50 protein-coding genes, 33 tRNA genes and 1 pseudogene are annotated in these 56,564 nt (G+C 49.6%); 54 read left to right on the forward strand and 30 right to left on the reverse strand.

The genetic code is table 11. The features are described from left to right. Positions 1-165: 165 nt before the first annotated feature. The 5 genes from A8707_RS26960 to A8707_RS16605 form a co-directional block, all read right to left on the reverse strand. Positions 166-408 carry a transposase gene (locus A8707_RS26960; RefSeq protein WP_082906398.1) on the reverse strand — a complete coding sequence of 81 codons (243 nt, stop codon included), beginning with the start codon at positions 406-408 and terminating at the stop codon, positions 166-168. A gap of 241 nt (positions 409-649) precedes the next feature. Then, on the reverse strand, positions 650-964 hold the full coding sequence (locus tag A8707_RS26965; protein ID WP_074382518.1) for an HNH endonuclease: 315 nt from the start codon (positions 962-964) through the stop codon (positions 650-652). A gap of 102 nt (positions 965-1,066) precedes the next feature. Continuing rightward, on the reverse strand, positions 1,067-1,666 hold the full coding sequence (locus A8707_RS16600) for a hypothetical protein (protein WP_068818353.1): 600 nt from the start codon (positions 1,664-1,666) through the stop codon (positions 1,067-1,069). 141 nt (positions 1,667-1,807) lie between these two features. Next, positions 1,808-2,101, reverse strand: a complete 294-nt coding sequence (locus A8707_RS28295) for a hypothetical protein (RefSeq protein ID WP_156518654.1) — start codon at positions 2,099-2,101, stop codon at positions 1,808-1,810. Further along, positions 2,098-2,412 (reverse strand): hypothetical protein, encoded by a 315-nt coding sequence (locus tag A8707_RS16605; RefSeq protein ID WP_068818354.1) that lies wholly within the window; start codon positions 2,410-2,412, stop codon positions 2,098-2,100. The genes A8707_RS28295 and A8707_RS16605 overlap by 4 nt, the downstream gene beginning before the upstream one ends. 135 nt (positions 2,413-2,547) lie before the next feature. Between A8707_RS16605 and A8707_RS16610 the strand changes: the two genes are divergently transcribed. Continuing rightward, positions 2,548-2,733, forward strand: coding sequence for a ribbon-helix-helix domain-containing protein (locus tag A8707_RS16610; RefSeq protein ID WP_068818355.1), 186 nt, complete (start codon positions 2,548-2,550; stop codon positions 2,731-2,733). Positions 2,734-3,370: 637 nt separating this feature from the next. Beyond that, positions 3,371-5,350, forward strand: a complete 1,980-nt coding sequence (locus A8707_RS16615) for a hypothetical protein (RefSeq protein WP_068818356.1) — start codon at positions 3,371-3,373, stop codon at positions 5,348-5,350. Positions 5,351-5,363: 13 nt separating this feature from the next. On the opposite strand, the gene A8707_RS16620 is transcribed toward A8707_RS16615, so the two are convergent. Next, a complete protein-coding gene (locus A8707_RS16620; RefSeq protein WP_068818357.1) occupies positions 5,364-5,951 on the reverse strand; it encodes a hypothetical protein in 588 nt (195 codons plus the stop codon). A gap of 181 nt (positions 5,952-6,132) precedes the next feature. Between A8707_RS16620 and A8707_RS16625 the strand changes: the two genes are divergently transcribed. Genes A8707_RS16625 through A8707_RS16635 form a run of 3 tightly spaced genes read left to right on the forward strand, consistent with a single transcriptional unit; the run spans position 6,133 to position 8,776 of the window. After that, positions 6,133-6,855: a ParA family protein gene (locus A8707_RS16625; protein WP_068818358.1), complete on the forward strand. Its 723-nt coding sequence runs from the start codon at positions 6,133-6,135 to the stop codon at positions 6,853-6,855. After that, positions 6,848-7,669 (forward strand): ParB/RepB/Spo0J family partition protein, encoded by an 822-nt coding sequence (locus A8707_RS16630; protein WP_068818359.1) that lies wholly within the window; start codon positions 6,848-6,850, stop codon positions 7,667-7,669. Before A8707_RS16625 ends, A8707_RS16630 begins: the two co-directional genes overlap by 8 nt. A gap of 18 nt (positions 7,670-7,687) precedes the next feature. After that, entirely contained in the window at positions 7,688-8,776 is a 1,089-nt protein-coding gene (locus A8707_RS16635) for a PDDEXK nuclease domain-containing protein (RefSeq protein ID WP_068818360.1), read from the forward strand. Positions 8,777-8,779: 3 nt separating this feature from the next. On the opposite strand, the gene drmC is transcribed toward A8707_RS16635, so the two are convergent. The 14 genes from drmC to drmD form a co-directional block, all read right to left on the reverse strand. Continuing rightward, a complete protein-coding gene (drmC, locus tag A8707_RS16640) occupies positions 8,780-9,583 on the reverse strand; it encodes a DISARM system phospholipase D-like protein DrmC (protein ID WP_082906399.1) in 804 nt (267 codons plus the stop codon). Then, positions 9,580-11,472 (reverse strand): DUF1998 domain-containing protein, encoded by a 1,893-nt coding sequence (gene drmB / locus A8707_RS16645; RefSeq protein ID WP_068818362.1) that lies wholly within the window; start codon positions 11,470-11,472, stop codon positions 9,580-9,582. The genes drmC and drmB overlap by 4 nt, the downstream gene beginning before the upstream one ends. Continuing rightward, positions 11,469-14,864, reverse strand: coding sequence for a DISARM system helicase DrmA (gene drmA, locus A8707_RS16650; RefSeq protein ID WP_068818363.1), 3,396 nt, complete (start codon positions 14,862-14,864; stop codon positions 11,469-11,471). Before drmA ends, drmB begins: the two co-directional genes overlap by 4 nt. A 97-nt stretch (positions 14,865-14,961) precedes the next feature. Further along, a complete protein-coding gene (locus tag A8707_RS16655) occupies positions 14,962-17,610 on the reverse strand; it encodes a DEAD/DEAH box helicase (RefSeq protein ID WP_068818364.1) in 2,649 nt (882 codons plus the stop codon). Between the two features lie 96 nt (positions 17,611-17,706). Next, on the reverse strand, positions 17,707-19,428 hold the full coding sequence (locus tag A8707_RS16660) for a DUF262 domain-containing protein (RefSeq protein WP_068818365.1): 1,722 nt from the start codon (positions 19,426-19,428) through the stop codon (positions 17,707-17,709). 178 nt (positions 19,429-19,606) lie between these two features. Beyond that, positions 19,607-21,046 (reverse strand): ABC transporter ATP-binding protein/permease, encoded by a 1,440-nt coding sequence (locus tag A8707_RS16665; RefSeq protein ID WP_068818366.1) that lies wholly within the window; start codon positions 21,044-21,046, stop codon positions 19,607-19,609. A 25-nt stretch (positions 21,047-21,071) separates the two neighbouring features. Further along, a complete protein-coding gene (locus tag A8707_RS16670; protein WP_068818367.1) occupies positions 21,072-21,383 on the reverse strand; it encodes a hypothetical protein in 312 nt (103 codons plus the stop codon). Positions 21,384-21,427: 44 nt separating this feature from the next. Further along, positions 21,428-22,288 carry a hypothetical protein gene (locus A8707_RS16675; protein ID WP_068818368.1) on the reverse strand — a complete coding sequence of 287 codons (861 nt, stop codon included), beginning with the start codon at positions 22,286-22,288 and terminating at the stop codon, positions 21,428-21,430. Continuing rightward, a complete protein-coding gene (locus A8707_RS16680; protein WP_068818369.1) occupies positions 22,285-23,526 on the reverse strand; it encodes a type IIL restriction-modification enzyme MmeI in 1,242 nt (413 codons plus the stop codon). Before A8707_RS16680 ends, A8707_RS16675 begins: the two co-directional genes overlap by 4 nt. Beyond that, positions 23,523-23,915 (reverse strand): DUF5615 family PIN-like protein, encoded by a 393-nt coding sequence (locus tag A8707_RS16685; RefSeq protein ID WP_068818370.1) that lies wholly within the window; start codon positions 23,913-23,915, stop codon positions 23,523-23,525. Before A8707_RS16685 ends, A8707_RS16680 begins: the two co-directional genes overlap by 4 nt. Next, complete coding sequence (locus A8707_RS16690; RefSeq protein WP_068818371.1) at positions 23,905-24,240, reverse strand: DUF433 domain-containing protein; 336 nt, start codon at positions 24,238-24,240, stop codon at positions 23,905-23,907. The genes A8707_RS16685 and A8707_RS16690 overlap by 11 nt, the downstream gene beginning before the upstream one ends. Then, complete coding sequence (locus A8707_RS29165; RefSeq protein ID WP_068818372.1) at positions 24,237-24,446, reverse strand: hypothetical protein; 210 nt, start codon at positions 24,444-24,446, stop codon at positions 24,237-24,239. Before A8707_RS29165 ends, A8707_RS16690 begins: the two co-directional genes overlap by 4 nt. Positions 24,447-24,458: 12 nt before the next feature. Then, entirely contained in the window at positions 24,459-27,095 is a 2,637-nt protein-coding gene (locus tag A8707_RS16700; protein WP_068818373.1) for an Eco57I restriction-modification methylase domain-containing protein, read from the reverse strand. Positions 27,096-27,107: 12 nt separating this feature from the next. Then, positions 27,108-30,332: a DISARM system SNF2-like helicase DrmD gene (gene drmD, locus A8707_RS16705; protein WP_068818374.1), complete on the reverse strand. Its 3,225-nt coding sequence runs from the start codon at positions 30,330-30,332 to the stop codon at positions 27,108-27,110. Between the two features lie 129 nt (positions 30,333-30,461). Between drmD and A8707_RS16710 the strand changes: the two genes are divergently transcribed. Next, on the forward strand, positions 30,462-31,352 hold the full coding sequence (locus A8707_RS16710) for a WYL domain-containing protein (RefSeq protein WP_231948114.1): 891 nt from the start codon (positions 30,462-30,464) through the stop codon (positions 31,350-31,352). Positions 31,353-31,370: 18 nt separating this feature from the next. Here A8707_RS16710 and A8707_RS16715 read toward each other — a convergent pair whose 3' ends face one another. After that, entirely contained in the window at positions 31,371-31,697 is a 327-nt protein-coding gene (locus A8707_RS16715) for a hypothetical protein (protein ID WP_068818376.1), read from the reverse strand. Between the two features lie 311 nt (positions 31,698-32,008). Here A8707_RS16715 and A8707_RS16720 point away from each other — a divergent pair, with 311 nt between their 5' ends. The 9 genes from A8707_RS16720 to A8707_RS16760 all read left to right on the forward strand — a co-directional run bounded on the left by A8707_RS16720 (position 32,009) and on the right by A8707_RS16760 (position 39,292). After that, positions 32,009-32,284, forward strand: a complete 276-nt coding sequence (locus A8707_RS16720) for a hypothetical protein (RefSeq protein WP_068818377.1) — start codon at positions 32,009-32,011, stop codon at positions 32,282-32,284. Positions 32,285-32,461: 177 nt separating this feature from the next. Next, positions 32,462-32,782 carry a helix-turn-helix domain-containing protein gene (locus tag A8707_RS16725; protein WP_068818378.1) on the forward strand — a complete coding sequence of 107 codons (321 nt, stop codon included), beginning with the start codon at positions 32,462-32,464 and terminating at the stop codon, positions 32,780-32,782. A 12-nt stretch (positions 32,783-32,794) separates the two neighbouring features. Then, on the forward strand, positions 32,795-33,511 hold the full coding sequence (locus A8707_RS16730) for an ImmA/IrrE family metallo-endopeptidase (RefSeq protein ID WP_068818379.1): 717 nt from the start codon (positions 32,795-32,797) through the stop codon (positions 33,509-33,511). A gap of 87 nt (positions 33,512-33,598) precedes the next feature. Next, on the forward strand, positions 33,599-33,889 hold the full coding sequence (locus A8707_RS16735; RefSeq protein ID WP_068818395.1) for a DUF3892 domain-containing protein: 291 nt from the start codon (positions 33,599-33,601) through the stop codon (positions 33,887-33,889). 272 nt (positions 33,890-34,161) lie between these two features. Next, complete coding sequence (locus A8707_RS16740; protein ID WP_068818380.1) at positions 34,162-35,184, forward strand: CBASS cGAMP-activated phospholipase; 1,023 nt, start codon at positions 34,162-34,164, stop codon at positions 35,182-35,184. A 4-nt stretch (positions 35,185-35,188) separates the two neighbouring features. Continuing rightward, positions 35,189-36,163 carry a cyclic GMP-AMP synthase DncV-like nucleotidyltransferase gene (locus A8707_RS16745; RefSeq protein WP_068818381.1) on the forward strand — a complete coding sequence of 325 codons (975 nt, stop codon included), beginning with the start codon at positions 35,189-35,191 and terminating at the stop codon, positions 36,161-36,163. After that, entirely contained in the window at positions 36,160-37,932 is a 1,773-nt protein-coding gene (locus A8707_RS16750) for a ThiF family adenylyltransferase (RefSeq protein WP_068818382.1), read from the forward strand. Before A8707_RS16745 ends, A8707_RS16750 begins: the two co-directional genes overlap by 4 nt. Next, on the forward strand, positions 37,913-38,368 hold the full coding sequence (locus A8707_RS16755) for a Mov34/MPN/PAD-1 family protein (protein ID WP_068818383.1): 456 nt from the start codon (positions 37,913-37,915) through the stop codon (positions 38,366-38,368). Before A8707_RS16750 ends, A8707_RS16755 begins: the two co-directional genes overlap by 20 nt. Before the next feature lie 300 nt (positions 38,369-38,668). Beyond that, positions 38,669-39,292 (forward strand): tyrosine-type recombinase/integrase, encoded by a 624-nt coding sequence (locus A8707_RS16760; RefSeq protein ID WP_231948115.1) that lies wholly within the window; start codon positions 38,669-38,671, stop codon positions 39,290-39,292. Between the two features lie 152 nt (positions 39,293-39,444). Here A8707_RS16760 and A8707_RS16765 read toward each other — a convergent pair whose 3' ends face one another. The 3 genes from A8707_RS16765 to A8707_RS16775 all read right to left on the reverse strand — a co-directional run bounded on the left by A8707_RS16765 (position 39,445) and on the right by A8707_RS16775 (position 43,105). After that, positions 39,445-40,881: an argonaute/piwi family protein gene (locus A8707_RS16765; RefSeq protein WP_068818384.1), complete on the reverse strand. Its 1,437-nt coding sequence runs from the start codon at positions 40,879-40,881 to the stop codon at positions 39,445-39,447. A 2-nt stretch (positions 40,882-40,883) separates the two neighbouring features. Continuing rightward, positions 40,884-42,377 (reverse strand): SMEK domain-containing protein, encoded by a 1,494-nt coding sequence (locus A8707_RS16770; protein ID WP_068818385.1) that lies wholly within the window; start codon positions 42,375-42,377, stop codon positions 40,884-40,886. A gap of 347 nt (positions 42,378-42,724) precedes the next feature. Further along, positions 42,725-43,105 carry a hypothetical protein gene (locus A8707_RS16775; RefSeq protein WP_068818386.1) on the reverse strand — a complete coding sequence of 127 codons (381 nt, stop codon included), beginning with the start codon at positions 43,103-43,105 and terminating at the stop codon, positions 42,725-42,727. A 98-nt stretch (positions 43,106-43,203) separates the two neighbouring features. Here A8707_RS16775 and A8707_RS28300 point away from each other — a divergent pair, with 98 nt between their 5' ends. The 36 genes from A8707_RS28300 (at position 43,204) to A8707_RS16930 (ending at position 47,821) form a co-directional block, all read left to right on the forward strand. Continuing rightward, positions 43,204-43,422 (forward strand): hypothetical protein, encoded by a 219-nt coding sequence (locus A8707_RS28300; RefSeq protein WP_156518658.1) that lies wholly within the window; start codon positions 43,204-43,206, stop codon positions 43,420-43,422. Positions 43,423-43,496: 74 nt separating this feature from the next. Beyond that, complete coding sequence (locus A8707_RS16780) at positions 43,497-44,027, forward strand: HNH endonuclease (RefSeq protein WP_068818387.1); 531 nt, start codon at positions 43,497-43,499, stop codon at positions 44,025-44,027. Positions 44,028-44,055: 28 nt separating this feature from the next. Beyond that, complete coding sequence (locus A8707_RS16785; protein ID WP_068818388.1) at positions 44,056-44,442, forward strand: alr0857 family protein; 387 nt, start codon at positions 44,056-44,058, stop codon at positions 44,440-44,442. A 192-nt stretch (positions 44,443-44,634) separates the two neighbouring features. After that, a tRNA-OTHER gene (locus A8707_RS16790) sits at positions 44,635-44,711 on the forward strand. A gap of 6 nt (positions 44,712-44,717) precedes the next feature. Then, positions 44,718-44,794, forward strand: a tRNA-Glu gene (locus A8707_RS28305). 2 nt (positions 44,795-44,796) lie between these two features. Next, a tRNA-Arg gene (locus tag A8707_RS28310) sits at positions 44,797-44,891 on the forward strand. A 90-nt stretch (positions 44,892-44,981) separates the two neighbouring features. Further along, positions 44,982-45,057 (forward strand) — tRNA-Cys (locus tag A8707_RS16795). Positions 45,058-45,062: 5 nt separating this feature from the next. Then, a tRNA-Ile gene (locus tag A8707_RS16800) sits at positions 45,063-45,134 on the forward strand. A 5-nt stretch (positions 45,135-45,139) separates the two neighbouring features. Then, positions 45,140-45,210, forward strand: a tRNA-Trp gene (locus A8707_RS16805). 30 nt (positions 45,211-45,240) lie between these two features. Beyond that, a tRNA-Leu gene (locus A8707_RS28315) sits at positions 45,241-45,305 on the forward strand. A gap of 32 nt (positions 45,306-45,337) precedes the next feature. Next, positions 45,338-45,414, forward strand: a tRNA-Glu gene (locus tag A8707_RS16810). 33 nt (positions 45,415-45,447) lie between these two features. After that, positions 45,448-45,532: transfer RNA gene (locus A8707_RS28320), tRNA-Tyr, on the forward strand. A 91-nt stretch (positions 45,533-45,623) separates the two neighbouring features. Continuing rightward, positions 45,624-45,701 (forward strand) — tRNA-Arg (locus A8707_RS16815). A 93-nt stretch (positions 45,702-45,794) separates the two neighbouring features. After that, a tRNA-Phe gene (locus A8707_RS16820) sits at positions 45,795-45,867 on the forward strand. A 5-nt stretch (positions 45,868-45,872) separates the two neighbouring features. Then, a tRNA-Asn gene (locus tag A8707_RS16825) sits at positions 45,873-45,947 on the forward strand. A gap of 5 nt (positions 45,948-45,952) precedes the next feature. Next, positions 45,953-46,029 (forward strand) — tRNA-Gln (locus A8707_RS16830). A gap of 6 nt (positions 46,030-46,035) precedes the next feature. Then, positions 46,036-46,108 (forward strand) — tRNA-Gln (locus tag A8707_RS16835). A 52-nt stretch (positions 46,109-46,160) separates the two neighbouring features. Continuing rightward, positions 46,161-46,238: transfer RNA gene (locus A8707_RS16840), tRNA-Leu, on the forward strand. A 5-nt stretch (positions 46,239-46,243) separates the two neighbouring features. Beyond that, positions 46,244-46,320 (forward strand) — tRNA-Leu (locus A8707_RS16845). 5 nt (positions 46,321-46,325) lie between these two features. Continuing rightward, positions 46,326-46,404 (forward strand) — tRNA-Pro (locus A8707_RS16850). Positions 46,405-46,407: 3 nt separating this feature from the next. Beyond that, positions 46,408-46,481: transfer RNA gene (locus A8707_RS16855), tRNA-Leu, on the forward strand. 5 nt (positions 46,482-46,486) lie between these two features. Continuing rightward, positions 46,487-46,562: transfer RNA gene (locus tag A8707_RS16860), tRNA-Leu, on the forward strand. 1 nt (position 46,563) lies between these two features. Then, positions 46,564-46,641, forward strand: a tRNA-Ile gene (locus tag A8707_RS16865). Positions 46,642-46,646: 5 nt separating this feature from the next. Next, a tRNA-Pro gene (locus tag A8707_RS16870) sits at positions 46,647-46,721 on the forward strand. A gap of 3 nt (positions 46,722-46,724) precedes the next feature. Then, positions 46,725-46,800: transfer RNA gene (locus A8707_RS16875), tRNA-Lys, on the forward strand. 7 nt (positions 46,801-46,807) lie between these two features. Continuing rightward, positions 46,808-46,883: transfer RNA gene (locus tag A8707_RS16880), tRNA-Lys, on the forward strand. 3 nt (positions 46,884-46,886) lie between these two features. Beyond that, positions 46,887-46,960, forward strand: a tRNA-Leu gene (locus tag A8707_RS16885). 2 nt (positions 46,961-46,962) lie between these two features. Next, positions 46,963-47,033 (forward strand) — tRNA-Met (locus tag A8707_RS28325). A gap of 7 nt (positions 47,034-47,040) precedes the next feature. Then, positions 47,041-47,115 (forward strand) — tRNA-Thr (locus tag A8707_RS16890). Positions 47,116-47,200: 85 nt separating this feature from the next. Beyond that, positions 47,201-47,273: transfer RNA gene (locus A8707_RS16900), tRNA-Val, on the forward strand. Positions 47,274-47,276: 3 nt separating this feature from the next. Continuing rightward, positions 47,277-47,349, forward strand: a tRNA-Thr gene (locus tag A8707_RS16905). A gap of 6 nt (positions 47,350-47,355) precedes the next feature. Beyond that, positions 47,356-47,430 (forward strand) — tRNA-Gly (locus A8707_RS16910). Positions 47,431-47,511: 81 nt separating this feature from the next. Further along, positions 47,512-47,586, forward strand: a tRNA-Val gene (locus tag A8707_RS16915). A gap of 5 nt (positions 47,587-47,591) precedes the next feature. Then, a tRNA-Arg gene (locus tag A8707_RS16920) sits at positions 47,592-47,664 on the forward strand. A 4-nt stretch (positions 47,665-47,668) separates the two neighbouring features. Continuing rightward, positions 47,669-47,740: transfer RNA gene (locus A8707_RS16925), tRNA-Ala, on the forward strand. A 6-nt stretch (positions 47,741-47,746) separates the two neighbouring features. Beyond that, positions 47,747-47,821: transfer RNA gene (locus A8707_RS16930), tRNA-His, on the forward strand. Between the two features lie 108 nt (positions 47,822-47,929). Here the strand turns inward: A8707_RS16930 and A8707_RS16935 are convergent. From A8707_RS16935 to A8707_RS16955, 5 genes are all read right to left on the reverse strand, one after another. Then, positions 47,930-48,532, reverse strand: a complete 603-nt coding sequence (locus A8707_RS16935) for a hypothetical protein (protein ID WP_068818389.1) — start codon at positions 48,530-48,532, stop codon at positions 47,930-47,932. Between the two features lie 367 nt (positions 48,533-48,899). Beyond that, positions 48,900-49,562 carry a hypothetical protein gene (locus A8707_RS16940; RefSeq protein WP_068818390.1) on the reverse strand — a complete coding sequence of 221 codons (663 nt, stop codon included), beginning with the start codon at positions 49,560-49,562 and terminating at the stop codon, positions 48,900-48,902. After that, positions 49,559-50,158, reverse strand: coding sequence for a hypothetical protein (locus A8707_RS16945; protein ID WP_156518660.1), 600 nt, complete (start codon positions 50,156-50,158; stop codon positions 49,559-49,561). Before A8707_RS16945 ends, A8707_RS16940 begins: the two co-directional genes overlap by 4 nt. After that, positions 50,104-50,490 carry a hypothetical protein gene (locus A8707_RS16950; protein ID WP_068818392.1) on the reverse strand — a complete coding sequence of 129 codons (387 nt, stop codon included), beginning with the start codon at positions 50,488-50,490 and terminating at the stop codon, positions 50,104-50,106. Before A8707_RS16950 ends, A8707_RS16945 begins: the two co-directional genes overlap by 55 nt. After that, positions 50,487-50,828 (reverse strand): DUF5674 family protein, encoded by a 342-nt coding sequence (locus A8707_RS16955; protein WP_197484818.1) that lies wholly within the window; start codon positions 50,826-50,828, stop codon positions 50,487-50,489. The genes A8707_RS16950 and A8707_RS16955 overlap by 4 nt, the downstream gene beginning before the upstream one ends. Positions 50,829-50,992: 164 nt before the next feature. Between A8707_RS16955 and A8707_RS16960 the strand changes: the two genes are divergently transcribed. The 3 genes and pseudogenes from A8707_RS16960 to psbA all read left to right on the forward strand — a co-directional run bounded on the left by A8707_RS16960 (position 50,993) and on the right by psbA (position 54,273). After that, positions 50,993-51,994, forward strand: a complete 1,002-nt coding sequence (locus A8707_RS16960) for a tyrosine-type recombinase/integrase (protein ID WP_068818393.1) — start codon at positions 50,993-50,995, stop codon at positions 51,992-51,994. Positions 51,995-52,296: 302 nt separating this feature from the next. Next, a pseudogene (locus A8707_RS16965) lies at positions 52,297-52,878 on the forward strand (recombinase family protein). 312 nt (positions 52,879-53,190) lie between these two features. Next, entirely contained in the window at positions 53,191-54,273 is a 1,083-nt protein-coding gene (gene psbA / locus A8707_RS16970) for a photosystem II q(b) protein (RefSeq protein ID WP_068818398.1), read from the forward strand. Between the two features lie 95 nt (positions 54,274-54,368). Here the strand turns inward: psbA and A8707_RS16975 are convergent, their stop codons facing one another. Further along, positions 54,369-56,522 carry a hypothetical protein gene (locus A8707_RS16975; RefSeq protein WP_068818394.1) on the reverse strand — a complete coding sequence of 718 codons (2,154 nt, stop codon included), beginning with the start codon at positions 56,520-56,522 and terminating at the stop codon, positions 54,369-54,371. Positions 56,523-56,564: the final 42 nt, after the last annotated feature.

Consider the following 56,564-nt stretch of genomic DNA (forward strand, 5'->3'; position numbering starts at 1 on the left):
CACCCATAGTTCATCTCATGCCAAACCTATTCCCTGATATCACTTCACTACTGAACAGGTACTAAGTTTGTAATAGTTGTTTACAAACACTCTCTTAACGGCTCGTACTACATTCATTGCAGCAGCTGTCACAATATGCTGTAAGTGCGTTTTCGCCAGTCCAACCTATCGACAATGACGCACCTGGAATCCTCGTACCGCTTGAGAAATTGTTCCTTCAATGGCTGCTCGAATTGCAATCTGCTGTTTGAAGGTTTCGGTTGTTTGCCGTTCTCTTGCCCGTTGCAATGCCGCATATTCCTCTGGCAATTTTAAGCTCAACTCACGCGGTGCTCGTTTAGAGTGAGTAGACTGAGAACGAACGGGACAAGCGGAGCAGTCACGCGAACTAAAACTGACAGGGATGATAGGATTTCCATAATTATCCCGTCCATCCTTCTAGCCTTGGCTGCGGTTTCCACGAGGACATGTCGCGGACTCGCCTGCTGTACAAAGGCGGGATGCAAATAAGTCATTACATAAGGTTTTGTGGTTGACATGACTCGGCTGGAACTTCTTGTCAGGGTTGCTTAAAAGCGCCTTGCGATTCCCACAGGAAGGGTCAAGGCAAAGGGGAAGGGGGTCTAGAGTCGGGTCAGTTTGTTCCGCTTCATCCCTCCCAGACGAGCGATCGCCAATCTGCTGGAATTACCCCCGCCCGCAGTGCCCCACTGATCATGCCTCGATGGGCTGGACTCGCCCTCAGCACATGACAACGGCGGCACAATACCCGCAGATTCTCATCCCTATGACTGCCCCCTCGCGACACCTCCACAATGTGGTCGATGTGCGCCACCTCGATCGCTACCGAGTACAGCGGTTCCTCTCGACAGTAGGGACCCTGACACCGACCCCGATCGCGCACCCAAATCCGCTCTCGCGTTTCCTGCCACAGTTCCCTGGGTGGTCGTCGAAGTCGTCTCATCTCCCCTCTGTCTCCCCTTCCATGCCGTGCCGTGTCCGCGCCTGACCACACCTTGTCACACCGACCCTAACCACACCAACCCTTGCCTTGCCGTGTAAACTTCTACAGTTGCTTCACCTCAAACGTCAACACCTCAAACCGCCCATAGCCGATTGCTCGTCCATCTCCCAACCCCACCAGCTTCCCGGCATCGATCGCCACCGCCTCTAGCTCGTTGCGCGAGACGATCGTTTTGTCCCAGTGCAGCAGAAACTGACAGTTCCAGCCACTGGAGGCGGCGACGCGGTAGCGCACGTTCTTCGCGCCCTTTTTGCTCATCCCACCCGTGATGCTCATGAATACATAGACCAACTCATCTGCTTCCTCGGAATAGAACAGCGGCGTTTCGGGTAGATAGCGATCCACCAGAATTCGCCGTTCCGATAAGGTCAAGGTGGACGCGATCGCGCTGGTCAGATTGCCGCGATTGCGTTTGGTGAAGCGTCCGGCATCGCGCAAGCAGCCAAAGAGATAGCTGGGCAGCAGATAAAGCTGACGGGTCTCTGGAATGGTTAAGACACTGCGCTGCCATTCGGTGGGGTCATTCCCGGCGGTGCCGCTGCGTTCTTGGCGTTGCCCAAACTCAGGCGAGGGATGCAGGTGATTGAACAGCAGGGGACGGGTGCCCTGGATGGAGACGGTCGCTTGGAGAAGATTGCCCATAAGCGGTAGAACGCGAGAGGAGCGTGACGTGTGGTGTGTCTTCTCATTAAAAAGGCTGGCTCCTCGACCCGTCTAGCAAACCCTGTCAGGCTGACAACGGGAAAAGCTGCCTTACAGAGAGGTGCGATCGTCTGCCCTGCTTCAGGGTCTGTCTAAGCGGCACCAGCGCTGAATCACACTGGGCTGGAGACGGTCACTGTTCGACCACAGTAGATGAATCTCTGCCAATCGACGACAGAACCGTTCAGCAGGCTCACGCCGACTTTCCCCTGATGAAAACCAATGCTCGATCGTGCTGCGTGATGCTCCTGTGAGGGCGGCTAACTCACGGTAGGAGACTTCCCAAAGTTGGGTGAACACCAAGGGTGGCAAAGGAGGTGGACAATTCTCGTAGAGGCGGAACAGCTCCCACTGCCGCTGGGAGGGACGGGTCACGGGGAAGCCTCCAAGCGATCTCCTGCGGTTGGGTTAGGAGTGACTAACTCCAAGTCGTCCTCAAAGCCCCAATCGCTAGTAATCCCATCTATATAGGAGGGGCTGGAGGTGTCCAGCGCGATCGCATAGTGATAGCCAAGCGCCCTGATGCTTCCCTCACTGCCAAAAACAATGCCCACTACACGTCCATAGTCACCAGTGGGAACACAAGCCCACTTTACCGCTTGCCCTAATTGAAATTTTGGTATTGGCAGCGGCTTAGGTATTTGCTCTGAAAGAACTACAGGGGGGCTTGATAGCTGCTTCTCCATGATCTTTGCCTTGGATATAGAGAGATATTCAAAACTTTCTCAGCGAAAGCGGTGATCATAAATTAGCATAAGCTTATGACAAAAAACATAAAATACCATAAATGCTCTGATCTATCTGATCAAACACTAAACTGTATGGCAGACAAGATCGAGGAAGAAGAGTTGGTCAAGCGGATAACGGTCACCTTAGACGACGAAACGCACCACATCTTGCAAAAGTGGGCAGACGACGAAGCCAGATCTGTCCCGAATCTGCTTGCCTGGTTAGCTTTAAAGGCTGCCAAGGAGCATGACCAGGGAAAGCACAGGGATGGCAAATAAGTGAATGCTCAAAAAGGAGATGAAGCAATGAGTTCTCTTAAGTGACCACTTGAAAATTGATCAGATCTGACCTTCTACTTTGACCCCTCTTGATACTAAACACTACGGATGGAGGTTTTGAGCTTAAAATAGGGTCGTGTTTGCTATCTGTTGGGCAGTTCGCGCATACTATGTTTTGCGTTACACTACCTCATCCCGATTAAAAGGGTAAACGTTGTCTCGTAGGAGTAAAAGAAAATGCTGATTGTATCGAGGAGGTTGCCTAAAAACGTTTGAACCCCCAACTGTTAGTACCAGTCAGGGGTCGCACGAAGTATTCATATTTGAAGTCACCGATTTAGGAGCACACAGGGCGGAGAGCGAAGCCTAGGAAACTTTCTTCCGCTATGTGTTATTCGGTCTGTAGCTTGGATAACCCGACAAGGGAATCCATCTCCTACATGACGATTCTTCGCCATGCCAACAAATTCTAACATCTTGGGATCAAGTTGCAAGTCCCAGAAATAGTTTTGTATAGATTTTTTGCCTGAGCGACGACATCCTTGGTGACTTTCTGACCCGAAACACACGAAAGTATTCATCAGGAGTCTGTCATGACCAATTTAGTGGGATACGTGCCTGAGCTAGGAGGTGCGGTATGATCGCACCCGCTTACAAACCTGTTCTGCCGCAATTTGAATTTGTCCGCGAGTGGGACGATCAATTTCTTGCCTTATTTCCCCATCGGGGAGACTACCTCTGGGCAGAACATCCAGAGCCGAAGAAAAGACCAGAGTGGAAGACTGAAAGCACTCACCTGCTCACAGATCGCATGATCCAAAAAGGTGAATACTTATACGGAGTGCGGTTTGGCAGCACGACGAAGTATCTGCTCATTGACATCGATATCCGCAGTGCCTACCACCCCAACAGAGATTTACTGGCGATCGCCCGCCTTGTCGAGGCACTTGAGCCATTAGGGTTGGTTGAGTACGTTGGGGTCTCTAGCTCTGACAGCGAGGGGTTGCACCTATATTTCCCGTTTGAAGAAGTCGTCCTGTCTTGGGCAATCGCCTTAGTCGCTAAGACCTTGCTAGAGAGTAAAGGCTTCAAACTGCGAGGGGGGCAGCTCGAAATCTTTCCCAATCCGAAGGGCTATTCTGACTTACCGATCAACTACAACGGGCATCGACTACCCGCTCAACAGGGGTCGTATCTTCTAAACAAAGACTGGGCACCCGTCTTTACGTCTCAGCACGCATTCGTTCTAAACTGGCAGTTTGCGGCACGAAGAAACCAGGTGTCTGCCCGTGAAGTGGAGCGCCTTGCCAAACTCGCACAGCGCAAAAACTACGGTAAGAAAATCAAAACGCGGGGTCGAAAGTATCTCAGTGATCTCAACAATGATATTGAGCCTGGATGGACAGGTTCAGGGCAAACCCAATTCCTGCTTGGAAAAATCGCAAATCGAGAACGGGTATTTCACCATGCACTATTTGGCGGTAGTCCTCTAGAAAGTCAAGCATTGGCAGACCGAATAGTTGAAGTGGCTCAAGCTCTCCCTGGCTATGCTGAGTTTTGTGGGCATCAACACGAGATTGGCAAGAAGGCAAAAGAGTGGGCGAGGTCAGCCGAGCAACGGTATTACCCGTATGGGTCTGATCAAAACCTGCTGGAGTCCCTGGAGAAACCACTAGAAGACAGAAAGCCAACCTGGAATGAGCAGCAATCCCAGGAAGCCCGCGATCGCATTAAACACGCGGTTGGTGATCTCTTAGAAAACTGCGCATTACCTGCACAAGCCACAGCTCGACGGAGAGCGCTTAGAGATTACGGAATCGGGAATGTCACCTTGGATAAATATCGCAGCCTATGGCATCCCAAAAGCCTAGAATCCTCTCTAGAAAAGGAATACCACCCTGTTGAGGTAGATTGTGATAATTCTGAGAGCCTAGAATCCTTGCTAGATATGCAATCCCACCCCAAACCCACCAATAAGCTTTATCACATTTCTGCTTCTGCACCCCCAGTGCAGGAAGCAGAAGAGATAACAATTCCAAGTGTTGGGGGGTGCGGGGGGTTTTCCACAGGGGAGTCGGGTGAAGCGGATTCACATCTTGATTTCGCTTCAGAAGATCAACAAGCCACAGATTCTGAAGCCCCTTTGAGTGGACCTGCGTTCGTTTGGCAGATTTTGAACCAACTTGCTGTGAAAAGGCAGCAATCCAAACGAGATCGAATGATCGAATCGTCAATCCCGGATGAACATTACTTTGATAAGAAAAATGAGCAGTTTGAACTGCTTGATACGTCTCCACTGTTGATTCCACCCGCTGATGGGCATTCAAGCTCCGATGATTTACCCAATGCCTCTGTTGTCCCAGAGCGTGAATTGGATCTCAATGTGGAAAAATTCTTAACGGCATCTAATTCCGAAGTTGAAGATGTCGGAGATCTGATTGCGGGAATTCAGATTCAGGTGCAAAAACTTGCTTGGTCACCCATTCAAACTAAAGCGTGGGTTGCAGAACATTTTGGAGGTAGAAGCCGGTGGCAACTAACTGGTGACGAATTAGTTTTGTTACTGCATCAACTACAAAGTGCGGCTCGGACTTCTTTTGATGGTGAGACAAGTTAGGTTGATCTGAAAACTACAGATGCTGAAGTTCTAGCAGTACAGCCGTGTAATCTTCGTTAGTCAATTTGCTGCTGGGTTTTGCCGTAACTTCCTGAATAAATACCTTAGTCTTCCCAGATTTCCACTTTAGCCGTTTGGCATGACGGGCGATCGCCTCGATCGCTAAATTGTGCGGGATAGAGTAGCTAACCATTGCTTCTCTGAGCAAGACTGGTTCTTCTATGAAATTCGTTAGGTCTGGGCGAAGGTACCAATCTGCCTGAGTTTTGTCAAAAGCTGGGGGTGGTGCAGTGAAGTAAATTGCGTCTAGTTCGTTCTCAACTTGCAGCCAACCAATGGTTCTTGCCAGGAACAACCACTCCTCTTCATCCGCGTTGAGCGATCTAGCTTGATTTAGTTGGAGGCTACCTAAAGGGTTATATACGCCAGCTCGCCAAGCCAAAGCCTGTTTTTCAGCATTGACTCGCCAGTCTTCTTCCAGAGAGGTTTGAATTTCCGGTTGCACATCACATTGGCGCATATCAGGAGTCTGAACCTTCTGTTCTGAAGACTTCTTAAAATTGCGGCGTTTTGATTGTGTGACACCAAATCCCCTTGACATTGGTTCTTCCCCAAAGTGCCGACTGTAAGGTAATGTTACTACTTGCTAATGATGATCTATTCTTTGTTTGCCCTTTTGCCTATCATGGCATACCGATCGCAAATGATAGCTTGTGACGGTCAACCTCGACTATTATTTCTTTGTGAGAACAGAGTGAGAAACCAAGGCGCGTGATTTTTCAATGGCTCAAACTCGGATTGCTGTAGCTGCCCGGAAGGGTGGTGTGGGAAAAACATCGATCGCCTGCGGACTTAGCTCTGTGATGGCGAGTCAAGGTAAGCGAGTATTGGTAATCGATCTAGATCCGCAGTCTAATGCTGCTTATGTATTGGGCACAAATCCGACTGCACCGGGAACTGCCGACCTGCTTTCTGGAGGGTCACCAAGGGCACTGGAGGCATCACCGGATCTGTATGTGTTGCCGGGTGGACCAGACTTAGCCGGACATACGATTCAGTCTTTAGACCCGGAAGATCTGGCAGATGCAGTGACATCGATGGACTATGACGTATTGATTTTTGATTGTCCGCCAGGGGTTGAATATCTGGAGCGATTAGGATTGGTAGCAGCGGACGTTGCCCTGATTTGCACCGATGCTCATCCTTTGGCAGTGATGGGCGCTGGGCGAGTCATCAATGAACTGAAGCTACGGCAACAGAAGGGAAGGCGTGGGGCAAAGCGATGGGCGCTGGCGCTCAGTCGGATCGATCTGCGCCGCTCGATGGATCAATCCCTGGATCAACAGTTGGCGACTGCCTATCCAACCATTGATCGTTTCATTGTTCACCAGGATTCCGCAGTCTCCTGGGCGGGAGCGGAAAGGGTTCCGCTGATGAAATATGATTCAAACTGTAAGGCTGCAAAAGATTTAAAAGCGATCGCAAACTGGGTGTTCAATGGCTAGACGGCGGAATAGTGCAGATTTATTTGCGGAGGCGACTGCCACGGCGGACGCAATTCATGAACAAGACCAAGCAGCGGCTGCCAAGTCTGAGCAGGAGCGATCCCAAAAGACGAAACTGCCGCTGAGTCAGATTCGAGCGAGAGAAACCGATACCCGTCCTCTTGACCCTCAGCATGTGACGAATCTAGCCGAGTCGATCGCGGCTCTAGGGTTGATTGAACCTCTCGTTGTAGATGTGAAAGGTGTTTTGCTGGCGGGTGGGCATCGTTTAGCGGCACTTCACGCACTCCAGGAAACCAACCTAGAGATTTACGATCAGCAGTTTCCAGACGGGCAAATTCAAGTCCACATGCTGGGGTTTGACGCAGACCAGGAGCCGGAGCGCGCGCTTCAGGTTGAGCTGGCGGAGAACGAAAAGCGAGTAAACTACACCCGTGACCAGATCGCGCGACTGGCTGAACGATTGCGATCGCTCAACTATCGAGAAATTCGAGGTCGCCCTAAAGAAGGGGAAAAGGCATTAGGTCCTGCCCTAGCGGTAGCGATCGGGGTTTCGGCTCGTTATGTCCGCAAAGTGTTGAGTGAACAGAGGCAGGAAGGGCGAGATGAGAAAAATAGGAACTCAGTTCCTATTATCCAAAAGTTGAGGCTGCTGAAGAAAATTGAGGCAGCTTTGAATGAACTGAGCGAGTTGCCAGAATCAGAGCAGATTGGGCGATCAGAGAGGGCACTAATCAAGGCACTACCCGAGTTTCTAGCTAATGTGAAAGGGTCTGTCAAAGATATTGACTCTGCTGTTCATCAACAGAAGTAGGCTGGAAATAGTCAATTTATGCCAAAGCAAACTTCTCTTTTCCCAGATGACTACGACGACTTTTTCCGAAGCTTGAAGGAACGGATTCGTTCTACTCAGGTGAAGGCAGCTTTGGCTGTCAACCGGGAGTTGGTGCTGCTTTATTGGCAAATTGGGCGTGAAATTCTTCAGCGTCAGCAGAATGAAGGTTGGGGCGCAAAAGTGATTGAGCGGCTTGCCAGAGACTTGCGCCTCGAATTTCCTGAAATAACTGGATTCTCGCGTACCAACCTTCTTTATATGAGAGCTTTTGCCGAAGCTTATCCCGATGAACAATTCGTCCACCAGCTTGGTGGACAAATTCCCTGGAAGCATAACTGTGCGCTTATAGACAAGGTGAAAGACCCAGCGCAACGGATCTGGTACATTCAAAAGACGATCGAGAACAGTTGGAGTCGAAACGTTCTCATCCATCAAATTGAGGGCGATTTGTATAGCCGTCAGGGTGGTGCGTTGACGAACTTTCAAGAAACGCTTCCCGCTCCCCAATCCGATCTCGCTCAAAGTCTTCTGAAGTCAGAGTACAATCTTGAGTTTCTTGGTTTTCGGGAGAGAATCCTTGAACGCGATTTAGAACGTGCTCTGCTCGGACACATGCAAAAGTTTTTACTGGAACTAGGGGTTGGCTTTGCATTTGTCGGGAGTCAATATCGGCTTGAGGTTGAGGGAGATGAGTTTTTCGTCGATCTCCTTTTCTACCACCTCGCCCTGAGTTGTTTTGTGGCGATCGAGCTAAAGACAACTGACTTCAAGCCTGAGTATTCTGGACAAATCAACTTCTACGTCAACGTCATTGATGATAAATTACGCCGTCCCACCGATAACCCGACGATCGGAATCATTCTTTGTCGCTCCAAGAAGAAATCGATCGTTGAGTACGCGCTTCGGGGCATGAACCAGCCCATTGGGGTTTCGACCTACCGCACTACAGCGGGGCTTCCTGAAGAATTTAAAGCACAGCTTCCGTCTATTGAAGATTTGCAGCATGAGATTGCATCTGTGGTTGAGGAGTTAGACCGGGATGCAGACCCAGAACAAGCTGATGATTCGAGCTTCGACCCAAGTTAAAGCTCACAGCCCTGGTATTTTTTGAAGAATCTTCTGAGTGACTAACATCTCAAACTGAGAACGAATCGCTCTTGCGGCAACTCGATTAGAAATTAAGACCCCTGCCTCAATATTGCGTTGATGAGCTGCTTCTGTGAAATTGGCTGAGGTAATAAAGACTCGCTCGTCGTCTACTACTACGCATTTAGCGTGCAGGCAAGCATTTGTATGGGTAGACAGTTCGAGTGCCCTTGGGTCATGAAATACGTCTGGTAATCGCTGTCCTATCCAAACGTGTTTGCGGAAGTTCTCTGCAAATTGCCGCAGCAAGGTAGAAGCGGGTGTTTTATCGTTGTACTGCCGCTTGACGTTCAGAAACATGCGGACGCTGAGTTGAGGGTTGGCATTCATCCGATCGACTAGTGGGCGAAATAGCTCATGACCTTTAGCTCCCTGATCGATCGCAAAACTAGAAATAAGAACGCTGTGACGGGCGCTACTAAACAACTCCCGTGCCACCACTGCGGTATCTCTACTTTCAGTTCCAAGTGATTCGGGACCTGTCCACACTAAATCAACCTGCTCTTGTTTTTGATGAGAGATCGCCCGCTCTTGTGCCAGCAGTTTCAGCATATAAGCCATGTGCGCTGTGCTCATTCCTTGCTGGCGTAGCTTATTAAGCTCGATCGCGATGATGGCTCCAAGTTCGTCTGGAACGTAGTTGGCTAAAGAGAAGGGGTGAACCGGAAAACTGAGCCGTTCCATCTCCAGCGCGGCTGCCAAGCCACTTAAAGCAGGACGGCTCAGGCTTAGAAAAGGAGTCATCATTGCAGGGTATCTGGGAAGAATTCTGCCCCCAGTCCTGCCACTGTGTTGATCACCAATGCCCGATCGAGCATCTCATTGCGACGTTCGCAGGAGGTTTCAGCAATCAGGAGACAGCCGTGACAGGCTGCCCCATGCAACAGTCGGTCTTCTTGTTCATCATTGGGTTGATGCTGGGCGCAAACTGGGTCATTTGAGCATAAACGCCCGTACTCCAAAGCTTTGCCCAGATGATACTCAATGCGCCTTCCCACCTCAACGAGTCCGCCGAGCGTCCCTTCTGAACCAGAGGTTCCTGTGTGCAGCAAGATGCCGTAGCCAATCTTGTCGAAGGCATAAATCCGTTCACGAATGGCACTAGAAGCATAGCCACAATCGAGTGACACTGCGGTAATGAGTAGATGAGAGAGCGAGTGCAGCATGATGTAAGCTGCACCTGGAAATTGCGCTTTATCGCGGGGAATGCCTCTGGTGTCTAACCACTTGTAGAATCCCTGTTCTAATTTATCAGCACGGGCTTTTACATTCGGTTGCTTGAGCCATTGCTCGATCGCTGACTTTTTGAGACTGATGAAGACCCCTTCGCCCAGGTTCTCGATCGTTGGCACCCACTTTGGCTCAAAGTCTAAGTCTGCCCTGCGGATATTGATCGCTAAGTCATCGATCTCTCCCTCAATGTTGGGCATAGCGGCTTCAAATCGAGTAAATCCAATCAGCGCAACGACTTCGCGCAGGCGATGCACTAAAACGACGCGATCAATGGACGATCGCCACTTTGAATCGAGTGTATCGAGGCGAAGGGCATAGCCCTGGAACTCTTGATTACTAGAGGGAATCTCTTTGCCCATTTCTTCGGGACAGGTCAGTAAAGCCTCTAGTTCCACCTGCTTAATACTTTTTTCTGGAGTCGTCAGTCCACTTTTACGACGCTTAATTTCTGTCCAAACTGTATTGGCTCCAAACTCAGAGAGGTCAGCAAATTTAGGCTTCTTGAGTTCTTTTTGAATATCTGCCAGATCTTCGGCATATTGCAAATCCTCCTCATAAAAGCGATCGACTGCCTTCTTGAGTTCAGCCTCCTGATCCGGCATGGAAATGACACTGAGGATTTGGGTGAAATAGGCATTGCTGGCAGAACGCACCAGCAGACGGTTGTACTCTGGTTGATTTGTGGCAATGGGTTCGCCAGCGCTGTTGATGACGTGCCCTACACAATTTTCTTGACCGCGTGGACCGAGCCAAGGGCGATGCCCCTGACACTTTCCTAGCACTTTTGAATCTTTTAGCTTTGCTTCGGAAAGCGGTCGGCGTTTGCCACATTCACAGCGCACAAAGATTTCTTCAAAGTCACTTCCAGAACCGCCTTCATCTAGCCAAAGGGGTCTGCGGCAGATGGTCTCAAAATCGTTGTGAGCAAACGCATACCAGTTGATATCGCTCAGATGTCCATTGGTACAGGCTTGGACAAAGCGAACGGGGACTGCCTGAACTTGTTTGCCCTCAAATTTCAATCCATCTTTGACCGCACTCCAGGAAACTAACGGGCGGGTGCGGTAGACTTTTCTATTAATTTCAGATGTTCTGTCCACTTGAGCTAGAAACCACGTCGGAAAGACGAAGGCATCGATCCCAGTCATGGCGGCTTGAGGATCGTTGGACTGTTGAGGTGGGCTATAGAGTTGAATGTCTTGCCCATCTGGAAGCCCTAAGCTTTTTGAAACTTTATAGCGCAGACGATCTTCCCGAACAAACTGGCGATCGCCCTTCCAATAGGTCAGCCCAGAAATCACGACGGAGCGCGTGGGCAAATCAACCATTGAGCCAGGACCAAAGGTGGTCAGAACCTGGCTTTGGCGCAATTCGCCGCTCGGTTTGCGTTTCTTTTCACTCATTTACTTTCGTCCTCCACGCTCATGCCGTATGGATCACGTACCCACAGGTTGACGGTTGCTTCCACCTCCCGCAAACTGCGATACGCCTTAAATTTCTGTCGTTCTAAAGGTTCTTTATCAGTGTCTGGGTTTAAGGCATCGAGCAATAATGGAGGCGCTAAATCGGCTTCTTTCTGATATTGCAGTCGCTTGTCGCGATCGGCAATCTGCTTCCAAGTATCAATCAGGTCTAGCACCTGTGCCCTCACCTGTTGTCGTAGTGTACTCGTCGCTGTCGCGTCTAAGTCTGGACTGTGAGCCTCGGCTCGACTGACAATCGTTTCAACCACTCCATCGATCGCATTCTGTTGGCTACCAATATTTGAAGCTCCTAAAGCCGCAGTCATTTCTGGAATACTGAGACGAGCCAGCGCCACAACTACGCCTGCCAATCCTCGATCAAGGGCGCGGGGTGAAAATGGCGTGACGCTAGTAGCTTCCACAGCCCGATAGAAACTGTTATGCCAGCTTTGGAACCGCTCGTAGTGAGAGCGATCTCGCGGGCGATGGACATTCAGCAAGGTCACGACTAAACCCGGTTTCTTTGCCTCTCGACCGACTCGACTGGTCGCTTGGATGTATTCAGCCGCCGTTTTGGGTTGCCCTAGTACCACCATCAGTCCTAATCGCACGATATCCAGACCGACCGAAATCATATTGGTGGCAAGTGCAACATCAACACGCTCATCCTCGTGGAAGGGGAGTGCTAGGCGACGCTTCGTGTTCGCAACTTTATTCGTGCTGACCCGCGACGTGAGTTCTTCAGGTTCATCGTCAATCTTGCGGTTGAGGAAGTAGCTAACCATCTCTCCGTGTCGTAAGCGATCGCCGTATTTAGCGAGTCGAGAACTGACCTCATCTTCCACGATTCGACGGCTACCTCCCAGTTCGCGCAGAGAGTTGAAGTATCCTAACAAGGTCATGTAAGGGTCAGCAGGATTGTCTTTGTTGCGCTTGCCGCCTTGTTCGACATACTGCTTGTAAGCGGTTGCCATTAATGCCAGGTAGGTTCTCAGCAAAACCACTTTGAGGCTGCGCCCTTGAGCCGCAACTCCCAGATAGAGCCGTCCAGGGACTTCAAAATCGGTTCTGGCAAAAAAAGAATCATGTCGATCGGGGCTAGGTGGTGGAAAAATATCGACATGGCTGCGTCCAAAAAGTGCCTGAATTTGGCGGCTGGCTCGGCGAACGGTTGCGGTTGACGCAATGATTTTGGGGCGAATCAGCTTGTCGTTTTCGGTGTAAGAGCAAAGGGTGTCGATCGCCGTTTCATACAGCCCAACCATTGTGCCTAACGGACCCGATATCAAATGCAATTCATCTTGAATCACTAGATCTGGAGGGGGTAGGTAATGCTCCATTCGCTTGCCTGAGACGGTTGGATCTCCAGCGCTATAAAACCCCTCGCCCTCGTTGTAGTGAGTAACACGCCCGAAGAGTGCGCCCGTTTGCCCAATCCAAGGAAGTGCTGCAAACTTGTCCACTGTGGCGATCACAAAGCAGGGTAATCGTCGATAGATCGGCTCATCCACAGCAAGAATTGGGAGTGGATTACGGCTGCGGAAATCACAGTCTCGGTTAACGCAAGCCACCGTAAGATTCTTTGGGGTGTCTTCGCTGGGGTGTAGCTGAAAGGAGTTAGCAGAAAACTTTTCTCCACACCAGGGACAACGCTCTAACGGAATCGGGGAGGGCTTGCTTTTGCTGTCCCGTTTAAATGCGAGGGTGCGTTCACGGGCAGAGTACTCATCTTTATCGCCCCGCTTGCCCATTTTGTTGGGGGTAGCGCTTTGACCCACCCAAAGCCCGATTTCAAACGGTAACTGACCTAATTTAGCTGGGTCTTTCTGTCGTTCTAGTTCTAAAGCGCAGATGAGACGAGCTGCCCGCTCCAATTGGTCAAGGGTGAGCAAGCGGAGGGTGTAGCGCATCAATACACTCATTCCCGACGAGCGGATTCCTGGATGTTTGAGTCGGCGCAGTACCAGCGTAAATGCTGCCAGTCCCAAATAAGCTTCGGTTTTGCCGCCACCTGTGGGAAAAAACAGGAGATCGACGATTTCTCGATCGCGGTGGTCAGGTTGAGCAATGCTGTTTAGGTTGAGGAGAATAAAGGCAAGCTGAAAGGGTCGCCATTCAGGAGGATCGAAGCTATCAGGCGGTGCGCCTCGGTCTTGACTGAGTTGACGGCGACGGGCAGTCTCAATGACCCGATTAGCGATCTGAAAGGCTTCTAGGATGATTGTGTCATTCAAGGCGTGAAGACCAGATTCAATGCGATCGCAGGCGCGGTTGGCATCGTTCAACAGTTGAGCAACTTTTTCAGCATAGGGGGAAGCGATCGGGGCATCGCGCTGAGCCGCAATCCAAGTGCGATATTCTGTCACCATTGGACTCAACATTTGTTGAATCACGGCGGCACTTTCGGCATCGGCTAGGGCTTTCATGCCCAGCTTTACATCTGCGATCAGAGCGGGTTCGACTCTGGGCACGTTGGCAGTAGGAATCCAGGTGGTGCAAACTTCTGTGCAATGACCTGAATGCGTTGAATGAGCGAGGGCTGAGACGTTGTGACCGACCGCAAACTCATAGTCATGGCGATATTGAAGGCTGGCAACGGCTTCATCCCAATCGTCGCTATCGATGCCTCGCAGGTCTGAGCGGGGTACAAAGCCTTCTTCGCACTGTACAGTCAGGCAGGTTTGAAAGGCGAAGGTCGTATCTTTCTCGCTAAACTGCATCTTGCGATAGTTCACGACAAAAATGGATACTGAAAGGGTGCCCGCTGTAAATCGATCGTCGTGGACTGGGCGACCGTTGATGACTAACGCTAACCCACTCCCGCCAGGAATCTCAATTTCAAAAGAATCTTCAGTGGCAGCAATTGGCACAATAAGCGTTGCTGTTTGAGGAATGCGCTTCCATCCCTGGGGCTTGCGTTTCTTTTTGTCGTTTGGCTCCTGCTCGGGAATGTCTTCCACCAGTTCGACGGGAAGATAGTCGCCCCAATGGATCGTGGTTTTCAGTTCTTTTGTTTGCTGCGAAATTAGAAAGCTTAGCCCCATCGATGAAGGGAATAAGGCCTTGCGGGCTGCGGCAGCTTCGGGAGTTTGGCTATCTTCGCTAGAGTCGCCTGTACCAATCTCATCGGAGGTTCCGTCTGCGGTGGGATCAGAGCGATCGTCTGGTTTTGCCCCAAAGGGAGCCAGGAAACCTGTGAGATACCACTTGGACGGGGCTTGGATCAGCACTTCTTCAGTGCGATCGAGATCGACAGGTATGGGACCTACCAGATCAAGCTGGAGGGCATCGACCAGAGTGGAGCGAATTTCAGCGGAGGTGAGTTGGGGCACAGACAGTAACCTGATTGAGAGTAGGTGATCTAACGGGGCAGAATATCATCTAGACGAAGATGGAGGTGGGGTAGTAGCTGCTTCAGGTACAGACTAATTAAATCAAGTCCCTGAGGCTGGCTTTTCCCTTACAACCAGAGGCACTACAGGCTAAGAAGATGCTGCCGTTGGAGGCATTACGTACCCCCTTGAAAGCAGAGCGGCAGATGTTACAAACACGGCCCATCATCTGAGCGTATTGAGTGGCGTCTGTAGCGCTAACGTTCCTACCCTGGCGAGGATGTTTCAGACAGCTAACACGAGGCTGACCGTAGTCGTTGATTTGAACCCAAAGAGGCGAGTTGCAAAGCTCACAAGAGCCAAACGTATCCTCAATAGGCTTAGGAGCAGGGCCAGCACCGTCTGGAACAAGTTCTAGGAAGTCGTACAATAGTGTAACTGTTTCGGGTAAGGCCACCTTGAAAACAGGCGCTTCCGCTCCAGGGTTGGTATAAACCCACAAAACTTGCCCGTCAAGACCAACAATACCCATGTTGCTAAAGGATTTGTTACACCATACTCGTCTGTTGGAGATTTTCCCTGTGATTGCTTCTGCTTCCGGGCCACGAGCAAATACTTGTAGACCTCGATTGACGTTTAAATAGAAGTGTTGGCTGGGCTTGAGCTGTACCGGCCAGTCAATGGCAACTGATTTTTCAGCAGCCTTAAGGTCAGCATGAATATCTGCTTGGGCTGCCTTAGCATTGGGGTAAACTTTGACGTTTGGTAGTGTAAAGATCCAAGGTTCTGTATTGGAAGCGTCCGTAAAGCTTAATGGGTGGACTTCAGCTCGGCTACGTAGCCGGTCAATAAATTTGCGGAAGATGTTGGATGAGTCGAGCTTAACTTTCAGGAAGTCGTCATTGAAAAGACCAATGAACTTACCCTCTGCTCGGCTGATGGCTACGTTGGCAAGGCGAGCGGCGGTGCTCTGGGAACCACCGACTAACAGCTTGCTCGCTTTTTTCATCTGGTGGCTGTCAACGGCATCGAAGACAATCACATTTTGCTCAGAACCCTGGAAGCGGTGAACCGTTGCGGCTTTGACGTTCTTTTGACCAGTTTCTCTGAGGATGCGGTGTATTAGGCGGGCCTGGGCGCTGTACGGGGTAATAAGGCCAATACTTTGAGTGCCAGCAATTTGGGCTTGGTAGGTGATGTCTGCGGCGATGAGGGCCGAAATCAAGTTGAAGCGGCTGCGGTGATCTTCACTGAAACAAAACGCTGAGGCGTGGCTGAGATCATAAAAGACGATGGATTGACCCACGTTGGGCGCAGCATGAACGATCGCCTCGGTTCGTTCTCTCACCCCTTCTCCATCCTCTAGCTGATTCTTGTAGAACAGTTCATTTGGGATGGCAGAAATGGAGGGGTGCATCCGGTACTGGGTTTTGAGCAGTATCAGGCGTTCGTCTGGAGTGCCACGGTTAACGCTGTCAATAACCCTCGCTTCGTCGAAGATGTCGCGCTGGAGAAACTCTTCGGCATTGCTGGTTTTAGCTTGAGAAACGGGAGCTAGCTGACGAAAGTCGCCAAAGATAGCAATGCGTTTTTTCGCCAGGGTCGCACCGTAAGCACAGTGAGGAATGTAGGCCATACTGGCTTCATCAATGATGACGGCATCAAACTGGCGCTCGAAGATCTCTTTGGCGATCGTTGCCTTCGATAACGTGCAACCCACCACCATGCCCTTCGCTACGAGAACCGATTGGTACTCCCGTAACAGCTTTTTGAGAGGCTGTAGCTGCTTGCGAATCTGGGCGATCTGATCTTTAAGCTGGTTTTTGATAAGGGTGCTTAGACCAGAGGCACGGGATTCTTTCGTGAGATGTTCGCGCTGTTTCTCCAGCGTTTCGATTTGCTCAATCAGTCGGGGCTGTTGCTGTCTGACAATGCCGCGAGCATTCAGCATCGGGTATTGCCGATAGATGTCAGGGGTCGGGATGCCGAAGCGCAGCACCATCCCTTCTCGATAGTAGCTGGACTGGCAGAGATACTTGGCCACGCTCTTCATCGCAGTATCGACGGCGGCATTGCTGTGTGCCAAGACGAGAACGGACTGACCAGAGTGGACAAGGGATGCGACCGCTAGGCCCAGCGTGCTGGTTTTACCCGTACCCGGAGGCCCCCAGATAAAGCTCACCGGATGCTGGAGAATGTGGGTGACCGCCGCTGCCTGGTGGATGTTGTAGTGAAGGCTTAGCCCAGTTTCTGACTGAATGCGGGGGGCAAACTGACTGAACTGTTCATGGCTAGTGCGGGCAGCTTTGGGGCTGGCAATCAGTAAAGACTCAGCCAGTTTGCGGTTCGCTGTAATGCTAATGGTGGCAGTTGTAAGGCGGTCTTGCAGGGCTTTGAGCAAAAACCAGGGTTCAGTGTTGAGCTTGGCTTTTTTAATGTCGTCACCGATGTCATCTTCTAGGGCAACGAGTAGGTCAAAGCCCTCCACGGAGACCAGGATACCGGGGTACTTGGTCTTCTGATAATGCACATCGATGGGTGCATCTTCTGGGAAGCGGATTTCGGTATCGGTGGTGAAGGAATAGAGATGCTCACTGTTACGTCTGCCAAGATAGTGACCATCAGTAATGGGAGTCATTGAGCCGCCAGCGCTCCGCAAAGCCTTGATTTCGTCTTCAAGAGCTTTGTGGAAGTCTTGCTGGTAGCTTCTGAATGTAGCGCTGCGAGGGGTAGGGTTGGCAACCATGGATGTTCTGCCTTTTCTGCATTGAGGAGTTATGAGCTATGGGTTGGGGGCAGATGCGGGTTGTCAGCAGTTGAAAGCGGTGAGGCACTAAAGCGACTAGGCAACGATCGCGGGCGGAGGTGCGAAGGCGGGTTCATCCAATCGCCAGAGTTGTTTTAATCGACCTACGAGTTCAGTCTGTCGCTGTTCAATCACTGCAGGAGTCCAGTCTGTTGTGTTCAATACCTGGGTAGTGATGGCGAAGGGAGCCACGCCATGTCTACCGGTGAAGTACTTGCGCTTTTTCGTGGCAAAGTCAAAGTTTTTGGCACTGCTATTTTTGTAGCCTGACAGCAGTGCCAGGTTTCCTAAGCGATGGACGTAGTGTTGACGATCATTAGCGTCGGGGAACCACTCTAGCCACTGACTACCAGAAGGCGGATTTTGGGGAAGAATGTGCTCGACGGTAATACGGGGCAATGCGTACACTGCTTCGCCACCAGAGAGATAGGTGTCGAGGCGAAGCAATACATAGAGACGAATTTTAGTGTCTAAGTAGAGTGGACCATTCAGTCTTTGAACAATAGCTGTACACTCTTCAGCCGTAAGATTTAAGGGCGAATTTGGCTGAGTGATGTCCAGATCTTTTTCAATCCAGGTTAGGAGATTGCTGTAGCGCTTCATGCGCTCGTTGATATCGGCTCGCTGAATCATGAGACCAGCGGCTAGGCGATCTAGGTCTTTGAAAAACGTGAGCAGTTGCGCTGGCTGGTGGCGATATTTGGATAGATAGGCGATCGCAGGTGGCAACCAATCGGCATTATCAATACGATTCAGGTATTTGAAGTAAGTATTGATGGCTTCGGCGTGCTGATGGCTTTCATAGCAGCAATCTTGAATATCGGCATAGGCTTGGGCTGCTGGACATAGCACCTCATCAATGAAGTTAATGGGGGTTTCGCTGGGCTTAACTTGCTCTCGCACTTCTTTTAGGACTGAATCTTTTTGCTTGGCTTTGCGGTAAATCATCCGAATATGGGAGAACAAGTCTTGGAAGGTATTGCGTCCTAGCTTGACTTCAATGTCTTCCCAAAGTCGGTTGTATTGCTCTTGCTGGTCTAGGGGAATTTTGCCAATGATCTCAGATTTAAGGATGTCAGTAACAGACAAATCTAATCCACGATCGTTCAGGACGGAGAAGATGCGGTAGGACGAGTCCATATCGGGGGTGGAAACGACAACTAGCAGGCATCCTGTAATGACGAATTGGGTTAACCGGATGCACTGATGCTCTGGCAGCTTCTGTAAGCGCTTGAGTAGATGCAGGGCATTATCGCGGATGCGAGCCTGACTATCGGGGAGAATAGCATCCTTCAGTTTGGCTAATTTGTTAAGCCCCTCTTCATCCTGGATGTGCTCACGAAAAAATTGTGCGTCTCGATCTCGCAGGGTCAGCCGATAGCGGTTTGGGGTTGCTTTAATAACGTTGCCTTTCTCATATAGGTAAGCAGTCAATGCCTTGGCAACTTCTTCTGGAACAGTTTCCCGCAAAACAGACAGAAGAATGGTAAGGGTTGTCAGGCGCTGCTGTCCATCGACAACCTCGGCTTTAGTGGAATCGTTTGACTTGATGAGAACAATACTGCCCAGAAAGTAGGGACTGAGTTGATCGATAGGAACGTTGCTGTCTCCCAAAAAATCCAGCAGATCATCGAGTAGAGCTTCTGCCTGCTCAGTTTCCCAGGCGTAGGGGCGCTGGTATAGGGGAATTGAGAAAACAAAGTCATCGCAGAAGATTTTCTCGATGGGATATTCGGCACCGTGGATTTTGGTTGGCATGGTAAGTGTTTAGAAGGAGTTTGGCTAAGACGAACTATTTTTGATTCAATAAGCAAAATAACGACTAAAGCGGACGGAGCTGAATCGCTTTTACACTTAGCTGTTTTTACACTTAGTAAGCATAAACATGAGTGCTCTCAACACTTTTCCACGGCTGTGCACTGCTAAAAGCTTCATCTCACTGAGCGACGTTATCTCGTTGATACGCGACTTTGGCGATTAATCCTGCAACAACGGCATAGAAAACAAGCCACAGTACGTGAAGCAAAAGATGCTTGTCATAAGCCATTCCTGCACCATACTGAATAATCTGCCTATAGTGAAAGAATGGAGATAAAACAATTAAATCCTTCACATAGCTTGGATCTTGGATAGGAACTAAACCACAAGAAAAAATTCCAAATGGAATTAAGATCCCAGCGATCGAGTCAAGGGCTTTAGGAGGTATGACATAACCTAAAGTGATGCCGATAATTGCGAAGGGAATAATTCCGAGTAGCAGCCCAGCACTCAGGGTCAGCCATTGGGTAAGGGACTGATGTAGGTCAAACTTGAAGATGCCAATTGCAAAAATAATAGAAAGACTTGCGATTAGAACCAGCATTGTCATGACAAGTTTGGCAGCAAGGTAGATGCTTGGCGGCAATAGTGTCACCCTAAGAAGCTTTAACCATCCCTCAACACGTTCAATGGCAATACGCTTTCCTAACCGCTCAACTGAAAAGATTAGAAGGCTCATCGCACTGAAGAAAATTAGCCCCTTTTGGATCATTGCCATGTCTTTCTCAAGTGGCAATATCGCAGCCAAGCTTGAAAAGAGGAAGACACCTGCAAGGTAGGTAGGAGTTCTGAGAAGCTGTAGAATTTCTGCCCCAACCTGCTTTATTAGCATCTGAAAAGGATTGGCAGATTGATAAGAGAGTGGAGTATCTGACGACACCTCAGTCTGTATTTCTTGTGCGGGCTGTTTATCGTAGGTCAGCTTTCTATTTGCAAGGGTAATAATGTGGGTAGCAAGGTTCTGCAACTTGTCTTGCTCAGATTGGCTATGAGTAACCATGAGGATGCTTACACCGCCACTCTTGCAACGTTCAACCTGATCCCAAAATACCTTCTGACCTTCCACATCTAAATTTTTAGTTGGCTCGTCTAAGATCAGCAGCTTAGGATTACCAACGAGTGCGATCGCAAAATAAAGTCGCTGTTTTTGCCCACCCGCTAAATCGCTGGGAAAGGCATTTTGCTTATTAGTCAATCCAACGGTTTCAAGAACGTCTTTGGTAGAAAGCGGATTAGGGTAGTAGCTTCTGACAAGCTCAATCAGTTCTCTGACTTTCAAGCTATTCGGTGGCGTAACTTCCTGAAAGACAGTACCGATCTGCAACTTAGATTTTGGAGAGTGTGGTGATGTGCCAAAGAGCTGAACACTGCCGCTATCGGGGTCTTGCAAGCCAAGGATGATTTTGATTAAGGTACTTTTTCCTGCACCGTTGGCACCACGCAGGACAACAAAATCACCTTGACGCACCGTCAAGTCAATATTCTGTAGAATCGTTTGTCTACGAAATAGCCCCTCTTGAAATCCTTTGCTGAGGTCTTTTATCTCGATGAGATTCATGGTTGCGTGTCCTAAATTGGTTTCCTTAGAAGAAGAAATCTTGAATCAACCACCAAATAGCCACTCCAGCAGCGGCAGCAGGTATTAGGGGTACCCCTAGCAGAGTCAGCGCAACAAGTACAATTGCCCCCCCTGCAAAGGGAATCGGATCGGGGAATGGCGGAATTACATGATCCGTAACGATGTTGAATTTGATCAATACGATGAAGATGGCTCCAAAAACCAGCAGGGCAAACCCTGCTTTTAGTATCCGGTTTGCGAATGTGGGGAAGTCAAACTGCCGATTCTCTGAATTCTCTAGGGTAGGTTCTTGAGTATTGGTCAATGGGTTATCCATCGTGATTCTCTAAGTTATTCAAGTGCGGCTCTTTGTTTCAGTACTTAATTGCCTAACGACAGGAGGATTTCTGCAGCGATCCATACAGCGAATCCTACGCCCGCTGCAACGATAACAGGTGCTTCTATGACTGCAAGTCCTATAACTGCTGCAGAGCCAGCAACAACTCCTATGATCTGTTTGCCTACGTCAGAACCATCAGTCTTTTTATCTTTGTTACCCTTGTTATCTTGATCTGGATCTCCTTCATCTCCTCGTGTGGGCTTTATAACCACAGGGTCAGGGACTTTTTTTGGTTTAGTTTGACCCCCATCTATTGGTTTAGCAGGTGGGGTTTTATCAGTCCTTTGCTCGGGAGTGCTTGGTTTTACGACCAAACATTCTTTAGAAATATTTGTCCATTCCAGGAGTGGTATGCAAGAGTTCTGCAGCAGGATTGTATGCGTAGTCAATAGTGACGCACAGAAGACCAACATAATAGTGCCCAGAAGCCTTACTGCATTCTGTTTGAGATAGACGAGCCAAACCGGTTCATTAGTTACTTGCATAAGTTTGAACAATCTTGGAATGAGGTTGGTGGAACCGGAGAGTAACTTGGCGGAGAATATTACTCGCATTCTCTTAGTCTTCCCATTTCTGCTCTCGATCGACAGCAAAATGCCCGGATAGCGTTGTTTCTGATGCACCAGATCGACGGGTGTATCGTCGGGGAAGCGAATTTCGGTATCAGTGGTGAAGGAATAGAGATGTTTTCCATCACGTTTACCCAGGTGGCGACCGTCGGTGATCGTGGTCGTTCGCTCACTCAGCTTTCGCAAGGACTGGATTTTGTCACTGAGCGCTTGGTGGAATTGCTGCTGATATCTTGTGAACGGTGAAGTAGCGGTTGCTTTTACGGAAATCATGTATTGGTGGTTTCTTCTGCACTGTTAAACAGAGGCAAATCGCCATAGGCAGAGGCAGATTCACGATCGGCTGTTCTAGTGTTTGCGGCAACTTTACGTCGAGGGGGACGACCTAATTTCTCTTCCTCAGCTCGATCGCGGTTTAGTTCTAGCAGGCGGGCGAGAACTCGATCGTGGATGGTTTCTGACCAGCGATAGCGCCAGGGCTTTTTGCGTTTGCTGCTTCCTTCTTCGTCGTCTTCGTAGTCGAGCCGGAATTCGCAATCAGTGGGGATGTCTTGCCAACCATAGGCATCGAGGACGGCTCGATCGCACTCGGCATGAAGTTGGCGCAGTTTGAGGATGTCGGGATTTGTCTCGTCGGGGTCGTGGAAGCGGTTGTAGGTGGTGGTGAGTCCCTGGTTGTGGCGCACCATGAGATCGGCGCGAAATTCGTAGTAAGTTTTGCCTGCGGCTTCGAGGGTGGGGTTTGTTTCCCAGTCGAGAGGGAAGGGGAAGGTTTCAAAACAATCGGAAGGTGTGTAACGAAGTCGATCTTCCAGCGATGAGCCGAAGAACCTTGCCCAAATTTCGTGAATGCGAGATTGGAGAATGCAGAAGGCGTAGTAGGTTTCTAATGGAAAAACTACTAATGATTCAGAGTAAATAACTCCGCTTGGTATAAAAGTAAAAGAGCCATGTTGACCAACGCGAGAAATGACTAACACCCGATCGCACTGTTCGATCTCTCTAAACAATGCTGGTGTATATCTTCCCCATAGCCACCATCTAGTTTTACGTCTTAGAGCATCACCGTTATTACCTAATTCTTGGCGAGAAGGCTTAACTTTCTCTTCTACGATCGCCATCAAATCAGGATATGATCGCGCCTCTTCCTCTTTCATATCGCCAAAATTAATCACATAGCGATGATGCGAATGAGTCGGGCTAGTGTTGACTTCTTCGCCGCCAATGTAGGGAAAAATGCGCTCTTGATTGCGCGGATCTCGATCGATTAAGCGGTGCATTTCAGCAATGGGTGTAGCATCGGGATTCGTATCATCAAATGTGAAACCCATGCCTAAAACAATGCTGCCTTGAAAACTCTTATTTGCATTGGCTAACAGCGTGGCTGGGTCATCATTGCCGCCCTGATCAAACAAAAAAGCAGTGATTTTTTCAACAGGTTTGCCGTCAAGCTGAATGGGGATGGATGCTGGAAAACTCAAGGCTTGACCGGAGGGGATTGGGCGGTTCATGGGCGCGAATACTCCCGGATGGTGAAGACAGGTTGACCAGAGCCACGTTGATTTTGTTGCAGTACCCTCAGTAAGCGATTTTGTAAGGTTTCTTGGGTGGTGAGGTAGTTGTGAAGCACCTCTCCGATTCCCTGGAGATCTTTGTCATCTTTGCAAACCACGATGCCGCCATGCTCGACTCCACTGCGGTGCAACGCCAGAAAATCATCCCGATTTAGGGTAATGATGGCTCGGTTATCGGCTGTGGCTGTGGTCAACACTTGCTCATCTGGAATCCCTTGATTAGCATTCCCCGCCTCATAGGAAGTTAAAACATCGTGCCCTAGCCGTCGTAATGTGATGACCAACTCGGCAGGCAGGTTTTCATTGGCATAAAACCTAAATGTCATCCCAAGCCTCCTCACTGTGGTGAGAAGTGATGAGAGCGTCAATTTCCGCTGTATGAGTCCGGTAATACATTCGAGCCGCCAGTAAATCAAAGGGCGTTAAGCCAGGGAAGTTCCTCAGCAGTGCCTCCTCATCCATCCCTTGCTGACTGAGAGAAATCAACGTCCACACTGGAATTCGCGTATTCCGAATACAGGCATACCCTCCGGCGACACCCAGCGTTTTTTGCACGGTCTTAGTCACCAGAGACTCCTGGAATAAGGCATAATCCTCCGGGGATAATGCGGCGATCGCCTCTGCCAGTGATTCTGCTAATTTCGCATTCATAACGGTGTCCCTCCTGAGCGATCGTCCTGCTTCCAAATATGCACCACGCTCACAACCACCGCTGCTAATCCGGGCCATTTATATCGCCGCGTCGCACTGTAAATGATGCCGCCATTGTTGCAAATAAATCGGAGTCCAGTGCTGCGGGTGTCTCCTTGGGCGATCGTATTCGTCGCAATTAGCCCCAACGCTCCGCCATAGCGCAATAGATCAAACGATCAGCGGAAGAAATGAGCGACCAAATCTGAGTTACCGTGAGATTCAGGATGAATTTCTCGGAGCCAGGACAGGTAGCCTTCTGGATGAGCATTAATCAGCGTGTTTTTCCCTGCAAAAGGCGGGTTTCCAGCAATGGCATCAAACCCTGGGTTTTCTCTTCTAAACACTTCAGGAAATTCTGTTTCCCAGTGAAAAGGAGACACTGGCTTTTCAAAATGCTTAGTTATGCTTGCAATAAGTTCTAGCTCAGAACGATCAATAACTCCTGATCTCCACAAATGAACCTTTGTAGCAAGCTCTTTAGTAATTTTCTTGGCATCTCTTTTTGATTTAGAAAGATTAGTAAGAAATGCAGCTAGAGCTACATCACTCATCAATTTTTCATCACTCAAGTCATCTGAGTTACTTCGTCTTGAGGTAAAGAAAGAAGCAACTGCCACATCGCTTAGAATTAGGTTCTCGTGAGACTCCAAGTTCGATCGTGTTAAGTAATCTCGCTTCTCTTCCTCAGATTTCTCATTCACAAACGCAATCAAATCTCGGTAAAACTGCGATTTTTGACTGTTTTCTTGCAGCATATCAATTAGACCTGCATTGTTTAGGTCGCTGGCTGCCAAAAACCGACTTAGCTGAGGCTTTTCAACTCCTACCAGTGAGTCACCACACTTCAACTTATGATCTAGAAACGTGAATGGCAGATTCTTTTCTAGCGTCACTAGCCACAGCGACAGCCGCGCCAAATATACTGCAAACGGGTTTTTATCCACCCCATACAAACAGTGCTGCGCTACCTTCCGTCGAGCCATTACTACATCCTCGATCGTCTCCGTCATATCCACAGGCTTGCCGTGAGTATTCCAAGCCTCCACCAAGTGATCTGCCAACTGCCGACAGGCTTCCACCAAAAACGCCGCCGAACCCATCGCCAAATCGCACACCTTCAACTCCAGCAACTGCTCTGGTGTGGGATGCTCTCCTAAATTCTTCAGCACAGGCTCCAGCGTCTTCTCCACGATCGGCTGCGTCAACTTTCGAGGCGTGTAGTGAGACCCCGATCGCCGCCGTTCCTCTCCCGGTTGCAGAAACAGACTGCCTGTTGCCAACAAATTCGGGGTTCTGGGTGACACCCTACGACCGATCGCCGCCACGATCGCCTCTGCGGTTTGTGCGTCCTTCAGCGCATTTCCTTTTAGCTCACACTCTGCCTCTTTTAGCAGCTTGGCGCGATCGGCAGGTTTTGCCGCCAAAATTGCATCGACGTTCACCACCACATCTTTCGGGCGCACTGCAATCGATCGTCCGGCGGCAATCTGCACCTCGTAACCCATAATCGCCTCATACACCGAGCCAATTTGCTCCACGTCCAACGCCCGATACGAAAGCCGTTCGCCATCCAGCATCAGCAGCTTATCCAACATTCGATACACCACCCCATCCGAGATGCGAGGCGCTTCTAACCTGCCATAGGTTGCAAACTGAGAACCGGGTGGACGACCTTCGAGATAAGGATACTCATCTGGGTCAAACAACTGCCCCCGCCGTGCTGGAAGATACTCAGGAGTTGCCCCGCCCCCGTCATACACCAGCCGGAACAAACTTAACAGCGCCGCCCAAGCTCCGTAGCGTTGGTCGATCGTATCAGGATAGCTACCCGCATCTTCGCGCAGCTTTTCATACAGACCTGACACTGCATAATGACGCTGATAGACCTCATCATCCGGCATCAGTCCTTCATCTTCGGCATACAGCAAAAACACCAGTCGCATCAGCGTCGCAATCAGTCCGCCATAGATATGCTGCGGATCAGTTTGAGCAACGGCACTGAGCAACTTTCCATTCATCGCTGCATCTGCCGATTGAAACCCTCGCAGCAGTTCCCACAGCGCATCCAAAACCTGCCCAGACAGCTTGGTTGAAACCTCTGCCTGATAGCTGCGGCTTTCTTCCAACAGTCGAGTCAGGCGTTGATTCTCCGGCACATTAAACAGCCGATCTTCGCCCAGCAGCAGATCCAGCGCACCCAAAATCAGTCGCCCCGGCACTTCGGTCATCGCCTGAATCGGGAACGTCAAATAGCCCGACGATTCACCACTCGGCGCATACACCAACCGAATTTCAGCCCCATTCACCAGCAGCCCCGCAAACACCCCCGTCTCCCGCAGCAACCGTTCAAACTTTGCCTGAATGCTGGCTTTCCAGCCCTGCGCGGTGGGATCATCTCCATCAAACGGCAGCCCAGGCGCAACTTCTTGAATCAGCAAAACCCAGCGATCGCTATCTGGATCGCGCACCGCATAAGTCGGTTTCAGCGTCTCCCCATAGCTAGGCAACGCCACCGATAGTTCATCCGGCAAAACTACCTGTCCCGGCGTACCTACCAAATCTTTGTCACGCCAGCCCAAAACCGTTTGAGTAAATGCCGGAAAGTCAGCAATCCAAGCGATCGCCTCATCTTTGTGACGCGGCAAAACCTCAGTCGAAATCACGGTCGAGAGCCGCTCTTGCAAATCGACCAGCCTGCCGCGATCGATGACCGCCTGTGCCTTGATCAACGCCGGAGGAGAAACGACCAACCCGACTGGCTGAAGCAGTCCCAACCATTCTTTGTGTCTGAGGATATCTAAATCAGTTGCCATTGTTCTCTCTCCTCAACTAGACACGGGCCATAGGTAAACAATACCGACTGGCTCAATTCTCTCAGCCTTGACCTGATAGGTTTGCCGAATCCGCTCCGGCTCACTCAAAATCTCCGTTTCAAGCTGCGCTACCCGCACTTCCCAATGTCGGCGATCGGACTCGATTTGCCGCATTTCTTCAGCATTGAAAAATGACAACTGCTGCGTCTCGTATTGTTTGAACTGCTTGAGGATGCGCTCTCGCTGCTCTCCCAACAGAGTCTTCATCTCCGCAGCTTCCTTTTCACCCCGCTGCTCCAATTTACGTTTAGCGCGATCTGTGAGTTCAGTCGCACGGCGTTCTAGATGCGTTAGCAAATCTTCTACGTCTCTCGCAGTGTGTGCCTTGAGCCGATCGACGATCGCTGGCGGCACGTCTCGAAGCCTGGGATGCGCCAACGAATCTTCTAGAATTTGTAGGACATCTTTCTTCTCAGTTTCTCCCAATGGGCGCAGTCGTCCTCTGCCCCGTGCGTCTGGATCAATCCACTCTGCTGCCACCGAAATAATTTCATCATGTAACCGGGCAGCCCGATCACCATACAGCGACAGCCTGCCCAAAATCAGCACCCGTGGAATCGGATCATCTGTTCGGCAAACACAAGCCCGCGTCAGCTCGTCATGAAGAAACCCCTGCGACAGAAACCGCCCCAGCAGTCGTTGCACAATTCGATGCTCTAAATGCAGATGCACCACTTGACCATCGAGCGAACCCGGATCGCGAAAAACGATCGGACGAATCGGGGCTTCCCGCCGCCAATCCCAAAGCTTCTGCGTTTTTTGTCGAGGTGATCGTAAGGTATCTAACGTTGTTGCCCAAGTCGGATCGGCTCCCGCTTGCTGGTCGAGTGCAGGAACAGACCACTGGCTACGATCCTCATCCTCGATCACAGCAGTAGCATTAATCGGCTTTAGCGGCTCAGATCCCATAATTTCTAAGGCAACCGAGAGCGTGTCTCGAAAATGGCGATCGTCTAACCCCAGCCATACCTTTGAGTCTTTCAGCATAGTTTCCAGTTCGACCTGCTGCTGCCTCAGCTTGTCTTGCCGCACTCGAATCGCCTCTAGTTCCTCTTTGATGGCGTTGCCGTGCTGTTTCGATTCTTCATCGGGCTGATCTGCGGCGTTGATCGCAGTCGTCAGCTTTTGCACTTCAGCTTGCCGAATGCCTCCATCCAGCAACTTGGTCACATTCTTCTCAACCACAGGCGACAAACTGCCCACTTCTTGCTGAATTCTCTTAGTCTTTTGCACCAGCACATCCAGCACTCGATCTTCCACTCGCTGCGACAGGACAAAATAATGGCATCGGACTTCGCTTTCGCGCTGAAGCTTACGATCAATGCGCCCATTGCGCTGCTCCATTCGGCTCGGATTCCAGGGCACGTCGAAGTGAAACAAATCCGCGCAATAGTTCTGAAGATTAATTCCTTCCCGCGCTGCATCGGTCGCAATCAAAATTCTTAACGGATGCTGGGCAGGATCGCTATTGAACGCCTGTTTGATGAACTCCCGTCTCTCTTCACCCATGCCCCCGTGAAAGGTATCAATGCGATCTGAAGCTCGATCGGAGCGGGCAATAATTTCACTCAACCGTTGTTCTAGATAGCGCTTGGTGTCAGTGTACTCGGTGAAAATCAGCACTCGTCGCTCCAGCCACTTTGCACCTGACGCATTCAGCTCTGGACAAAGGTTCTGACGAATCCACTGTTCAAGTTGCTTAACCTTGCTATCGGGTAGATGACGCACCTGTTCAGCGATCTGAGTCATCTCCTCTAGTAAATCTAACTCTTGCTGCGAAATTTCACCAGCCGCCTGGGTTGCTTTTTCCATTTGGATGGCTTCTTCCTTCAGCACTTCATCTTCATCCAGATTCGCTCGATCGTCATCTGCCCCTGGCGACTCTTGCAGGAGCGCGAATCCCTTTGAAATGGGCTGCTGTTTTGCTTGCCGGGTGAGCGCAGTTCGATGAACCCGCAACGTTTTGGCAAACGCCTCGATCGAAGAGAGCAATCGCTTCTGAAGCGAAGTCAAGACTAGCATCGCGGTCGTTTGAGTTGATTTGGGTGCATCCTTTAACCGTTCCTCACGGCAGGTTCGATACTGCTGGAGCAACCGCGACAATAGCAACTCCGGAGCATCTTCCGGCAAACCGTCGATCGCTACAGGAATCACTTTCCGTTCGGGAAAATCTGCACTGTTAATTTCGCGCAAATCTTGCTTGAGCCGTCTAACCATCACATCATCCAATAGCTTCTTGCTGCGAACGGGCACCCCCCGACAGAACCGCTGTGGATCGAGAATCTCCAGCAGCGCCGCAAAACTATTGGAGTGCCCATTGTGAGGGGTCGCTGATAAAAATAGTTTGTGCTCAAACCGGGGAGCCAAATCCCGTACCGTGCGAGTGAGTTGAGAATCGATCGCGTACCGAGAAGCGCTGGCTGGAGCTGCATTGTGTGCTTCGTCTAAAATCAGCATCGACCCGGCTGAAAACTCTTGGAGCCAATCTCGCAAGGGTGCGGCATAAGCTTCATCCCGCAAGAGCGAGTGAGAAATAATAAATCGCGTGTGAGTCTTCCAAGGATTGATGCCATAACCTCGTTCACGCCGCTTGGAGGCAACGAAATCGCGATCATAAACAATAAATGTCAACCCAAATCGGCTTTCCATCTCATCTTTCCACTGGCGCACCACCGAGGGCGGACAGGAAATGATGACGCGCTTAATCTTTTGCCGCATCAGCATTTCGCGGAGGATGAGACCTGCTTCGATCGTTTTCCCCAATCCCACATCGTCGGCGATAAACAAATTCACGCGCGGCATTTTCAGCGCTTTGCGTAACGGTTCTAGCTGATATGCCTTGACTTCAATCCCGGCTCGATAAGGAGCCTGAAACAGCCTTGGGTCTGTGGAAGTAACGCAGTTCCAGCGCAGCGCATGCAGGTAAGCTGAAAAGTAGCGTGGATTATCAAAGCCTCGACTCGCCACCGATTCCCAGGATGATGCTTCTAGAATTTGAGCATCAATTTCCCGTTCCCAAAAAACTTCTAGCGCCTCGCCTTGAGCATCGTCTTCTAGACAGGCTAAACGCACTCTCGTATCCCCAGTTGGCGAATCAGGCAAGATTACGTCTTCAACCAAATATTGACGAGAACGCACCCGAATAATTTGACCAGGTTCGAGAAGTGCTGACGACATCATTTTTCCTTAACACACACTGCTACTGTCATCTATCTAACCTGAGACCAGATAGAATTTCCGGGGAAATACTCAAAAGGTTGCCATAAAACCATGATGGCATCCATAATAGAGAGTGGCAAGTACAAAGTGTACGTACAAAAAGTTATGGGGCGGAAAGGGCAGTCTATTACCCTCCCGGTGTCAGAGCAGGACAAAGCTCAGCTAGAGGCGATCGCTCGTGAGCAAGGAATGCTGTGGGGTGAGCGTCCTAATATTTCCCGCTTAATGGAAGCGATCGCCCACCGAGAATTGTTAATTGGTCGTAACAATGGCTGGTCAGAAACTCGCATCAAAGCGTTGCAGCAATCCATTCAAGCTCTGATTGATGCTGGACATCCTGACTCTGCCCAAATCATCATTCAACTTCTGCTCGAACGAAGTGAACTGCCAAATCTCCTGCGAAGTGAGTTTGAACGTTCTCTGAATAAGACTCTTGCCCCTTGGCGGTTAGAAGTTGACCAATATATTCGTCTTCAAACTCCCTTTCAGCTCACCTATCAGGATGCCGCAGAGCGCTCCTGGGGATTTACAATCCGACATGCCAAAATTGTTTCCTACGAGCGGCGACAATATCTGGAATGCTGGTGTGAAGAAACCGAAGGAAGCCGGGAATTACCAGAACTACAGCATAACTGGACGTTGCGAATAGACCGGATTCTTGATGCAGCCCTAAGCCCTATCTCAGGTCAATGGCGTTCTAATCTAGATGAACTTGAAGTCGAAATTCATTTGCTTCGAGGATTAGCCTTTGCCTACGAATCAAAGACTTCTGACATTCACAATGAGTGGTTAAGCGATCGTGATCCACCCGTTCGACGAGTTGTGAGAAAAGTTTCAAATACCTTTTGGTTTTTTCGCGAAGTATTTCGCTACGGAGAAGACTGCATCATTGTGGCACCAGAAGCGGTGAAGAGCGGCTTTAGACAGAAGTTGCAGCTTCTGTATGAATACTATGGCTTGCTTGAGATGCGTTCTTGATAGTAACGGAGTTCAACTTCAAGTTTCAACTTCGGGTGCCGTCATCAGAAAAGCTGCCTGACGATCGATCAACGCTTGCAGCATGGAAAGTTGCTGTTCTAGTTCAGCGATCGCCTCCCTTCGTCGAATCCTGGCTCTCCAGTCGCGGTACTTTTCACTCCCTGCCTTGCCCAAGTGCTGGTTTTTGTGTTGAGGATTCTTGCTGCTGAGCTTGTAGTAAAGATGTTCACCCTTTGGTGCAGGGCTGATCCAGACATTGAGTGGAGCCACACTCCCAGAGTCGCGAATAGTTTGGATGAGTTGGAGGAGGCGATCGTGCTCTGCTTCCAGATGAGGGCTGCTCATTTTATTCTGTCGATTTGCATCTAGATCGACAGAATTATAAGAGTAAAATATTCTGTCGATCTAGATGCAAATCGACAGAACAGAATTTTGCTTGATTTAGGATGCGTAAAATCTCTCAACTGATGATGCAACCTCACATCTGGTCATTTTGATTCCATGAATCTTGCTTTTGAGTTGCATTTACTGCCGAGTTTCCCCTGCCGGCAGACAGGCAGGAGTCTCTGTCACATTGACAGAATTTGCAGCCCGAATGCTTGGTAACCGAATATAATTCTTTGTAGTGAGCTAATGTACTATTCGCCCCAAGTGCCATGACGACAGCCCAGCAGACTGGATATAGGCTGGATCGAGAAGAACTGCTGCGGATTCGCGATCGCAAATTGTTGACGAGCGATCGGGATTACCTATTCTTTGCCTTACAAATTGATTATCCCAGCAAGCTGAATCCGAGTGTGGATGTCACAGCATTTTGCGAGCGCTGGGATCTGAGCATCGGGAACTTTTATAAGGCGTTGGGGGATTTGAAGAACAAGGGCGTAGTTATAGACTTGACTAACCATCTAAATTTGCAGATGCAGCAGGAGTAATTCTTAGGAATTACTCTATACAAGATGGGCTGAGCGTAGGTCAAACACCAAGCTGGATGTGGCAGAGATTTGTACTTGAGGGCAAGGTAAATTTTCAGCAGGGTAGCTGCCTTACGGTTGCATGATACGCTGATCAGCAGATGAGCTGTAATGAAATGAAGGATTAGAGGGCTACCCATGACTGGGATAACCTTTGGGCATTTTGTTGCAGATGCCCGTAAGAAACTAAACATGACGCAGAAGGAGCTTGCAGCGAGTATCATGCGCGAAGATGGCTCCCCGATTTCGCCTCAGTATTTAAATGATATTGAACGCGATCGTCGAAGCCCATCATCAGATCACCTGGTTCAGCAGTTTGCTAAGGTTCTTGAACTGAGTGCCGATTATCTGCATTACTTGAACGGTCGCTTTCCAGAGCAAGAGCGGCAGGAGCAATTGACAGAAGATCAATTCAGTAAAAGAATGTTGGCTTTCCGCAAGGGGAAGGAGGCAAAGTAAGCAACCAAGCTTATGGTCAAGTATATTTCTGACAAGACAGGTCGTTTTCCTTTACGCCCGCATTATCAACAGAAAGAGATCGACGATGAGTGTGAGCAGGTCGTCACCGTCTTTCTTCAATCACTGTATGGTGTGGTGGAGTTTCCTATCTCCACAGATGATATAACCCGGTTAATTGAGCAGAGAGTCCATTATCTTGACCCTTATGCTGACTTGTCGGAATTTGGGGCGGATGTAGAGGGGCTAACCGAGTTTCATCCAGGTGATAAGCCAACAGTGCAAATATCTAGCAGGCTTACGGAAGATGACCGGCGCGAGAACCGCCTCCGTACTACTTTGACTCATGAGTTTGGGCATGTCCACTTTCATTCACCCCTGTTTGAAAGAGATCATGATCAATTGAGCCTGCTTTCTGTTGACCCACAGCAAAACATCGTTGTCTGCAAGCGCGACAGGATTTTGGATGCACCATCCTATGACTGGATGGAATGGCAAGCTGGATATGCCTGTGGTTCATTCTTGATGCCTAAATCTCATTTAATACGTTGCGTTGGTGAATTTGCTGCTGGAGTGAATGTAATTTATCCGATCGAGACAGCCAGTCAATCGGGATGTGATCTGATTGAATTGGTAGCGGAACGATTCCGGGTGTCGAGAGACGCGGCCAGAGTACGACTATCCCGGTTGAAATATTTAGGCAAGGGGCAGGGACAAACGCCCCTTTTTTAAGAAATTATTACGCAGTGGTCGAAATCTGTATTTATGAAGTACGCTAATAAGCGTATCAGCATATCAGCTAATCCGCGAGGGATAGAAATGGCTTCTGCTCATGAAATCAAGTGCATTAACAAGTCTGACCGTATAAATCCACACGAGCGCATTGCTGCGATTGGCTGTGTAAATGCAGACGGTTCAACGTGGAAATTGACTCGGGAACAGGCCGTTGCTGGAATTGAGCGAGGCGAATGGACATTCTTCGTAAAAGTTCAAAACCAGATTGCGAATGTAGTTGTAGCAGTCAGCCGATTTGGCAACAAGTATCTCAAGACCGTTGCTGATGGCGAACACCCCAACAATCTGTTGTCGTTGTATGAGTGCCGATACTGATAGACAAAGTGCGATCTCTAGTGCCTGCAAGCTGAGGGTCTAGTTGTGAATTCTGTCGATTCACATTTTGATCGACAGAACTTCAAAGGTTCATCCGCTTTCCGGTACTGTTGCATTGCATCCCACATATAGTGTATTTCTCTGAAAAAACGCTACATGTGGGATGACAATCCCTTTCTCCACTTGTTACGCTGTAGTACAAGTAGTCGCCCTGAGATTTCAGGATCTGGCTAGCTCAGGTGTCTGGCATTCTACCCTACGTTCTAGCAAGCATGATTCAGTCTTCTCACTCAGTTGATTTAAATTCACAGACCTTTAGAGTTTTGTCGATCGATGGGGGAGGCATCAAAGGACTATACTCTGCTCGCATTCTGGAACACTTTGAAGAGAGGTTTAACTGTCACATTGCGGATCACTTCGACCTAATCTGTGGCACATCGACAGGAGGGTTAATTGCCCTTGGGCTGTCACTTGATGTTCCGGTCAGCCTCATCAGCAATCTTTACTACAGGCGGGGCAAGCGCATCTTTCCCCAACGCAACAGTCTATTAAGTTCGCTGAAACAGCTTCTTTTACGAAGCAAATACGATAACCAGGAACTTAAAGCAGCACTGCAAGAAATTTTTGGAAACCGCACCCTCGCTGACTCACGCTGTCTACTGTGCATTCCTGCATTCTCGTTAACGGATGGTAGACCCTTCATTTTCAAGTACGACCATCCCGAGGGCGACTTATGCCGAGATTGCCGGACGAGGTACGTTGACATCGCTTTGGCAACCAGTGCTGCTCCTGCTTATCTACCGATCGTCAGCATCGACAACTACGATCGCAAGCAGTTCATTGATGGCGGCGTTTATGCCAATAACCCAACCCTGGTTGGTGTGGTAGAAGCGCTTCGGTATTTTGTTGGCGCTGGAAAGAGATTTCAGAAACTGATGGTGCTGTCGATCGGTTCTTTAGAGCCAAATCCTGGAAGGCGCTTCGTCGCCAAGCACAACCGCTCAGTCATTGACTGGAACAAGGATTTGATTTCTACCTTTTTCGAGGGGCAGGCATGCTTGACCAGCTATTTTGTGGAAACTCTAGCTCAACATTGTGGCTCTCCCTTTGACTACGTTCGGATACCGAGTGCGCCATTGTCCTCGGCACATGCACGGATCATCAACATGGACAACACATCTAGCGAAACCCTGCAATTGATCTCTCAAATGGGCAATGATCAGGCACTGTTCTGGGGCAGAAAACCAGAAGTCACTCAATTCTTCAAGTCCCGCAAACAGTACATCATTCGGTAATTCTATGGCAGACTGTCACGCATCATTTTTAAGCTTCAATACTGTCATTGCCCTAGACTCAACCCGGAAAGGGCAATTACGTAAGTCTCGTAATGCAGTCCGTGAGCGCATTAGACGCTTCTTCCGAGAAAAGAAGAATGGCTTCTTTCCCAAGTTCCACGGACAAGGGTCGTTTATGATGAATACCATCATTTACCCACTTGATGGTGAGTTCGACGTAGATGATGGCATTTATTTCTTAGTCGATCGGAAGCCTACCTACAGCGTTAGCACTTTCCACGATTGGATTTACACAGCCGTGGATGGGCACACCCAGCAAAAGCCAGTCGATAAACAAACCTGTGTCAGACTCGTGTACGCAGGTCAGTATCATCTAGATTTGCCCATCTACTACGTGATCGAGGGGCAATGTCCACGGCTGGCACATAAAAGTAAGGGGTGGATCGATAGCGACCCTAGGGACTTTATCAAATGGTTTAATGAGCAAACTGACGAAGACGGTCAATTGAAACGGATTGTACGCCACCTGAAGGCTTGGAGCGACTACAGGTCTGGAGAGTTACCAAGTGGTTTAATCTTCACCATCTTGGCAGCCAACAACATCAGTTTTCACGATAGGGATGACGTAGCGTTCTATCAAACTCTGGTAAACATCAAAAACAGCTTGGACAAAAATTTTGTCTGCTACCGCCCGACCACTCCTACCGATGAGGACTTGCTGGTAAATTACAGCAAAACCAACAAAGATTATTTTTTGGGGCAGCTTGACAGTTTCATTGCGTCTGCCGAGAAAGCCCTGAGTGATAAGACCAACCAGAAGGATGCTTGCAAAGCATGGCAGCGGCATTTCGGCGATCGCTTTCCCTGTGACCTTTCCCAATTTACCAGCGATAGTTTGCTTGAACCAGCCTTTGCAGCGGCAGCCCTGACCTTTCCCAATCGCCCTGTTGTTCCAAAGAAGCCAGGGGGTTTTGCGTGATTGACATCTGGTTTCTTCGAGATTTGCAGAGGTTAGCCAAAGAACGGGCAGCGATCGCCGAACTGGAGGATCAGGTTCAGTGGTTGCAGGGAATAAATTGGACATTAGGCAGTAATTTGGCAGTAGAGGCAATCATCCATGCTCATGGGTATGATTACGCCGTGAAAATGATCTACCCAACACTCTTTCCAGAGGTTCCTCCCGAAGTTTACCCGCAGAATGCCCAGGAACACTGGTCTACCCATCAATATCTAAACGGTGCGCTTTGTCTAGAGTGGCGACCTGATACATGGCATTCTGATATCACCGGTGCACAAGTTCTCGAAAGTGCTCACACTCTGCTCAGTACAGAAAATCCTCGTGGCACAGGAGAACAGCATGTTGTACCAGTACAACACGAGTTTTCTACGGGCCAGATTTTGCGAGGAAGCTACATTCGCGCCTATATTGCTGAGGATGTTTATACTTATCTAGCCGAGCTGCCGCTGTCGAGCGTTGGATTTGTAAATTGTTGGATGCACTGGCAAAGCCAGTCTTTCACAGTCTTTCTACAAGGCTTTCAACTTGATAATGAACTGCCTGCGTGGTGCGATACATCAATTCCTAAGATGCTAAATTGCACACAAAAGAAAGGATTTTTCTTCAAGACAACATACACATCTGAAAATATAAATCAGATTAAGAACTTAGATGACTTGAAAACCATTCTTGCACAAGAAAAACACGTTTTTGATGAAATTGAGAGTGAATGGTTGAAATGTTCAAGAGAAAGCTTATTTTGCAATGTTCTCATTGATGTAGACAATCATATTCACTGCTTCCTAAAAATTTCAGCAGGCAGTGAAGATCTGTCAAAAGTGTCGCTGCTTTGCTCAGATTTCACAACACATAATCCACGGGTACCTATAGAATTGCACAACTTGTCTGGCAAAACTATCGGTATTGTAGGTGTAGGCTCAGTTGGTAGTAAAATTGCAATTTCTCTAGCACGCTCAGGAGTAGAAAAGTTTTATCTAATTGATGAAGATGTTTTTCTGCCTGGTAACATCTGCCGTAATAGCCTCGATTGGAGAAACGTGGGTGAGTACAAGGTTCATGCCGTAGCAGGAGCTATTGCCTACGTCTCTGCCACTGCCCAAGTTGACGTTGCAACGTTGAACTTGGGTTGTCAAGAATCCAGCTTGCCATTGGATCGCGTTTTGCGACGCTTGGGTCGTTGCGATCTAATCATCGATGCAACGGCTAATCCAAAAGTATTCAATTTGTTGGCGCTCGTTGCCAAATCCTCTGCTAAACCATTGGTGTGGGGCGAAGTTTTTGCAGGTGGTATTGGGGGAATGGTTGCTCGCAGTCGTCCTGACCAAGAACCTGAGCCGCAGACAATGAAGGCTGCATTTTACGAATTCTTGTCAATGCAGGATGTCTCGCTTCCATTAACCCTAAATGAGCCATACCGTCTCGAAAATCAAGTGGTAGGTGTTTTAGAGGCTTCCGATGCAGACGTTAATATTATTGCAGGTCATCTCACCCAGTTGGCAATCGATACGCTGCTCTTTAAAGAGCCGTCATCATTTCCATACTCAATGTACTTAATTGGCTTACAGAAGGAGTGGATCTTTAAAGCTCCGTTTCATACGATTCCCATTGACACTACGAGTCTTAATCTTCAGGAAGAGAGCGATTCTGTTTTGCCTGAAACCGTCTTCGAAGAACTCGACTTTCTAAAGAGGTTGCTGGAGGGAGAAGACAATGCAGATTCATCTGCCTGAAACCAGCGCCCAAAAACTGATTAAAGCTTTGAAACGGGCGGGTAGCAGGGAAATTGGCGGTATTTTGATGGGCGAGTATTTGTCGCCGCAAGTGTATCAGATTGTTGAGCTGACAATTCAGAAGCAGCCGGGAACACTTGCTTCCTTTCTGCGGTTGCCTCGTTCAGTACTGCGCCCTCTCCAAAGGTTCTTCCAGAGAACGGGCAATCAATTCACTCGCTTCAATTACTTAGGGGAATGGCATTCGCACCCTCTGTACTCTATTGAACCTAGCAGTGTTGACTGCAACTCCATGTGGGAAGTCGTTTCAGATCCTGACGTAGGAGCCAACTTTGCTGTTTTGTTGGTAGTAAAACTGAATGAGATCGAGCAGTTAGAAGGCGGTGTTACGATTTTTCTTCCAAATCGCCAATTGTTTAAAGGTGAACTTATTTAGGAGCCTCATAACTCAAAAAGTGAAAATGCAAGGATCAGACATTAAATTCTGTCGATTCAAATCTAAATTCGACAGAAAGTCTGAGCGTTACAATCTTGCTTGTTTCCTAAACCTATAAGTTTTACTAAACTCATGAGCTTCAAGGAAGTTGGGTTATCGAAAAAATCAGTATTTGAGGGTGATACATTAACTTATTGATCTTTCCTAATGTAGACCTGGCTGAACATTCGTACTGCTTCAGCCGTGAAAATTAATCGCTACGACCAGTCCAAAATCCTCTCGCCACAGGAGATCGCTTGATTGTTTGATGGCAAGGTGGGGTTGGTTTCAAATCTGAAGCTATCGCAGCGGCTGGTTTCGGGTGAAAAAGGGGAAGGAATGGAGGCGGTCGCCTTCCTGTCGTTGCTCTCTTATGTAGAGAGGTTACCGACGGAGCGAGATCGCGCCTTGTTTGGTATCTGCCTCTACACGACTGCACGGATTAATGAGGCGTGTTTGCTGCACACCGCTGATGTGTATGGGACAGATGGGCGGGTGCGCGATCGCATTACCTTCCGGCGAGGTACAACAAAGGGGAAGCAGGAGACGCGATCTGTCCCCATGTCGCCGGAGTTGAGACAATTGTTGGAGGGGTATCGGAGTGAGAAACCTTACCTCTTTCCAGGTCGCTGGGGGAGAGGTCATATTTGCCCGGAGTCTGCCGATGCCATTTTACGGTCAGCCTTTAAGCGGTTGGGGATTGAGGGAGCTAGCACTCACAGCTTTCGGCGCACGGCGATTACTTGGATGCACAACGAAAGGGTTCCTATCAAGCACATTCAGTCAATCTCTGGGCACAAGAGCCTATCAGCGTTGCAGCGGTATATCGGTGTGACGGAGAAAGATAAGGAGATGGCGATCGCTACACTAAGCTTTCGATCGTAAACTGCATCTATCAAGTAACAATACTCCGGACATTTTTCGAGACAGAGGCTGAAACTCGTATTCCACCGTTAGTATTTGCCTCAGTGGTGATGCTGAAACTCGCATTCCACCGTTAGCGAATTAAAATTGTCCGAACTATTGAAGTAAGAGAGTTACATATAGTAACTGTAGCTAATCTGCGGCTCATCATCTCCAGGGCGAAGATATTTCATTATTTGCCCAACCTTACGAGAACAGGCTAGTGTAATCGGGTACTTCCCGTCAAATTGGGTGTTATTCCAATTCATTTTAGTAAGTCCCAGGATTTCCCTACAAATTACTCCAGCAGATTCATCAGCCTTAACGATACGAATATCAAGGGGTTGAGGAATGTATTTTCCTGTGTATGTCCTATAGTACTCAACAGATCCACGTGTGTATAAAAGATGATTTTCCTCATCAAATTCAATGTGCATACCGCGATACACTGGATACTCACTGCCACGCAATAAGCGCAAATCGCTGTCAAGGATTGTGATGAAATCAACGCTGCGAACTCCTAATTCGTAAGCGGCAGCCTCAAAACCCTCTATCTCTTCTTCTGTATACCTTGAAGACTTGTGCAAAACCAAGCGACTGGGAGAACTGTTCATGGCTATATCGTATTCATTGAGTGCTCGTTTAAGAAGGTTATAGGCTTGCTCCTCTTTAAGGTTGGGACGACGATCGTCTTTATTAAGATCAACTGGGGTTCCACGAAGAATAACGTTTTGACCCAATTCATCAAAAATTTGAGCCAAGCTGGTATTCAAAACGCTGCCATCACGACTCCGGTAGAAGCTAATGCCTACGAAACAAACTTGTGGACGATTTATATTAGTAATTAGCTTCCAGGGTACAGTCTGGCTAGCTTTGTAATATAGTGCTGTACAGAAGTTCCATGCCTTTGTGGCGTCATCTTGTTGTCCCTTAGCATTTGAATCAAGTGATATCTCACGGATGATTTGAATCGGTTTGCCAAGATGCATCGTTCTTGCCTTTAAAGCCCGTCGAAAGTTAACTTCTAGTTCATCTTCCTTTTGCTCTTCATCAGTTTCTTCAATAGACTCTGCTACATCAGGCAGTCCTGATGAAAAAATCTTGTCATACAATTTTGTTGGAACAACACAAATGATGACATCGATGGTTCGGTTCTGTGCCAAGAACTTAGCAAGACGATAATACATTTCTACAGATGCTTCTACTCTTTCATTCCAAGTAGCGAGCTTCAAGATGCTGCTAATATCAGAATTAGAAAGCGAGCGTGTAATCTCCTCATCAATAACTAACTGAGCTTTATACCCGTCATCTAAGTTGAACCCACAAAAAGGAACCCTTAGATTAGGTTGGCGGCTTTCTGGAGGCGCATCAATTCGATTAGCACAGCGATCAATCCATGTGTAAAGTTTGGAAAGAGCATCGCTCGTTCCAATGGCACCTACAAAAATCCTTTCCCTTCGTATTTTCAACCTCGTGTCGTAAACATCATGAGTTGTGATGCCGGCTCTAGGACAGACATGGGAACCTTGACCGAAATCCAGTAATGGTTCTTGAATTTGGTGTAATTTCATGTCTAAAGTAACAACTCCATCTGCTCTGTGTTGTCGCTATCCTCATCGCTATTTGTTCTTACAGGCAGCCAATCTTTATCAATTAGGGCTGGTGCATTTTCAAAAGTTATGAGGTCGCCGAAGGACAGAAATGGATATCGCTCATATTTATGAAATAAGTCAGAAGATTTCTCTGTTTTAAGAAATGCAGTAATAAAACGTAAATGATTACATACGCTCTTATCGTTCTCTTTACGCTTTAACCAGTCAAGATTTTTTTTGGCAAAGAATGACTTTCGATAACCATCAAAACTAAAGAACCAATCTGGAACGATACTCAAATACCACTTATTCCCAAATCTTATATATCTCGTTCTAAATCCAAAGTGTTTACATGAGAGAATTTCATCTGGCTTGTTATTTTTCATAACCCGCTCATAAACTGTTCGATGATAAGTAGACCCTTTGTCGTACCATTCTTCCTTTCGCTCAGAGTTATTATCAACTTCAGTAAATATAAACAACTTCTCTTGGTGCTGCCAAACAACGTCAAGATGATAGAGCTTTTGCTGTAAACATCTACCAAGAAGTGACTTAAAAACGTTTTCGTAATTATTGTCTATCTCATAAAACTCTTGCGAATTTAGAGGCGTTACTGTTCCTAAATCAATGATTGCTGTTATGGGAAGATCTTGATCTCGTAAATCGTGAAATGTCACTACTTTTCCTTCATGGCACGTCCAGTCTACCCCAAATTTCATTCCAGACTGCTTCAAAGCAGCAGCAGCTATGTCTCTTGTCGATGCACTTCGTTTGAGCGGTCGGTTAGTATCTTTTGAGTTTTTGATAACCTGCTCACGGTTTACTGCCAAATCTGCAATATAAATCAGACTTGGAAACTGTAATCCTAGAAGATTTAGGTAAACTTTTTGAGTTTCTTGTGTGGTAGTCTCTTTGATTAGTGGAGTTGTTCCATTCTCAACTGCGAAAGAGATATCTTGGTTTCCAAAATTAGCTTCTAAAATGTTACGAATTCGCTGAAGCTGATCGATTTGGAAACTGGAAATTCGCTTAATAAGATCTCGATAGTCTAGAATATCCGTTTTCACGTTGAACTGAATTTTACCTTGAACAATTTTCTGAAAACCTTTTTCTGAGTAGCTTTTCTGTTTCTCTGTCAAAATATAGATTTGCACTCTATCAAAAGTGTTGAAAAGTTTATGCTCTACAAAGCCATGCAAGGTATGCTTGATTTTGTCACTACCTGGAGTGGCAGTAACCTGAATTGCAACTTTTGCAGTTTCATCGCCTAAGTCGATTGCAGGATAGTTCAACCCTTCAGAATCATTAAGATTTTTGAGATCTCGATACCCAAAAACCTCCTTAAATATAGGAATTAGAATGGTTTCAGAAATTCGGTTGATATCAGTTCTACTTATTGCGTTATGCCCCTTAACTTGCGTCACAAAAACAGAGAGTAATTCGATGATGCGGTTTTGATGGTCTTGTGATCGCATAGACGAGGTTCATCGAAAAGGACGTAGAAAGAGGAAATTCATTGATAGCATTTGCTCATGATCCTTCTCGGCAATAGAAGATCTACTCAACGAGACACAGATATCTACTGAGATTAGGCTTTAAAACTTGCCCCACAAGGACTTGACCACATTTTAGCCCTGTTGCTTTAAACAATACTCCGGACATTTTTTTGAACGGTTCCACAAGGCTTTCAGAGTTTATGGTTCAAGGATCGAGCTATTTTTTCAGAGTTAGCTCTGCCTCTGACTTGGAAAAAAAGATCTTGTCCACGGCAGAATAAGGGTTTGAGCCTTAAAATCTGCTCAAATTTTGTCCGGAGTATTGTTTAAAAGTGGCACCCAATAGCACTTATAGGTGCTAATTTACCAGATATTGTTAGTCCAAGCAGCATCACCTGTCGAGGTCGAATGATTTGACCTGTAATCGCGCACTGCTCTTCTTGTTGAGCGATCGCCTTAAAGGTGGCTCGAATATCCGACATGGATAACCGTGGGGGATGAGAGGGCGATCGCTCATGTCTAGCCACGCGAGATTGTTCCCCATCAGGCGCTGGCTGCTGCCCCACAAACTGCCAAAGCACTTCCCGAATCAGGGTTTGATACCCTTGTTCACCAGAAAGCTCCCGCAATCGCTCCTTCAGTTCGGGTTCCAGTCGGATACTCGTCACCTGCATTTCCGAAGTGCTACCCCGTTTGCGTGTATCCATAACCGGACATCCTAAATTTCAATCAAGGGTGGACAATCTAATACTACAAGTGTAGTATATAAATATTTGGATTTGTATTACAAATACTACAGCCTTCCATGATACGCATCCTTCACTCCACCTTAAGCAGCGCCATGCAGTGCCGACCGCCTCACGGTCTAGGCAGAGCAGCGGCGCTGTTTGCGTTTGAGGGGACGTATCGGTTTAGCGGCGGTAAATCCGTCAGCGAAGGCATTGATAGCAACATCGCCGGACGACTCAATCCGGATCAATTCACTAGCAGCGGGAGGTGCAGGGCAATCCTGACACCTACATAGGGAAACCCATATCCACTTCCCAACCCCCGCTTCTGGTGCTCAGAGGCGGGGGTTATTTTTTGAGGAGAAAACTGATGCAGACCGAACAGCGACAGAAAATTCCAATACTCCAGAACCAGGTTGTGGTGTTCTCCAAGAACTACCTACCCCTGGCGCGAATCAACATTAAACGGGCGATCGTGCTTTTGGTTACCGGGCAGGCAGAGACTCTGGAGTTCAGCAGCACCCAGCAATGGGAAGTACGCTCTCCCAGTGTCGTACTACAAATCCCAGATCACATCCGGTTGACCAGTGGCAATCCAGAGCGGCACTGGAAGCTTCCTCCAGTCAATCGTCGGGAAGTCTTCCGCCGCGATAACCACACCTGTCAGTACTGTGGCAGTACCAAGCACCTAACGCTGGATCACGTCATTCCCCGCTCAAAAGGCGGACTCCATACCTGGGACAACGTAGTGACCGCCTGCGGAAAGTGCAATTCATGCAAAGGCGATCGCCTCCTACATGAAACCGGAATGGTACTCGAAACCAAACCCAAGGCACCGATGCATCCAGCGATCGCCTTCGCCGAGCAGTTTTGGAAAGACCAGCAGCCTGTTGACACCTGACCTCAAGCCTAAAGAGGAGGCATGACCGATGTTGAAGCTGAACTACACCGACGTTGGGCTGTACATGGAGCGGACCATGACCAACCCCGAACTGTTGATTGCCCAGCAAGTGCTTCTGGCACTGCGGTTAGGGCGATCGTTCCATGTTGAACCCGGTTGTGCCTCCTTTCTGCTGCCTGCTGATATTCCTGAACTGAAAGTGCTGGAGATGGCACTACATCGGGAGTATGGCTCAGTAGTCACCCTCATTGCTGTAGATGAGGAGTTTGTCGAAGTCGGGCTGAGCGGAAGCTGGATTGCCGAGGACAAGGACGCTCACGAAGGGATGTTCTTGACGATGATGAGCGATCGCACTGAATTCCTGATTTACAAACTGTGGCGGATGAGTGAAGCCCGCATTTCCTCCCTAGCGTAGTGGGGAAACCCAGTAGGAGATGGCGATACGACCATTTCTTTCCCGATCGCCCTCTTGCCTAGAAAAAAAGTTGTAGTACGGGGTTGACAACTTGTAGCACGTTTGTAGTATAACTGTAGTATCAACACTACAACCTCTTACAAAGGCTCTGTAGTAAACCCTGCGAACCTTGAAAACTGAATCGCCACCTTTGGGGGTGTAGCTTAGTCCGGCTTAAAGCAGTCGCGCGCCCGTGCGAAAGATCGTGGGTTCAAATCCCATCTCCCCCGCCTTGTAGCATCGTGGACGAATAGAGAAGTCGCCGTGCCTCTCAAGCATGGAGAAGCGGGTGCAACTCCCGTCGATGCTCCCAATGAGGATGTAGCTCAGATGGACAGAGTGCTTGTTTCCGAGACAAGTGGTCACAGGTACCGCTTCGCGGAAGCAAGCTACGATCCCTGTCATCCTCGCTCGTGGGAACGGATTGGCATCACTTGCTCCGAAACCAACAAACGGACGGTTGCAGGATTGGGGTTCAATTCCCCACGTTTCCACCAAATCTCCAGGTCGCCAAGTGGGAAGGCGTTGGTCTGCAAAACCGACTACTCGTGGGTTCGATTCCCACCCTGGAGTCCAATCATTGCAGCGTAGCTTAATGGCAAAGCCCCAAGCTCATAACTTGGTCATTGCGGGTTCAACTCCCGCCGCTGCGACCCATGCACAGATGGTGTAACGGCAACATCGCGGTCTCCAAAACCGTTGTTCGAGGTTCAAATCCTCGTCTGTGCGTTGTCGTGCCCTAATCGAAGAAGCTTACATACTCGCCTAATGGTAAGGCAACTGTCTCAAGAACAGTCAACTACAGGTTCAAATCCTGTGTGTGAACAACAGCTTTTTCAACTTGCACGGCATACCTGGTGCAGAAGCGAAGTGGTCGAGCGGCACGTCTTTCAAGCGTGTGATTAACGGGTTCAAGTCCCGTCTGCACTGCCAAACTTGCTCATCCTTGAGAGCAAAAACAAACATAGGTCGGCTCGCCTATCAGCGTGGGCAACTGTCTGTAAAACAGCCGCTTCTTGCGTTGCAGGTGCGACTCCTGCCCGACCTACCAATCATGGAGAGTAAATCGATCAGGAGATCGACGCTGTTTGCTAAACAGATGGATGAACAATTGTGGTTCGAGTCCACTGCTCTCCGCCTCTGAGAACGTGGTGTAACTGGATGAACACATCGGTCTACGAAACCGAAGAGTGAAGGTTCGATTCCTTCCGTTCTCGCCAATGATGGAGGGCACCGCTGAATGGTCGGCAACTGGTCTTGAAAACCAGGGTAGTCCTTGGGCTAGGGGTTCGATTCCTCTATCCTCCGCTTGTGGGAAGTTGGTGAAGCTGGTGCTCACGTGCCGCTGAAGACGGCGAGAAGGCAGTTCGATCCTGTCACTTCCCACTCATTGCCCCATAGCTCAATGGCGGAGCGGGCGGCTGTTAACCGCACGGTTGCAAGTTCGACTCTTGCTGGGGCAGCCATTCATTGCCGAGTGGACGACATGGAAAGTCGCTGTGACTCTGAATCACGGAGATGCTGGTTCGACCCCAGCCTCGGCATCCAATTCAATGCCCTGTGGTGTAACTGGCAACATCCCGCTCTTTGAAAGCGAAGATTCCAGGTTCAAACCCTGGCGGGGCAGTTGGGAGGTAAACAGTCGCCTGGGTCAATCCTCTGTATTCCTCCCATTTTTCACTCCTGTAGCCCAACCGGAAGAGGCGGCTGTCTCAAAAACAGTCAACGCGCGGGTTCAAATCCCGCCAGGAGTACCAATTATGCTGCTGTAGCCCAACTGGAAGAGGTGCTGGTCTTAGAAACCAGAGGTTGTGGGTTCAACTCCCACCAGCAGTACCAACTATCGGGATGTAGCTCAGCTTGGTTGAGAGTTACCGCTTTGGAAGCGGAAGGTCGTAGGTTCAAATCCTACCATCCCGACCATTTGCCCTTGTGACGGAACTAGCAGACGTGCTGGCTTCAGAGACCAGATTTTGTGGGTTCGACTCCCACCAAGGGTACTGATGCTCCTGTGGCGGAAGGGAAGACGCTCTAGACCGAGGATCTAGGTTTTGTGGGTTCGATTCCCACCGGGAGTACCAAGCACCGAAGGCGGAAGTGGTGGACGCGCACGCCCGATAAGCGTGTTATTAGCAGGTTCAACTCCTGCTCGGTGTACCAAACATCTGAGTGTGGTGCAGTGGGAGCACGTCGGTTCGGGGAACCGGAGGTCGTAGGTTCAATCCCTACCACTCAGACCATTCGGGTCGTTAGCTCAACGGTTAGAGTGGCTGCCTTTTAAGCAGACAGATCAGAGTTCAAATCTCTGACGACCCACCAACGCTTCGGGTTGTTAGCTCAGTTGGCAGAGCAGCCGCCTCTTAAGCGGAAGTGCATAGGTTCAAACCCTATACAACCCACCAAATGCCCCTGTGACGCAATTGGCAGACGTGTCCGGCTTAAAACTGGAATCTTGCGAGTTCGAGTCTCGCCGGGGGTATAGCGGGGATAGAGCAAGAGCGGCTCGGCAGTCTCATAAGCTGCGATCGGTGAGTGCAACTCTCACCCCCGCGTCCAAATGCAGGTGTGATGTAACAGGAAACATGAGGCTCTCGTACAGCCTTCATGCAGGTTCAACTCCTGTCGCCTGCTCCAGATGCAGACGTGGTGTAACTGGCAACACAGGAGCTTGGTACGCTCCCAATATGGGTTCAACCCCCATCGTCTAATCCTTTGATATCGGAGCATAGTCCGATTGGGAAGGCTCCTGTCTTACAAACAGGCTCATGTAGGTTCGATTCCTACTGCTCCGATTTGCCGTCATAGTTCAACTGGCAGAACGGCCGTCTTGTAAGCGGTTGGTTGCGGGTTCAATTCCTGCTGGCGGCTCTGTAAGCGATCGCGGTGCAGCGGCAAGCACCCCTGGCTTCCAACCAGGAGACACGAGTTCGAGTCTCGTTGATCGCTCCAACTCGCGATCGTGATGTAGCGGCGAGCATCTGAGTGCGCCACACTCAGCGCATGGGTTCGAGTCCCATCGATCGCTCTTATAGTCCTGTAGCTCAACGGTAGAGCAAGCGCTTTACAAGCGAGAGGTTGTAGGTTCGAGTCCTATCAGGACTACCAATCATGGGAGTGTCGCCTAATGGATAAGGCAACCGTCTTCTAAACGGTTCCATGCAGGTTCAAATCCTGCCATTCCTGCCTTGGGGTCGTAGCTCAATGGCGGAGCAAGTTCCTTGCAAGAACGAGGTTATCGGTTCAAGTCCGATCGACTCCACTGATGGTGCCTAAAGTCGAAATGGTTGAGACACCAGCCTGTGAAGCTGGGCATTAACAGGTTCGAGTCCCGTTAGGCACCCTTAAGATGATGAACGTTACGCCTCACCCACTGCTAGTAGCTTCTCGGACCCAACTAATAACTTCTAAACGGTCGGTGTGCAGGCGGATTGTCAGACCTCAACTGAAATTAATAATCAAGCTCTACACCAAGAATCTCCCGTGCTCCAGTGACAGGATTAATGCGATATGTAGTTCTGCTTCCGTTTCTGACTTTCTCTTGAATCTGAGATGTTGACTGGTTATATACAGTTACAATTTGGGGAGTAGATGTATCCTTGAAATCTATGCTGAGAAACTGTTTTCGGATGCTGTGCATTTCAGGCTTGTCAAGAATTGCAGTAATTCTCTCTAAGTGAAATAGCTCAACAGATATATTCTCAGCAGATTCGTGGAGTTCTTGACGCTCTGCAAGCCGGAGTTCTTGATTAGTTACAAATGCCAATGCATCTGCGTTATTAGTCTTTACACCCTTTAAATCACTGAGAAATTTATCTTGTATGTCTTTAAAATCTTTTTGACCTCTTGGAAAGTAGACAGCCATGATCCACTGCTGACCATTTTTCTTGCAAAGAGCGTCTCTTTTGCCATCTTTACCGCCTAATGGATGGCTAGGATCTAAGCTTTCATAACCTTCATGGAGTAGGATTTGTGCTGCTAATCGCTCTGAAGGAGCCTGACCATTTGTCCACTCACGTAGCCTGTGCCACGTCTCATCCCATCTATTAGGCATATCGCTTCAATCCCTATCTTCCTAAAATCTGACGAAATTCTGCTGGATGCTGTATGTCCACTACTTACTTACCACCTTCCACATAACCCTAAAATAGCTGCTTTCTATTTTAAGGGGGATTTCCTATCACTAGATTCAGAGGTCAACAACGACAGTGCAGACCATTGCTCGTCCCCTCTTTTCTAACCTGCTCTTGCCCTTGCGGCAATGTCTCAGGGCTGATCTAGGGTGAACTGAGTGCAGTCAGAGGAAGTTGTAGCAACGGAGTTACCCTCAGCAGTTCATTCCCCCACTCCGCTAGTCTTCAAAATCAGGCGTGACGTTCCTGGTCGAGTAGAGAGGACTCCTGGACCGTTTGGGTATCGGTTCAGGCGCGTTTGATCCAAACGGCATCGCAATAGAACTCACCCAATTGCTGCAACTCAAATTTGCCAAACAGTAATCCCAGCCAGACTTCGACTCGCGTCAATCCCAAACCTTGGCATACGTCGATGAAGTGAATTTGCTCGATGGGCATCGCCTGTAGCCAGTGATCGATCGCGGCGACCCATTGAGCCACGTCTTCCGAGTGAGCGATCGCCAAAACGTTTTGCTGTTGCAGTTCTTTGTCTTCTGCCTCCCACTGGTCGATCATCGCCAACACGGCTGCCTTCTCGACTGGAGCTGCAATCGAACCTTGGGGTACCCCGGGCGATTTCGTCCGCTGTTTTCGGACAGGTGCTGGCTCCATCAGATCGCTCAAGTCCACCGCCATCGTCTGCCGCACCACATCCGCAAAGAAGCCCTGCTCCACGATCGGGTCACGAGAGGACTCTTCCCACTGCGTCATCAACACCCCTGATCGCGCCGCACACACCTCAGCCATCTGCAGCAAGGCATCGCCAGCAAACCGTAACCGTTCGGCTTCCGGTAATTGTGCCGCTGCTGCCTCCACGGCATCCAGCATCTGAACCAGGTCGATCGCCTCCGGCATCTGCTGCGCCTGGTGCAACTGATCCCACAGATCCAATTCCAGTTGCCTCGTCGTCACCTATCACCTCCTGTCTCGACAAACCGAAGATGCTCCGCGTGGTAGGAACAGGGACGAATCGGACACTGCGAGATCGCGTGCTGCTCCTCACGGGCAAATCGCTCGAACCCACCGCGCCGCCCGTTGCCATACTGCTGGTAGAGTGCCTCTAGGAGTTGCCGAGCATAGTCCTTCACCAATCTGGGCGGCAGCCCAAACGTGTGCTGCGGCTGCGTCAGCGCGATCGGCTTCTCTCCGACCCACAACTCCGCACACATCGCGTGAATCACAATCTCATCGTGGGGCTGACGTGGCTTTTCGACATACGTGTGCAGGACGACAAACGAAACGATTGGAATCGGCACAATCACTTCCTCAAGCTGCGGCTGCCGCCGAACGCGATCGCCCCTGCCTTTGCGGTAGTACGATCGCCGACTATGGCACACACTGTCATTCCAGCAGCCATCGCCGCCCTCAGCCGCATCATGCAGCTTGCGTGCTTCGATCGTCGTCAACAAACTGCACGCCCAACACTTCTCGCAGGTGCGCCGTCCCATGAGTGCTAACCCTGTTCCGGCTGCAACAAACCCGATCTCTCCAGCATCTGACCGCGCCACTGCTCAACGATTACCGCCACCCGTGATCGCTCACCCGCGTCTTGCCAAATCGACTGCCAATGATGCTTCCAACCCGTCACTTGCCGACCGAGCCGCAGCAACTCCTCAGCCAGTGCCAGATCTGACTCGCTGTGCATCGGGTTGAGTGTTGTAATCGTCCACTCGGTGAAATACTGGCACATCTCTAAGCTGGCGATCGCCACCTGCGCTCCCACCGCGTCACCTTCACGCAAATTACTTCTGATCCGTGCCAACTCCGAAGCCAAATTGCCTATCTGACGCGATTGATCGAGCCTCAGATAACTATCTTTCCGGGTATCCAGATTCTTCATGATGCTTCGACTCCCAAAAGCTTAAGAACGATCAAGTCCACCTGTTCACGAATGCGCGGGTCGAGAATTTCCATCGAATTGTTCAGACGTGGACGAATATTGATAATCGACTCATAAGTAATGCGGCGACGCAACGACATCCAATCACAGCCCCAGATATTTGCCTGCACACTGCCATCGTCCAGCAAAACCTGCTCACAATCATAGTGCGTGGCTCCACCACCTGCCAGGACTTGGCGTTCAATATCGACAGCCAGCTTGATATAGATTCCCAACTCCTCCAGCATCTCGGCAGTCTGGGCAGATGTCACTTGCGATCGAATCAGGTGAATGGGCATCAAGCGAACAGCTTACAATCAGGCAGTTTTAGTCGAGCGTAGCCTCCCTATCATAAAGCGAAATTTGACTACGATCGCTCATCTACCGCTATTATTCTGAGAATACTCTGATAGAGATAAGGGCAATTATCTGTACCTGAAATTCATCTAACTTTTGCGTCGCCATGACCCCACCTCCTGCTGACCCTGTTTTACCAATCGTGATTGTGCCCCTCGAGGGCGGGAAAATGCAGGAGCCTCGGCGGGAGGACCCTCCAGACTTACGGCACTGGCAAATCGAGGAGTTTCTACGCCAGACCGGAAAGGCAGACAATACCCAACGCACCTATCGAGGGCAGTTAATGCGGTTTGCTGCCTGGTGCAACCAGTCGTGGCTGGAGGTATCGCCCAGCGATATTGGCAAATATCGACGGGAACTGAAGCTGAAGGGGTTGAAACCAACTTCGGTGAATCAAGCCCTCAATACGCTGCGCTCGTTCTATAGCTGGTTGCGCCGCAGCAATGGCTACCCGATGAATCAGCCATTGCCAACGGACGCGATCGACCTGGAGCGGCAGCCCGAACCCCAGGCAGCGCATATCAAGGCGGAAGACTTAAGTGAGATTTGGGCGGTGCTGGAGTTGGATGAGCGGACACGAGTCCGCGATCGGGCGATTATTGCCGTCCTGAGTCATGGGCTGCGGGCATCGGAGGTTTCGGCGCTGAATGTGGAACACTGGAACGGCAAGATTTTGACGGTGTATCGATCCAAAGGGCAGAATGTGAGTGAAGTGCCGTTGAACCGAGAGGCGAGAGGGCATCTGGAGGCTTATCTGGAGTGGCGACGGCAGCAGGGCGAGGCGTTTGAACCAGCGCCAGAAAGTCCGATGTTTTTAGCGCAAGACCCAAAGAGCGTCGGGAAACGATTGGGCTATCAGGGGTTGCACAAGATGGTGAAAAGATTGGGGGCGATATCAGGGGTGGAAGGTATTCATCCCCATCGGTTCCGACATACCTTTGGGACGGAGGTGACGCGCCGAGGCGTTGACCCGCTGTTTGGCAAGGAGTTGATGGGGATTAAGAGCGACCGGGTGTTTCAGCGCTACACCAAAGGGGTGTTTAAGCAGGCGGCAGCAGAGGCGTATCTCAAGGCGATCGGCGAGAGCGATGACCCCCATCAGGAATAACTACTTGAGAACCTCTACAGACGTGTCGAAGGGTTGGTTCTCAAGCCATCCTTCTCGTCTCGTGCTCAGCGTCAGGACGACTAAGTTGTACATTCCAACCGCCAACAGCTGCTTCAGTTGTCCTAATCTGTCAGGGACTCTGAATCACTATCCCTCCTTTGTTTTACACTTGAACGCGCTTTGCTGGAACCAAGCTTTCAGGCTCGCAAAGATGTAAATTAACTTGTTAATGAATCTATGTCTCAAAATGCGGCAAGTTCAACGGGTTCTGAGACAATAGGAGTACGTTAGAACTCTCAACAATGCTGATTGGCTACGAACGGGTTTCCACAGACGACCAAAACCTGGCACTGCAACATGATGCTTTGCAAGCCGCCGATTGCGAAAAAATCTTCTCGGACAAGATGAGTGGGGCAAACGCAGACCGCCCTGGCTTGAAAGAAGCTTTTGAGTTTGCTAGAAAAGGGGACACGATCGTGGTCTAGCGACTCGATCGCTTAGGTCGATCGCTGAAAGATTAGATTGCCCTAGTCGAAGAATTGGAGAGCCGCAAGATTGGGTTGCGGTCACTTCAAGAGAACATCGACACCACGACCAGTGGAGGAAAGCTGATCTTTCACATGTTTGGCGCATTGGCAGAGTTCGAGCGCAACCTGATTCGAGAACGAACTCAGGCGGGATTACAAGCCGCGAGAGCCAGAGGGCGCAAAGGCGGACGACAACAAAAGCTCACGTCTCAGCAAATTGAAATTGGACGATCGCTCTCCACAGACCCAACGCGCTCAGTGACAAGCATCTGTGAACACTTAGGAATCAGTCGCCCCACCTTCTACCGCTACATCCACACCGTGGAAAAGCCAGAGCTAATCCCAAAAACAACGTAGGTTTGGCTCTAGCTCCGGGCTGAAAATGACAGCAAGTTCGTGCGCTGTGAACAGAAGGTCAGAGAGTGGATCGAACGGTCTGGCTTGTCTCCTTACCAAATGAAAAAACAGAGTCAAGAGAGTTGGGACAGGGCAACTTTGATGCATTTGGCGGTGCCACGAGGAGGGTCGTTAATTTAACTCATCAGCTTGGCTTATGCCACTCATCAGAAGTTAGACATGCCAGGAAGGTATACATTACTTAACAAAGACGTTAATGTAATGCCATACATCCCGTTCCACTCGGAACATACCACCCCGCAATTATTCACCATGACCACAACGATTCAGAGACGCGAAAGCGCCAGCTTGTGGGAGCAGTTCTGCTCCTGGGTAACCTCCACCGACAACCGGCTGTATGTAGGCTGGTTCGGAGTCATCATGATTCCCACCCTATTGTCCGCCACCATCTGCTTCATCACCGCCTTCATCGCCGCGCCCCCCGTTGACATTGACGGCATCCGCGAGCCAGTAGCCGGCTCCCTGATGTACGGCAACAACATCATTTCTGGTGCCGTCGTTCCCTCCTCGAACGCCATCGGCTTACACTTCTACCCAATTTGGGAAGCCGCCTCTCTAGACGAGTGGCTGTACAACGGCGGTCCTTACCAGCTAGTCGTCCTCCACTTCCTGATTGGCATCTTCTGCTACATGGGACGGGAATGGGAACTTTCTTACCGCTTAGGCATGCGTCCTTGGATCTGCGTCGCATACTCAGCGCCCGTAGCAGCAGCGACCGCAGTCTTCTTAATCTACCCAATTGGACAAGGCTCCTTCTCCGACGGTATGCCCCTCGGCATCTCTGGCACCTTCAACTTCATGTTGGTCTTCCAGGCTGAGCACAACATCTTGATGCACCCCTTCCACATGTTGGGCGTAGCCGGAGTGTTTGGCGGCAGCTTATTCAGTGCCATGCACGGCTCCTTAGTCACCTCCTCATTAGTGAGAGAGACCACCGAAAACGAATCGCAGAACGCCGGATACAAGTTTGGACAAGAAGAAGAGACCTACAACATTGTGGCAGCGCACGGCTACTTCGGTCGGTTGATTTTCCAGTACGCCTCTTTCAACAACAGCCGCTCATTGCATTTCTTATTAGGTGCATGGCCAGTGGTGGGGATTTGGTTCACGGCATTGGGCATCAGCACGATGGCGTTTAACCTGAACGGGTTCAACTTCAACCAGAGCATCATTGACTCACAGGGTCGAGTGATTAGCACCTGGGCTGACGTGATCAACCGTGCCAACTTGGGAATGGAAGTGATGCACGAGCGGAATGCCCACAACTTCCCGCTTGACCTCGCTTCAGGTGTTGCGGCTCCGGTTGCAATGTCTGCTCCCTCCATCAACGGTTAATCGCTGCTGGATACTCTAGAGTCCGATTCATGAAAAGCCCTTCTCACGGATGAGAAGGGCTTTTTAGTGAGCATTCTGGCAACGTCTCAAACTCCTCAGCCCTTGAGGCAGAAACCAACCGAGTCCTGGTTGTAGTTGCGTGCGGTGCCACTATTGACATTGGTGCGATCCGAAACCCTGATGATCAACGCATAACCACAGGGCTTCATGCCAGTGGTGTTGAAGCTGTAAGTGCCAGCCATTACCCCTGGATCGGCAATGACACCGCCTGCGAATACCGATACTCCTGATGCTGGTATCGGCAGGACACCCATGGCCGGACCAGAGGGCTCGACTTGGAAGGAAAAGCTATGGAAGTGTTCGTCCTTAGCTGTGTAGGTACCGGTAAAGGTGGTTCCGAGCGGGAAATCAGCACACTCGCCACCAACCCCCAAATCGATCGTCAGATCGACCTCCGGGGCCCTGTTGTCGACGTGTACAGCAACTTCGTTGCCGTGGATGTCGTTAGCCGGGTTGCCGTCAGTGCTGAGATCAAGCCGGATGACGAATGTCTTACCGTCTTCTGCCGAACCTGTAAACCAGCGCAGAAGCACATTGCCATCGATGAAGTGGTCAGAAGCGTAGTCCTCGTAGGGGTAGTAGCCAAGCGCGTCGGCGTGGATGATGTGGTTAGAGTTGATAATCAGAGGCGGGAAGGTGACCAGAGTCAGCCTAAGGCCCGTTGGCTCGTTAGTTAGTGGCACGTACGAGGTATCGGGTGCTCCCTGCGGCTTGATCAACACTCGGTACTTGCTAGCCGCAGTACCGCCGACAATCTTGCCACTGAGGTTGATCATGCCGCCAAATGGACTGTTCTGAGCGAGGAATCCGGTCTCAATCCCTATTCCAGTAGCGAAGCCGATGCTATTGATATCGCTGGTGGCGATGTCGCCGACCGATGACAGAACCGGAAACTGACCCTGAATCACGTCGCCCGGCAGGATGTGGATGACGGTTTCCTCACGGTTACCCCAAACAGGTACGTAGTTAGGGCTAGCACAGGGAGCGGGCACCTGCCACGATAAGATGGCACGGATTCGCACTAACCTAGCCCCCTTGTTACAGGGCTGGCGATATTTCGCCAGATCGACCTTGAGGAAAACAGAGTATTCCAGACCCTCGCGGGGAACTTCAGCAAAGTCGTTAACCTTGACGCTGGCTGTGCCGAGACAGGTCTCGAACGTGCCGTTGCCGTCGAAGTCGCCCCAGAAGGTCACGTACTCGGTACTGCCAGCAGTGCAAGGTCCGCCCGAGTAACCGTTGGGCTTCTTGACGCGGAGGATACCGACCAGCGTGTCCTGGTTGGTGTCATAGCCGATGCACTCCAGCTCCTCGTAGAAGACCGAACCATCCGTGGGGAACAGCAGATCGGGGAGTTTATCAAAATCGATGCCTAGTCCGAGCAGCGGATTCTCGAAGTCTTTCGCCATTAGCAAATCGGAGATTCCTGCCTTAAAGACTGTCTGGTGCAGTTCGGCAAAGGCAAAGCGATGCGGTTCGACCTCTTTACCTGCGTAGTCCTTCGCCAGCTGGCTCGCCGATAGTGGCTTCAGTTGTGCTCCCTGAATCGGTTGGTCGAGGTCGACAGCTAGCTCTAAGTTTGGCTGTACCTCTAGCTTCACCGCCGCGAGCAGGTCCTTCAGCGGGAACCACCGGAAGCCTTCCACCTCAATGTGGGTATTGTGGATATCGCCCCACACTGGCTTAAAGTTGGGGTCTGGTGGGGGTGGCACATCCCAGGAAAGGATGGCACGGCAAAGAATTAAATTATCCTGGAAGCAGAACTTGCGTGGCGGATCGATGCGCCGCGTCACAGCGTATTCAAGTCGTCCGTTGTTTTCCGGGACATCGTAGGCGGTGAAGCTGGACAGTCCCTGATCCTGCCAGGTAGCGCCATTGTCGAACGACAGGAAAAATCGCACGTATTCGAGCGTACCCCTGGAACAGATACCGCCACCGTAGCCGTTCGACTGCTTGACGTAGATAACAGTATGTAACCGCTCAAGTTGTGGGTGATACCCAACGCAACCGATCTCCTCATAAGTTTTGTTGACAATCACCTTGGCAACTGACTGGAAGGAACTGTTATCGAGGTTCCCAAAGTAGTTGGGGTTGCCGAGGACGAGCGTGCGGAACTGTCTACGGAACTTTTCAACCTCAGCGGTTGGATTGGACTGATCGTCCTGGGACTGAATTTCTGTGGTCGTCATTGCTGGTTTACTCCAATTGGATTGACTTGCAGACTCTTGCTT

Origin of the sequence: Phormidesmis priestleyi BC1401 (genome assembly GCF_001650195.1) — a bacterium.
In the GTDB taxonomy this organism is placed as follows: Bacteria; Cyanobacteriota; Cyanobacteriia; order Leptolyngbyales; family Leptolyngbyaceae; genus Phormidesmis_A; species Phormidesmis_A priestleyi_B.

Excerpts from the sequence above, each read along its gene's own strand:
- A8707_RS16715 (WP_068818376.1), bottom strand. The coding sequence starts at position 31,697 with ATGAGCAGCCCTCATCTGGAAGCAGAGCACGATCGCCTCCTCCAACTC.
- A8707_RS16740 (WP_068818380.1), top strand. The coding sequence starts at position 34,162 with ATGATTCAGTCTTCTCACTCAGTTGATTTAAATTCACAGACCTTTAGA.
- A8707_RS16610 (WP_068818355.1), top strand. The coding sequence starts at position 2,548 with ATGGCAGACAAGATCGAGGAAGAAGAGTTGGTCAAGCGGATAACGGTC.
- A8707_RS16725 (WP_068818378.1), top strand. The coding sequence starts at position 32,462 with ATGACTGGGATAACCTTTGGGCATTTTGTTGCAGATGCCCGTAAGAAA.
- A8707_RS16975 (WP_068818394.1), bottom strand. The coding sequence starts at position 56,522 with ATGACGACCACAGAAATTCAGTCCCAGGACGATCAGTCCAATCCAACC.
- A8707_RS16780 (WP_068818387.1), top strand. The coding sequence starts at position 43,497 with ATGCAGACCGAACAGCGACAGAAAATTCCAATACTCCAGAACCAGGTT.
- A8707_RS16755 (WP_068818383.1), top strand. The coding sequence starts at position 37,913 with ATGCAGATTCATCTGCCTGAAACCAGCGCCCAAAAACTGATTAAAGCT.
- A8707_RS16630 (WP_068818359.1), top strand. The coding sequence starts at position 6,848 with ATGGCTAGACGGCGGAATAGTGCAGATTTATTTGCGGAGGCGACTGCC.
- A8707_RS16745 (WP_068818381.1), top strand. The coding sequence starts at position 35,189 with ATGGCAGACTGTCACGCATCATTTTTAAGCTTCAATACTGTCATTGCC.
- A8707_RS16605 (WP_068818354.1), bottom strand. The coding sequence starts at position 2,412 with ATGGAGAAGCAGCTATCAAGCCCCCCTGTAGTTCTTTCAGAGCAAATA.
- A8707_RS16680 (WP_068818369.1), bottom strand. The coding sequence starts at position 23,526 with ATGAACCGCCCAATCCCCTCCGGTCAAGCCTTGAGTTTTCCAGCATCC.
- A8707_RS16670 (WP_068818367.1), bottom strand. The coding sequence starts at position 21,383 with ATGGATAACCCATTGACCAATACTCAAGAACCTACCCTAGAGAATTCA.
- A8707_RS16600 (WP_068818353.1), bottom strand. The coding sequence starts at position 1,666 with ATGGGCAATCTTCTCCAAGCGACCGTCTCCATCCAGGGCACCCGTCCC.
- A8707_RS16935 (WP_068818389.1), bottom strand. The coding sequence starts at position 48,532 with ATGCCTAATAGATGGGATGAGACGTGGCACAGGCTACGTGAGTGGACA.
- A8707_RS16660 (WP_068818365.1), bottom strand. The coding sequence starts at position 19,428 with ATGCCAACCAAAATCCACGGTGCCGAATATCCCATCGAGAAAATCTTC.
- drmD (WP_068818374.1), bottom strand. The coding sequence starts at position 30,332 with ATGTCGTCAGCACTTCTCGAACCTGGTCAAATTATTCGGGTGCGTTCT.
- A8707_RS16700 (WP_068818373.1), bottom strand. The coding sequence starts at position 27,095 with ATGGCAACTGATTTAGATATCCTCAGACACAAAGAATGGTTGGGACTG.
- A8707_RS16955 (WP_197484818.1), bottom strand. The coding sequence starts at position 50,828 with ATGCCCATTCACCTGATTCGATCGCAAGTGACATCTGCCCAGACTGCC.
- A8707_RS16655 (WP_068818364.1), bottom strand. The coding sequence starts at position 17,610 with ATGGTTGCCAACCCTACCCCTCGCAGCGCTACATTCAGAAGCTACCAG.
- drmB (WP_068818362.1), bottom strand. The coding sequence starts at position 11,472 with ATGAGTGAAAAGAAACGCAAACCGAGCGGCGAATTGCGCCAAAGCCAG.
- A8707_RS26965 (WP_074382518.1), bottom strand. The coding sequence starts at position 964 with ATGAGACGACTTCGACGACCACCCAGGGAACTGTGGCAGGAAACGCGA.
- A8707_RS16635 (WP_068818360.1), top strand. The coding sequence starts at position 7,688 with ATGCCAAAGCAAACTTCTCTTTTCCCAGATGACTACGACGACTTTTTC.
- A8707_RS16615 (WP_068818356.1), top strand. The coding sequence starts at position 3,371 with ATGATCGCACCCGCTTACAAACCTGTTCTGCCGCAATTTGAATTTGTC.
- A8707_RS28300 (WP_156518658.1), top strand. The coding sequence starts at position 43,204 with ATGATACGCATCCTTCACTCCACCTTAAGCAGCGCCATGCAGTGCCGA.
- A8707_RS16950 (WP_068818392.1), bottom strand. The coding sequence starts at position 50,490 with ATGAAGAATCTGGATACCCGGAAAGATAGTTATCTGAGGCTCGATCAA.
- A8707_RS16665 (WP_068818366.1), bottom strand. The coding sequence starts at position 21,046 with ATGAATCTCATCGAGATAAAAGACCTCAGCAAAGGATTTCAAGAGGGG.
- A8707_RS16685 (WP_068818370.1), bottom strand. The coding sequence starts at position 23,915 with ATGACATTTAGGTTTTATGCCAATGAAAACCTGCCTGCCGAGTTGGTC.
- psbA (WP_068818398.1), top strand. The coding sequence starts at position 53,191 with ATGACCACAACGATTCAGAGACGCGAAAGCGCCAGCTTGTGGGAGCAG.
- A8707_RS16720 (WP_068818377.1), top strand. The coding sequence starts at position 32,009 with ATGACGACAGCCCAGCAGACTGGATATAGGCTGGATCGAGAAGAACTG.
- A8707_RS16675 (WP_068818368.1), bottom strand. The coding sequence starts at position 22,288 with ATGATTTCCGTAAAAGCAACCGCTACTTCACCGTTCACAAGATATCAG.
- A8707_RS16765 (WP_068818384.1), bottom strand. The coding sequence starts at position 40,881 with ATGAAATTACACCAAATTCAAGAACCATTACTGGATTTCGGTCAAGGT.
- A8707_RS16730 (WP_068818379.1), top strand. The coding sequence starts at position 32,795 with ATGGTCAAGTATATTTCTGACAAGACAGGTCGTTTTCCTTTACGCCCG.
- A8707_RS16775 (WP_068818386.1), bottom strand. The coding sequence starts at position 43,105 with ATGGATACACGCAAACGGGGTAGCACTTCGGAAATGCAGGTGACGAGT.
- A8707_RS16960 (WP_068818393.1), top strand. The coding sequence starts at position 50,993 with ATGACCCCACCTCCTGCTGACCCTGTTTTACCAATCGTGATTGTGCCC.
- A8707_RS16625 (WP_068818358.1), top strand. The coding sequence starts at position 6,133 with ATGGCTCAAACTCGGATTGCTGTAGCTGCCCGGAAGGGTGGTGTGGGA.
- A8707_RS16690 (WP_068818371.1), bottom strand. The coding sequence starts at position 24,240 with ATGAATGCGAAATTAGCAGAATCACTGGCAGAGGCGATCGCCGCATTA.
- A8707_RS16620 (WP_068818357.1), bottom strand. The coding sequence starts at position 5,951 with ATGTCAAGGGGATTTGGTGTCACACAATCAAAACGCCGCAATTTTAAG.
- A8707_RS16735 (WP_068818395.1), top strand. The coding sequence starts at position 33,599 with ATGGCTTCTGCTCATGAAATCAAGTGCATTAACAAGTCTGACCGTATA.
- drmC (WP_082906399.1), bottom strand. The coding sequence starts at position 9,583 with ATGATGACTCCTTTTCTAAGCCTGAGCCGTCCTGCTTTAAGTGGCTTG.
- A8707_RS16770 (WP_068818385.1), bottom strand. The coding sequence starts at position 42,377 with ATGCGATCACAAGACCATCAAAACCGCATCATCGAATTACTCTCTGTT.
- A8707_RS16785 (WP_068818388.1), top strand. The coding sequence starts at position 44,056 with ATGTTGAAGCTGAACTACACCGACGTTGGGCTGTACATGGAGCGGACC.